Raw genomic sequence first — 45,937 nt, 5'->3', positions numbered from 1 at the left:
AGAGGTGTTGGCCGAGAAGATGGTTGGGGACGTCAACGACCGGCAACTCGACTATTTGCAAGACATCCACGGCTCGGGCCACCATCTTTTAACTTTGATCAACGATGTCCTGGACCTGTCGAAGATCGAGGCGGGGCGAATGGAGCTCGAACCATCAAGGTTCAACCTGCGCGAGGTGCTCGACGCGGCAGCCATGCTAGTCCGAGAGCGCGCCGCGCGAAGCGGCTTGACGCTGACGCTCGAAGCGGCAGGGGCGCCAGAAGAATGGGTTGCCGACCAGCGCAAGATCAAGCAGGTCGTGATCAACCTGCTGTCGAATGCCGTAAAGTTCACGCCCGTGGGCGGAAGCGTGACTCTCCGCGCGCGACACCTGAAGGGTGCGGACAGCAGTGCCGTCGAGATCGCGGTGATCGATAACGGCGTGGGCATTGCTCCAGATCAGCAGGCCTTGGTGTTCGAAGAGTTCCGCCAAGCATCGGGTGATCAACTCGGAAAGTCTGAAGGCACTGGGCTGGGGCTGACTCTGGCGAAGCGCTTCGTCGAGCTGCACGGCGGAACCATGCGCCTGGAGAGCACGCTCGGGAACGGATCGACATTTTCGTTCACGCTGCCAGAGCGCTTTTCGAAGGCTAGTTGATGAATGGTCGGCGCCCGGATGTGCATAGACCTTTTTCCCCCCAGCCAGCTTGGGGCGATCTCCAGCGAACCGTTCTCCACCGCAGCAGTGGACAAGGTTGTGGAAAAGCATGCGGGCATCGCTGCAAACCGTTCCTGGCCGCGCGTCGCGACGCGATGCTCGCAAAGCGGCAACCGAGCCGCTGCGACCTTGAAGTTCAACGATCTGTCGAGAGGCGACCGCGAAAGGTCATCGTCAGCTTCAGCGCTTGGCGTTGCTAAGCAGCCTTCAAGCGCTTTGGGTACGGCGATTGCACGCGATACGCCGCGAGGCAATGCCCGCTTCACCGGCTTGCGCGGCCCGAAGGGCGACAAGAACTGGTGGTCGCCGGGCGCTGGCGGTTCAACGATCGACTCCCTTCGCCGAGAGAGTTGGGGTAATCGTATTTTCTCGACAAATTGACACGGTCGCCCCGAAAAACGTCAATCATGACAAGCACTTGCAAAAGTGAGAGTCGGAGCAGGGCAGTGCGGTTGGTGCAGATTGACACGGCACACTGAACCGGTGGCCGCGGAAAGAGGCCCATGGCTCGCGCGGTAAGACAGTTCTGCTCCGGCGACGGACTTGGTGATCGCTCAGATTGCAGCCTTGCCGGATCGTCGCTCGATCAGCAAGTGCCCGTATTTCTCGAGATTGAACCGGAACGTTCCTCGGAAGTTGATGTGCGAGAAGTGCGCGGGTCCGATCCGGCGAAGCCAGTCGTCCTCCATTGGCAAGCCGGAGGCCCTGAGACGGGCGACAACGCTGTCCATGCGGCTGGTGTTCCAGGCCAGCACGATGTTCGTGAGCAGGGCGTGCGCCCCGGAGATGGCCACCATCTCCTGCCTGCGTCGTCCCCGGTCCTGCGCTATCTGCCCGCCGTGGATTGCACGTTGGAGTTGATGCACCGATTCGCCCCTGCTGAGTAGCGTAAGCAGCTCACGTCGAAAGTCAGTGATCGTCATGTAGTCGCACAGGAAGAGCGTTCGCAGCAGACCGCCGAGATGATCAGCCGTATGGTGCAACGGATCGCCGATGGCGGCAGAGCCCAGCCGATGAATGGCATGTACTGCGGACACCTTGCCAGCGCGAATGGACGCCACAAGCCGCACAAGATCGTCCCAGCCGCGCTCGATGGACTTCAGAGACACCCGGTGCACGGTAGCCCTCTCCAAGCTTTCCGGCACCGACCAGCCCCTGGGGACGAACAGCTTGCGCTCTCGCAGGTCCTTCAGTCTCGGACACAAGTCGAACCCCAGGAGCTTTGCGATGGCCAGGGCGACGCTGGTCATGCCATGCGTGTCTACGGCGAGGAGGGAGACGCGAATGCGATCCTCGCTGCGATTGTGTTGCTCGACGCCTTCGACGGCGGCACCTGCCTGTCGTTCGTTCAGCACGATCGGCTGATCGTAGAAGAGCCCCCAGCGGTCCCGGACGTGGGTGTACAGACCGGCGGCATAGGTGCGTCTGCGCGGATCCACCCTGGCCGTCCACAGGTGCCGACTGGTGTCGATGGCCATCATGTCTGCCGAGGCCTTGGTGCCATCTCCCCACAAGGCGGCGATCGGCAGGGAGTTCTGGAACTCCGAGACCCGTTCGTTAGCCCGCCGCAGGCGGCCACTGAATTCGATGGCCCGCATGGCCGAGGCAATGTGTGCTGCATCCAGGCCGGGAATCATCGACCCCACCCCGGCGGCGTCGTTGTCGCTTCCATGGGCAAGCAGCGCGCCATAGACTGCCAGCAGTTCGTGGTCAGACTCGGGGCGGCGGGCCAGCAGCGCCTCGCTGAAGTGAGTTGCCGCGTCGACCTCCATCAGCACGTCGGGCAATTGCACATGTCCGATGTGCTTGAAGACGGCCTCTCTGGTCTTGCGAGGTTCGATCTCCTCGTCCAACGCATTGATCGGCGGCAAATGCACCAGCCCCTTGGCGTCGATACTCACCTTCCCGCGCTCGACCGCTTCCGCAAGCGCACACATCCCGACCGACATCGTGGCCAGAATCGGCGCCAGGAACTCGCTGGCCTGCGACGGCAGCCCAAGGATCTGATAGTGCTGTTCCTTGCACCTCATCCATTCCTCGGCGGCGAGGAGCATGGATTGGCTGGAGCGGTGACCGATCGAATGGTCTACCCATACGCTGCCGCGGCGCAAGCTCTTGCGTAGAGCCATCATCGTGCTGGCCTCGAACGCACGATAGCGGGACCGGGGATCCAGATCGGTGACGATGGCGCTCCATGCAAGCCCGACCGAGGGCAGCTTGAAGTCCTGGGCAATCTCCCGGCTGCCGATCGACTGAAGCTTCGTCCACGCCTGCCATTGCTCGAATGCCAGGTCACCTGGCTTCCCGGCAAAGTCGATGGCTCGAAGTCCTGCCAGGTGCGCGTGAACGCGGCGGCTGTCCTCCGCAAGGGCTCGACGAATCTGCGAGGCGAATGAGGTGGTCCCCGCGTCGCCGATGCCGTCGAGGAGGCTTCGAGCTTCGAGCACGCGTTCGCGCCACGACTTCGTCTCATCACGAAGCACGGCCCTCGCTCTGACGGCCTGCTGCAGCGCGGCGCCGTTGCTTCGGGCGCGCGCCCTATCGGCACGCTCGGCTGCGTGCCGGAACAGTTCCTGGCTCCGGCGCGATGCCTGGAGCAGCGCGATGTCGGTCAGCTCCATCAGCGTCGCGTGCAAAAAGCAGACAACCTCGACGGTCTGGCGCCGCTGTTCGATGCGAGCGGTCATTGATGGCCGGCGCATCGTCACGTGGGCCGCGTAGGCCTGCTGTTTGCTCAGGCCGATGGAATCCAACGCCCAGTTGTGCACGCCCAAGGCCTTGAGAGCAAGGATCTTCTCCAGCGTCTGGGCGGTCGTACTCTCGGAATGGCGCTGGGGCGGTGTCTTGAGCCACTCGAGATGGCTGCCTGAAGCCGCAGGGGAGGGGGCATAGGCCCAGTCGATCGCTTGGCGCAGCGCCTCCTTCCCAATCGACGCCTCGATCGTTGCGGCCATTGCCGCCTCCGTGGCATCGAACGCCTTGCGGGCCCAGTCCGCGATGCGGCGCGTGCCCGGAATGATGATGCGCCTGCCGTACAGCCAGATGCGTGCAGTTCGCATCAGGTCGTCGGGGTGAGCGGCCTCAAGGGCGGCGACCGCGAGAACCTGTTCGATCTTCTGTCGCTGGACCTCATCCAGCTCGCTCAGGCCAAGATATGAGCGGGCCCACGCTTGGTGCTCGTACAGCGTCTGTCGACGTTCATAGAGAGACCGGAGACTGGCGATGCTCACGCTGGGCAACCGCAACGCTTCGCACACTGAACGCAGCAGGATCTTCGGGACCGTGGCGAATCTGTCCATCGGGCGGCCGCTTGCCCGCAGGAAGAGCAACTGGATGGCTGCAGCGACGCGGCGGTCGTCGCGGAAGCGCTCGCATACCGCGGAAATGTCGTTCTTGCTCAGGCTGAAGAACTGCTGGACATCGAGTTCTGACATCCTGGAAGGAAGCGTTTCCGCGCCAATGAAGCGTTGGGCAAACCACACGGCAGGATCCTCCGCAGGGATGGGGCGGCCAATCTACTCCTCCATCGCGCGTTGTGGCTCCGGGTTCCGGACCCGCATCCGAATATGCGGCGTCGCTCGGCGACAACCACGACCGTGTCAATTTGTCGAAAAAATACGATTACCCCAAAATCCCAATGCTGACAATAACTTAGGCATCTCGATTTCTGCGCAGAGTTGTCCTTTTCATGCAGATTGACACGCTTTGGCCTCGCGAGCCGCGGGTCCAAACCGCGGGTTTGACCAAGCGACCCGCAGCACCTCAACCGTGGTCATGCAGTCAACCCTTCGCAGTCGCGTCTGAAGCTGCGTGAGGGCGGAGTAGCGCCGAGGCGTACATCTCGATCCTGAAGCGGAAGGTGCCTCGGAAGTTGATGTGCCCGAAATGCACGGGCCCGATGCGGCGAAGCCAGGCATCGTCGATATCGATGCCGTCCTTGCGCATGCGCTCGAGCGCGTCATTCATCCGGCTGGTGTTCCAGGCCAGCACAATGTTCGTCAGCAAAGCGTGCGAGCCGGAGATCGCTTTCATCTCGTCGCGCCGCCGACCTCGCTCGGCCGCCAGCTTGCCGGTGTAGACCGCACGCTGCAACTGGTGCACCGACTCGCCGCGGTTCAGCAGCATGTGCATCTCGCGCCGGAAGTCGGGAATCGTGATGTAGTCGCACAGGAAGATGCTGCGCAGAAGGCGGCCCAGATGGTCGGCCGCCCTGTACGCGGGATCGCCTTGCGCAGCGCTGCCCAAGAGGCGTAGCGCGACGTCGGCGCCGATCTTGCCCGCCCGGATCGATGCGACCACACGCATCAGATCGTCCCAGCCCGCCAAGATCGCCTTTCGCGAAAGACGCTTGACTGTCGCGCGTTCGATGCCTTCGGGCACCGCGAAGCCCGCCGGCAGATACAGCTTGCGCTCTCGGAGATCCTGAAGCCGAGGGCAGAGGTCAAAGCCGAGCAGCTTTGCGACTGACATGGCTCCGCTCGAGTAGCCGTGCGTATCGACGGCCAGCAGCGACAGCCGGATGCGGTCGTCACTGCGGTTGTATTGCTCGACACCTTCGATGGCAACGCCGGCCTGCCTCTCGTTGAGCACGATCGGTTGGTCGTAGACGATGCCCCAGCGATCCAGCACGTGGGTATAGATGCCCGTCGCATAGGTGCGCCGGCGCGGATCGGTACGTGCACTCCACAGATGGCGCGTTGCCTCCAGCGACACCATGTCGGCCGAGCCCTTGGCGCCGTCGCCCCAGTGCGCGGAGATCGGAAGCCGGCCCTGGAACTCGACCACGCGCTCGTTGGCGCGCCTCAACCGCCCGTGGGTCTCCAGCGCCCGCATGGCGACGGACACCCACGCCGTGTCCAGTCCGGGAATCATTCCCGCCACGCTCTTGGCGTCGATGTCCGTGCCGTGCGCAAGCACGGCGGCATACAGGGCCAGCAGTTCGGCGGCGGATTCCGCCCGGTGGCCCAGTAGCGCCTCGCTGTAGTTGCTCTGGGCATCGATCTCGAGCAGGAGATCGGGGAACTGGACGTCGCCGATCATTCGGTAAATGAGCTCGCGCAGGCGGCGCGGTTCGCCCTCGTCGGGTAGGGCCGTTATCGCCGGCAGATGCAGCATGCCGTCGACATCGATGTCGAACGCACCCTTCTCGCAGCCCTCGGCGACTGCCGCGACGCCCGCAACCAGATTGTCGAGGAGGGGATCAAGCAGTGGATCGGCCGTAGTCGGCATTCCCAACAACGCGAGATAGGCACTCCGATCGCGCGCCCACTCGGCTGGGGAGATGAGCATCTGCTCGCGTGAGCGGTAACTCAATGAGTGATCGATCCAGACGCGGCCATTTCGCCAGCTCCTGCGCAGCGACATCATGGTGCACGCCGCGAACGCCTGAAGGCCGAAGCGCGTGTCGACATCGTGCACGAAGTCGTGCCAGGCGGCGCCGACATCGGGTAGCGTGAAGTCGCGGGGCAACTCGGACGCATTCGCCGCCTGCAACTGGCGCCACGCAGCCAGTTGCTCGAAGCCCGGATCCTGTGCGCGACCGCCGAATTCCAGTGACTGCAGGCCGCCCAGATACGCCGTGATGCGCCGGTGATCGGTCGACAGCGCCTTCCGCACTTCGGAGGCAAAGCTCTTCGGTGCGGCATCGAGTACCTCACTCAGGAGGCGATCGGCTTCGGCGCACCGTGCATGGAACGGCCTGGCTGGATCGCGCAGGACATCACGGGCCAGACGTGTTTGGTCGCGCGCGACAGCGCCCGACTGCTCACGCGTCGTCTCCACCTTCTGCTTGGCTTTGCGAAACAGCTCTTGGCTGCGGCGCATGTTCTGCTGCACGGCGATATCCGTCAGCTCCAGAAGGCTAACGCGCAGGAAGCAGATCAGCTCGATCTCCTGGCGGGTTTCCTTCAGTTCGCGGTTCTTCGCCGGGCGTCGTGACTGCATCCGCTGGGCGTAGGCGTGCAGCTTGGGCAGGCTGACATCAGCGAGGGACCACTGGTGCACCCCCAATGACTTCAGGTAGCTGATCTTCTCCAAGGTCTCGGCAAGGGTCGTGGGTCCATGGCGCCCGGAGGGAGTCTTGAGCCATTCGAGATGGGAACAGCCAGCGTCGGGGCGCTGACTATGGGCTGATGCAAGGCAACGGCGCACGTCGCCAGGGGAGACCTCGCGGGCGATCGCGTTGCGGATGCGAGCTTCAGTCGCAGCAAACGCACCGCGGGCCCAGTCCTGCAAACGACGCTCGCCTGGAATCAGGATGCGGTGGTCGTAGAGCCAGTGGCACGCGGACGTGACCAGTTCGTCCGCGTGCGCAGCCTCGGCGGCGTGGAGTGCCAGCATCGCTACCAGCGAGGCTTCAGCGGCTCGATCAAGGTCACTCAGGCCAAGGTAGTCCCTGGCCCACTGCTGATGCTCGTACAGCGTGGGGCGGCGCTCGTAGAGACTGCGCAGGCTCGCGATGGTTAGCGGCGCCGCCTCCAGTGTGTCGGCCACGTACCGCAGCAGGTTGCGAGGCAGCACGGAGAAGCGATCCATTGGACGGCCGCATGCGCGCAAGAACAGCAGTTGCAGCGCGCCAGAGACGCGGCGGTCGGACCGAAATCGCTCGCGGATCGCTTGAACATCGCCGTCTCCGAGCTCGAAAAAATGCCTGAGGTCGAAATCCGTCAGGCGAGCGGGCAGGTTCTCCAGACCGACAAAGCGATAGACGTAGGTGGACATGACCGACCAATCCAGACTGTCGGTGGGACTGTACATCGCAGCCGCCAGCCTCCATGAGCGGCGCTTCAACGACCGGAAACCCGCGCCAGCAAAGGCTTTCGGAGCGAACCGTATCAAACTACACGAAAAGGACGATCACCCCAATTTGGAGCGCGATGTTGCGCGACCCTCCGTCGTCGGCAACAGAAACTAGGGGGAACGATTGCTGGTCCGAAGATATTGATTAGCACCGCAGGTGTCGCGGGCATTCTGCTTTTTTCGCCTTTTTCGCTCGTCGAAACCCTGGGGTTGGTCGAACTAGTAGCCGAGCATCGGAAGTACATCGGCCTCGGATTTCTGATTTCTGGCGTTTTGCTGGCCGCTGATGGGGGCTGGCAGGCTGTCAAACTAATACGTACCAAACTCAAGTCGCGACGAATTCGAGCGACCGGAATGAGATGGCTGGCCGACCTTACACCCGATGAGAAGGCGCATTTGCTTCCCTACATTTCCGAAGCAGAGACGACGCAGTATCTGGCGGTCGACGACGGTGTTGTCAACGGGCTCATCTCCAAAGGTGTTCTTTACCGTGCGGCAAGTGTCGGCAGCGTTGTTGACGGATTTGCGGTGAACATGCAGCCCTGGGCGCGCAAGTGCTTGAACAAGGATCCGGAGTTGCTGTGGGGTGCTGGTCCTCGTCCACTCACCCCCCGCGAGCGTTTCTGGGCTCGGTAGACTGGCAACTTGATTGTCGGAGCCCAATCGTCGGAGGGGATCCTGAGAATGCTGGTCCTGGACCAGTAAAGGCTGAGTTTCTTTGGGGTGTGTAGTGCAGCAGAGATCCGGTCTGACGGAGGCGAACTGACCGGGCGACGTCCGATCCCTGAACATTTATTGCAGCGCACACCCCCAAGAAATAAATGCTCTCCACTCATCGACCGAACGAGAGCGCGGCGCTGGTGCTCGGTCAGCCTCATTGGCTCCCTTGAGGAAACAGCCAAACTGCACGCAGATGCGGAAGGGCACCATTAGTAGACACGACCACTGTGTTCGATGACGCCGTGGCACCACTTGACGGTAGGCTAAAGGTATCCGACGAAACCGTACCGGCAGGGCAAAGCAGCAAATCCTTCTCCTTCCAACCCCCGGTATGCGTATTGGTGAGGACCCCAGTCTTCGACCACCGGTCGTTCAACTGAATGGTGATTGGTCGGTAGTGTGGACGCTGCACTGCCGCTTCGACAACAACGTGCCACGTTTGGATCGAGCGCTGAGATGCCGAAACAACGAACGACTGGGAGACAGCAGGATTCGACGACGGATTGCTACAGACAAGTTCTTTGCCGTGGTCTGGTGCACACGATCTAGCGCCGTTGTGCAGCGCCCCGTCAAACAAGGTAATCTCGATAGGGCGCTGTGCTTCCGCTGAACGCTGAGGAATCGCTGCGGCTAGGGCAGGGCACACCTTTCTAGTCCTTTGGCGAGCAGTCGAAGTGCACGCAGCCGAAGGAGTGAACTGATCAAAGTCCGCGCCTCTTTCGGATAGCAAGGTCAGCGCCGCAGCCATTCTGGGCCGGGCACATGACCCAGCAAGGTTGCCAGCGATAGAGGAAGGGTCAGTTCCTAGGTCTAGGACGCGACTCAGGAGCGCCCTAGTCTGCGCTTCCGTTAGTTTCGCAAAGCTATCTCCCGAAAAGATGCCTTGCAGCGATACTGGCGTCCAACTGTACTTTGTGAGCAGTTCTGAGTAGACGCACTCCTGACCAAGCTGTATCGAGCGCCTCAGTGCGAATGCGCGGAGATCTTCGTTGGCGTCCACGAACGCAAGCGAAGCCGTGCAGTTGCCAGCGTTGAGAAGGCGTGCAAGCTGCTCAATCGGTCTTAGCGTGCGCTCCGGAGGTGGGTGAGTGGTGCCCTCCCGCGTTGGCGGCGTCTCGTAGTTGGCTGCGAGTCCGGATCCACCCATCCAGCCAGTGACGCACTGTTGGCCCAATTTCAGCAGGTATCTTTCGCCCCGCTGCACGACCCACGAGTAGGGGCCAGCAGACATCTTTATGCGTTTCGTCCCCTTGTTGGTATAGACGAGGCAATTGGCCTCGACCGTGTGGACAATGTCATCACATGCATTGCCGCGGCAGTCGAACGCGAAAGCCGTCACCGAGGTTCCCAGCAAAATGAGCGGCGCGAACAGCTGGATTGCACTCATGCGGAACTCCGGCCGAAGTAAGGTGAGCGATTCTGCACTACTGCGCCTTGTCGCGCCGCCTGCTTTATGCCCATCATCCTCGCCTCCTCAACGTGCCTTTGCCGTCGAGATCAGCGATCTCAGGGTTGCAGCAAAGTGATCGATCTTCCTCTCCAATCTCACTCCAGCCTCGTAGGCCGTGAATGATCTGATTGAGGTCTTTGAAGCCTCCAACATCTGTCGGACTGTCTGTCTATCGTTCTTGAGAAACGGTTGGCTGTATAGAGCAACCTGTTGAAAGTACGCTTCCATTGCTGCGTCGATGCGAACCTCAGCAGACCGAGATTGACGCGCGGCGCCTGCGGCTTTGCTTGTCTTATCCTCCTCCTCAACCTTCTCCCTGGCAATCTGGAGTTGCGCTCTAGTCAGCTCTGGCGGAATGTCTTCTTTGGTCAACGCAATTGGCTTCATTGCTGCAATATGCATTGCCACGTCCTTGGCTGCACTCGCGTCGCCTTCAAACTCGACCACAACTCCTAGCCCCGTTCCGTGCATGTAGTGGACTAGTTCCCCACCTCCAGCGAAGCGCTTGAAGCGGCGGAAGCTAATTCCTTCGCCGATCCTCTGAACAGTTCCCTTTCGGACATGCTCTAGAGTCGGCCCGAATCCGTCCTGTTCGAGCGGCAAGCTCGAAAGCGTGGAGATATCTGCGGGATTGTGCTTTGCAACCAACATTGCTGCTGAGACTGCGAGACTTCTGATGGACTCCAGACCGGCAACAAAGTCTGTCTCACACCCAAGTTCGACGATCGCTCCAACGGTGTTCTCCACGAAGACCCCGATTGCTCCTTCCGAACCAACAGAAAATGGACCGCCGTCGAGTCCTACAGGTGCTTGATCATCCTCACTGGCATCACTCGACACGACCATCCTGTCTACCCAAGCTTGTGCAGCCTCCAAGATACGAAGCGCACTGCCCACTACTGCATCAACGGGCATATCAAACCTTCTGATTAGATCCAGCGTGACCGCATGCAGATCCTCTTCGGTCAATCGAGCGAATCGTATGCCCTCGATGCTCATCAGCAGCGTAACGTCTACTGGCTCGTGAAGCAGTTCAGTCAGATTGACATGGGGCGATGAACGAACTGCGTCAAGGAGGGCGGCGATCGAGTCGTCATGCAGCATCCGTGAGATCAACTGGGCGGCGCGGCCTTCGACATCTCCGCTCAACCGCGCCTCGGCTTCTCCCAAGCTTCTCGCCCATAAGTCGTCAAATTTCAATGCCAGGGTTGGCGAAAGCTGGGAGTACTCCGACGCGACGCCCATGGCGCGGGCCAGCACAGCGCCTAGATCGCTGCTCCGACGTCTCGGCCGCTGAATCAATTCACTTGAAGTGGAGAAGAGAAACCAAGTAACGGTTCGCAAGACGGAGTAGGTTTCTGGAAGATACGTTGCCCGAGCAGAAAAGGCGGGTGTTTCCATCAATCTCAGCCAACCTCGACGTGTCGCCGGGGCGAACTGGGGGCGTCTGAGATTTGAATCCACGCCAACGTGCCGATATACCGCGGCATGTATGGCAATGACTTCCGGATGGTCAACTCGAAGTGCCTCGGCGAGCGTCCCGTAGAGGTCCGTAGCGTAGTAGCCGGCACGTTCCAGCTTACTCTGAAGGAGAGCATGTGCAGTGAAAATGCCGAGCATCGGATCGTGCCGCGCGGCCGAAATGGACTCTTCGACCCAGGCGTTCGTCAGTTCTGGCATGGGCCGCGAAAGCAGCTTGCGCAGCGCCTCTAAGCGGCGGAGGACCGCGTCGTCTTCTGAGTAGCCTATCCGCTTGTACTGGATTGCGACTCGATCGAGATCTAGCGGAACCTTCGCGGCATCTCGGGAAGTCTGAACTGCCCATGAAATCTTGGTCTGAAGCGAGCCGGGCAGGTTAGACAATGGTAGACACGTGAGTCGGCTAGATCGCCCGTTCAGACCCGGCGGGTCAATGCTCTGGGCTAGAAAGCAGTTTCCCGAGTACCGCCGATGCGTGATGCAAAGGCTGCCAGCGTCCTCGAAAAAGGTTAACTCTGGGTCACCGATGGGGGCGAAATGGTCGTCCAATAGGGTGAGTCGCTCGGCCTCCGCTACAAGATTCGCCTTCAGCGCCGAGTTGTCTCGCCCAGGTTGCCAGGCCGGGTCTCGGATGCAAATCACCAATGGGGCATCGTCCGAAACCCCACCACGATTGGTGGCTTGGAAAGGGCGGTAGCTACGTGTATTCGGCAGTGAGATAGGACTGGCAAACGAGATCGGAGGAAGGACTGCTTGTACTGCATTCGATATCTCAAGCAGGCTGCTTTCCTTGATGTCTCCCAGGCTCTGTTGAACTTTGTAGACTCCCGAGTCGACCTGTGCCGCGATGCTGCCGAGTCCCTGTGCCACGATATTGAACCGGTCATCGAAGAGACAAACCTCTGCAGAATCGTCGCTAGCCCTAATGCTGACGCTGTGTTTCTCAGAGTTTGACATGGGCGCCTTCCGAAGATTGAAAGAGCTGTTCGCCAGATCGATCTCCCGCCAGTATGACTCTGAAGAGGCCTGGTTCCAGGAGTACGGAAAACTCATTCTCCGAGGAGATGGGCAGCGGTGCGACATTCCCTGCGCGGTCACGCAAAACTGCCACATCGTTCTGCAGCCAGATGGTGAATAGCGTATTGAACTTGCCATCGCTCACAATCACCGTAGTGGCAGCGGTTAACGGATGCGAAAGACAAATTCGCTGCGTCAGCAGTTTTGATGACGCATTGAAGAAGATCATCTCCGAGTCCATAGGACTGAATCGAAAGCCGCTCGTGGTCGGATCGTCGGAAAACTCGTGCCAACGCTGGTCGAGCTGCTTCATCAACGTGAGACTCGAGAGTCCGCGGCTATCGTCCGGAGTCGCAGTTTCGAGGCAAGAAATCAATGCGTTCGTGAGAATCCCGTATACCTTTCCGCCGCGTTCGCCAAATGCTCTTTCTGGCGTGCTGCTGCCGTGAGGTGCCGCGAAGATTGCAATTCCCTTGGCGGAGTTGGCTTTAGGAAAAACCGGAATCGGATACGCAGGCCTTGCGTACGAAGATTTCACTGATGCATTGCGGCAGCAGTCCATGATGAGGACGATCTCTTCGAAGAGGGAGTGCATGTGAGCAACCTGCGCAAAGAAGGATCCGCAGATGTTGTCCGGCGTGTCCTCCACGCTGTTCGCGCTGACAAGCGCTGCATCCATCGACCCTCTATCCTTAAGGGTCGCCCACTCCGCAAAACCGTGGCCTGAGAAGTACAGGTACAGCCGCCCGGGCTGTCGGATGAACTTGCCGTCCTGGTCCGTTACGCGTTGGTCAAACGCATCTTTGAACTCGGCAAGGCTTGGCCTCCATTGACGCCAACTTTTGTCCGCAATGCGATCAGCGGTAGTCGTGATGAGGAAGACCCGATTCGGATCCATGTTCCCGCCATCCTTGCGGAGCAGCCAATCTTTCATTAGCTCAACGTCGTTCAGCGGGCTGGAAAGTTCTTTGAAGGTTGGGCTGTAGTACTTCGAAATTCCCACAAGAATTGCGAGATCGTTCGCACGCATGGAATGTATCCTCAAGTGGCAATGAAGTGCTTGAGGCTCGCGAGCGTCGCGCCATCGTTGTCAAAGTCACCATGCTTGCGGGCGGATGAACTAAGTCCGTCGGTCCCTGATACATCTGACCAGACGCTCAAGCCTTCTGCAGACTCCAAGAATTGCGCCACCTTGCGGACATCTTCGTCGTCTGCGAACTTGTCAAGGTAACGCCGCATACCGACAAGTGGCATGCCTACTCGAGGGGCCCATTGCCCTGAAGCGTCTGGATCGCCTTCCAGTAGCCCTGAAACAAAGTAGAGCAGGCTACGGGTGTAAACAGGCGGCAACATCTTGTCAGCGCATTCGAGCTCATCCAGCATTCCAAACATTCGGAACCTGCGAATGAGAGTTCGGTGGCTTGCGAGAGCAGCCGCAAAGCGACGATGTGATACTGCTGGCGCCAGGAACACGACGTCGATTGGGGTAGTAACGTCGGCCACTGCTGCTGCGTCCAGGAAACTACAGATGTAGATGGCGCCGGTGCTGTGTCCAACAAGCGTGATCTTGGATAGCTTTCCATCCAGGCCTTTCAGTGCGTTGACTACGGTGCTGCCACAGCACTCAGGGTCTTGTCCGAACGAGTCTTGGGTGTCCAACTTCATCTGCCGCCAGATTGCCGCACCGGCGAGGTCCATGTAGGCCTTACGAAGGACCTCTTCAACAACTGTACAGTACATCCCGTGGTCAGTGTTCCGTTGATAGCGCGTCAGAACTTTGATCACAATCTTGGCGACGTAGACTGCTGCTGCTGCGACGCTGATTACCCCTTTCTTGGTGGTTGTTGGGTCGTTCGTACCGAGCAGCTCAGCCTGCGCATCTGCATCCATGAGGGTGCTATCAAGTGCGGCTCCGGCTTTTTCCCTTCCCTTCGCGAGTGTCGCCTGTGCCGCAAGCCGTTCAAATGCGTCAACAAATGCCGGATCGTCGTCGATTGCGTGAAGATAGATGTCTTCAGCGAGCCCATGCTCATCCAACTCCGCGGACTTCTTTGCGCTGTTCGCCGTGGCGGGGTCGACATCTAACCGTTCGGTAGGTGGAGTCGAGTGGTCGGTGACGTCGTCGAAGTAACGATCGAAGTCTTGACGTAGCGTCTCGAAATTGATGTCTGCCGGCGTCCCGGTTCCCTTGAGGGTTGCGCCCGTTCCAATTTTTCTAAGCACCCATTCCGAAACCTTCTTCACAAACTCGCGGAATGCGGGGTCCTGCAGCAACTGGGCCTTGTTGTTTCGGAGGGCCTCGAACAACCCGGCCTCCCACACGAAAAAGAGGGGGTACGAACCGGCGGCGCTGTAGTAAGGTGCCAACTCCTTGGCGATTCCTATCCCATCGTGATAATCGACCAAGCCCCCGTGGAAATGGACAACCAAGCCATTCTTCGGTCCAGCGGTGACGGCTTGAGTCAGGATCCGAATGACGTCGTCAGATGAACTGGTCGGAGCCGAGGAAGTCTGACCTGTAGGGAATTGGGCATTGCTGCGTAATCTGCCTCCCTTGCTATGCAGTACGTTGTCCGACTCAATAGGCATCAAAAACCTCCTCGTATATAAGAAAAAGGAGTGACTCTTTGCATCGGAGTTTCGAGGCGATTGCTTGCGAGCGCAAGACCTCTTGGCGGTGATCCCCAAAGTTGATGAGGCTTGGCGCCTGTAAAGCGCCTGGCGCTTACTCGACGTCGGGCCTTGCCAAACTCGACGCAACTATGTGAGATGAAGCAGTGTCCGATCAGCGAATGGAGGCAGTAGAACAAGACTTTGATTCGAGGTGCTGCTCGCGCTTCGATTCCCGATGGCTGGTGCACTTGCGATGTTCATCGTACGGCGTCGAGTAGGTCGTCGTCCACTGAGCGTTCCTGAGGCGAACGTCAGGCTTCGAGCGATCCTGCCCTCCTGCGTCACTGTGTCGCCCGTCCGTCTCGGCCGCGGATGACCACAGGTCGGGCTCGTCGGCGGCTTCCAGGGCGAAAACAGGCAAGCGATATACGGGGTTGTCGTACTTTTCGTGCAAATCGGTGCGCTTTGCCTCAGAAAGTCCTTTTCCGACAACCATTTGCGGAACCAGGCGTTTTCGCCGGACCTCGTCCTTATCATGCAGAAAGGTGCGCTTTGGCTGTCGATGTGGAGGAGGGCGCGTGCGCGGATTCGCGCTCACGTTATCGGCGCGACGACGCTGCGTGCCTCGTATTGGATCGCCGCTGAACAAGCGTGTCGGCGTACTTCTCGACATTGAACTTCATCGTGCCGCGAAAGTTGATGTGCGAAAAGTGCGCCGGCCCGATGCGGCGCAACCACTCGTCCTCGATCCGGGTTCCCTGACGCTTCAGCCTCTCGACGACCTCATGCATCCGGCTCGTATTCCAGGCCAGCACGATGTTCGTCAGGAGTGCGTGCGAGCCCGAGATCGCCATCATCTCGTCGCGCCGTCGGCCGCGCTCCGGCGCAACCTTGCCGCTGTACACCGCACGCTGGAGCTGATGCACCGACTCGCCCCGGTTCAGTAGCGTGTGGATCTCGCGCCGGAAGTCCTCGATGGCGATGTAGTCGCACAGGAAGACGGTGCGCAGCAGTCGTCCCAGATGTTCAGCCGCTCGATGCAGAGGGTCACCTTGCGCAGCCGATCCGAAGCGCTGCAAGGCCAGCGTGGCTGACACGCGCCCGGATCGAATGGACGCCGCCAGGCGAAGGAGCTCGTCCCAGCCGCGCTCGATGGCGCTGAGCGAGACGCTCCTCACGGTGACTGCTTCGAGGCCTTCCGGGACCCTGAAGACGCGCGGCAGGTGCAGCTTTCGCTCCGCCAAGTCACGCAGGCGCGGACACAGGTCAAAGCCCAGCAGCTTGGCGATGGCCATCGCCGGATTCGTGTACCCATGGGTATCTACCGCCACCAGTGATAGCCGCAAGAGGTCCTCACCGCGGTTGTTTGTCTCGACACCCTCGATAGCGACACCAGCCTGACGTTCGTTGAGCACGATGGGCTGGTCATAGACGATGCCCCATCGGTCACGCACGTGGGTGTACAGGCCTGCAGCGTAGGTGCGCCGGCGCGGATCGACCCGGGCGTTCCAGAGGTGGCGCGACGCGACCAGCGACCGGGGTGACTTGGGCATCCCCAGGAGGTCGACGTGCTGCTCACGTTGCGATTCCCAATGGGCTGGAGGAATCAGCATCTGGTCGCGCTCGCGATGGCTCAGTGAGTGATCGATCCAGACGCTGCCGCGACGAAGGCTCTTTCGCAGCGACATCAGCGTGCAGGCTTCCAAAGCCCGAAGGCTCGAGCGGGGGTCCAGATCGTGGACGAGACCGTGCCAAGCGGCACCCACTTCCGGAAGCTGCACGCCTTCGGGAATTTCGGCAGCACTGCGTTCCTGCAACGCACTCCACGCCTTCCACTGCTGGAAACCACGGTCGCCCTTGCGGCCGCCGAACGCCAGATCCTTGAGCGATGTCAGGCAAGCATGTACCCGCTGGACGTCCTGTGCCAGAGCCTTGCGAACTTGCGAAACGAAGCTGCCGGTGGTCACGCCGCTGAACTCGGCGAGCAACTGCCGAGCCTGCAGGACGCGATCCTGCCAGGTCCTGGCCTCATCGTGAAGGATGGCGCTGGCCTGCGCCGCTTGCCTGAGCAGACCTGTCGTGGCGCGTGCGCGGCTTGCCTGGGCGCGATCGGCAGCTTCGCGAAACAGTTGCTGGCTGCGTCGGCTCGATTGAAGCAGCGCCACATCGGTGAGTTCAAGAAGCGTGATCCGCAGAAAGCACACCAACTCGATCATCTGCCGCGATGGGTTGATCTCGCGCGTCTTGGCCGGGCGCCGCGACTGCACCTGCCTGGCGTACGCCTGCTGCTTGGCCAGCGTCACGCTGCTCAGGTCCCAGGTGTCGGCTCCGAGCGCCTTGAGAAAGCGCACCTTCTCGAGCGTTTCGGCCAGGCTTGCCGGTCCATGTCGGCGCGGGGGCGTCTTCAGCCATTCCAGTTGCGTGGAATCCGTCTCGGGCCGAATACAGTAGGCGAGGGCGCTCAGTTCGCGCGCCCTCGCGACCGGAACAGCGGCGCTGACATGGAGGAGGACGCTCGCCTCGACAGCGGCCAACGCGTCGCGGGCCCAGTCCTTGAGGCGGCGCACTCCGGGAATCACGATCCGGCGGGTGTACAGCCACTGGCAGGTCGACCGTACCAGATCGTCGGGGTGAGTTGCTTCTTGAGCGTGGATGCGAAGCGCATCGGCCAGTTGGATTTCATCACTGTCCGCAAGATCTCGAAGACCGAGGTAAGTCTTCGCCCAGAGCTGATGCTTGAACAGCGTCTGGCTGCGCTTATAGATCGAGCGCAACGTTGCAATCGCTGGTGGGGAGATGCCCAACAGCTCCGCCGTGTGCCGCAGCAAGTTGCGCGGCAAGACGTCGAAGCCGTCGAGCGGTCTACCGGTCGCGCGCATGAACAGCACCATCAACGCAGCGGGCAAACGGTGGCTGACTCGAAAATGCTGCGTGATCGCTTCAACGTCTGCCGACCCAAGCTCGAAGAACTGCTCACGGTCAAACTCGCTCAGACGGGACGGAAGGGTCTCCTGGCCGACGAAACGCAGGGCAAAGGAAGACATGGCCGGCTCCAAAACGCGGGGCCGCCAATGTACAGGCTCGGTCCCTGTCAGGGCTGAGTTCGTCTATCACCTGCGCCTTCCAGTGGAGACCTCCACGCCCGCGTGGATGCCGGGCTCGCAAACAAAAGCGCACCGATTTGCACGAAAAGTACGACAACCCCGTGCCAGACCTACTCGGAGAGCACCTGTGCCAGCAGGAGCTTGGCGACGACGAGGTGCGCGACGAGATATTCGAGATCGTGTTCGGCGCAAGCGCGTGAGGCGGAGGTCGTCCTTTTGGTGGCGAAACCACATGGTCGCGTCGGAGAAATCCGTGGAGATCAATAGATTGTGTTCGGCCATCTCGAGCCCTTCAGTGAGGATGTCAGAAAACAGCCGCAGCGATGCCGCGCCCGATCCAGAGCAGACGGGCTCGTAGCCACACCAAGGCTTTCGCGTTACGCTTCCGCTCAGTGCATCGAGGCAAGGAGAGAGCACCATGCCCAATCCGAGGTAATTGGACTTTCTCTGCGGATTGATACGGTCGCGAGAAGATTTCACTTCGAAATCAACAACTTACGGAGGGCGATGTTTGCGCAGAGACGGGCATCCTTAAGTCGTTGTCGCGCATATAGTTTTTTGCGCTGACCGTATCAATCTGCACCATAAGTACGATCACCCCAACATCCAGTCCATAGGTCGTAGCATTCATGTCAGCCCTCCAGTTGGAAGTGAGGGGGATGAAATCCCCGCTCTGACACGCCAGCTATTCGGTATCTTTACGTGGCCAAAAAGTGGGCGGTGTCCATGCCATCTCGGCCATCGTTGGCCCTTTAGTTCGCAAGTCCCTCCAGACTGTTGGGTCTGCGGCGCGCAGTGTTCCCGGCTAGGGTTTCACTCTCATGCGAGTGGTCGTTTGCCGGGTGCATGTTCCGGCGCTGGCTGAAAAGGGTTCCCCGCCCGAGAGTGTCTGGCACAGTTCCGTCTCATTGGTATGCCAAGACCATGGAATTAATGAAGCATGGGACGGAGGTTTTGATGGATTCACTGAAACAGCGCTCTCGATAGGGCGCGTGCTGCTCGGAGGGGGCGCGACGGATGGAGGTTCACTATTTTTCGCTTCCCACATAATCGGGGGCACTGGCGCAATCTCAGTTGAATGACTGCGTGGCTCTAAATTTTCGCCTTTACCGGAAACCTTTTCCCCAGAACTTGTCGGGTTGCTGGTGCCTACCGTTTGAGCTCGCCTGACAAAAAAGAACTCACCATCACTTGTACGCAACTGTCTAAGCTGTGGCGTGATCGTTCGCGTCCAACCTTCTTTATCTTTTTGTAAGGCAACCTCTCGCCGAACGAACACGAGAATATCCGAAAGAGAGATGATGGATGCGCCGTCGCCCGCTGCACCTGTCGCGGCGCGTATAAATGCGTCTGTGAATAGGCTTCCCTTCCACTTTGCGCCCACAATCGTCTGCTCGGTGGATGTGCCAGCAGCGAAGAGATGATGGGACGGTTGATCGAGCTGCGCCAGTGTAAGGGTGCGGTCCGATTTCGCCTGAACCCCGGCCAAGCCACTTACGCAGGTATCGAGAATAAATAGGGCCTGCTTAGCGGAAAGCAGATCATCCCACCTAGTGAGATCATCCATGCTAACCATGCCACCGAATGCGTTCTTTTGAGAGCTCGCCAAGGGCATGTATCCATGCAGTCGCCCGTTTGCAAGTTTACGCGCGGTGCCGTGGCCAGACCAGTAGAAAACGAATTTGTCTTCTGGACCAAGGAGGGTTGGAATCTTGTCCACCATCAGCGATTCAATTCTCGATTTTGTCGCAAATTCCTCAGTTAATACGAAGACGTGATCGAAGCCGGCGGCCTCAATTAGAAAAAGACGCATTCGATCGACATCGTTCTTTGCCTCGCTCAGCGACGGAAATTCGGAGTACTCGGTTATTCCTATTAAGACTGCGTATGATTTTGACCGAGTCCCTGCCAGTTTTTCCAAAGTACTGGCCACATTGGGTTTTGAACGGAATTCTTGTTCAATCCCCGCAGCAAGAGTGGCGGAGGAGAACAGCAGTAGTAGAACCGCCCAAGCAGTTTTCCAAATAAACCACTTCAGTCCTGCTGAAAAATGCCCGGGGAGTGCTTCGATTTGCATGACGCCTCCAGTTGAGGTCTTTACTTATTCACGCTTGTTCTTGCCTTTTGCAGTTCCAAGAAAGACTTTATAAGTCCGACCAAGCCTGCAAGCATTGAAACTACAGAAGTTGCGAGCGCCAAACAGGCGACTAAGAATGAGTCAGACTCTGTTCCTTTAGATTGAATTCCTGGTGGGCGAAAGACGTCATGGAGCAGCCCCCCGTAAACAAGTGCTGCGAACGTCGCCACTCCTGAGGCAATTAGGAGTACCTGGGTCCACCTGTTACTCATCGCGGTCCCCCGTGGCTTCGATGACACGGATGCTCGATCGAAGCAAGGCTATTTGATCTTTCGTAGTTTGCATCGGACTGTCGCAAAGGGCAACGTGCCGTTGTGCTCCGCAAAATCTCGTCTGCGCATCATGCTGACGTGGGCGTGTTCGGCAGATCCCTCGGGGACGGTTCGATGGACCGTGGAGAGCGCCTACAGGCGCGCCGCCAACTTATATAGCTAACGAATATTCGTGGTGCAAGCCGCTCAGCACGGAGAGTAGCCAGAAGTCAGGGGTGTCGGTGCAGAAGATCTCTGCCTTGGACGATGTCTGGACTGCGTGCGGGAGCATCGAATCGTGTCTATTCAAATCTGTTGCGGCGCACACCCCTCGGATCTGGCTGCTCTCCAATCAGCGCTTCGTGGAAAGCGCTCAGCTTGCCGGCCGCCGCCTCTCGGCGGTATCGAGGCTCGACCTCCGCCGGCGCCTTGACCCACTTCTTCACGGTGTTGCGCGACAGGCCCGTGCGCCTTGCAATGTCGCTGAACGAGACATGGTCGCGGAAGTGCATCCGCTTGACCTTGCCATCACGTCCATGGTGATCACCTGTTCGTCCTGCTGAAATATTCAGCAGGACAGTTGAGCACCCTGGTCAATTTTGAATCGGCAGACCCGGGTTCAGGGGGGGTGCGGCAGAAATCTTGGACTACCTTTGGAGGTAGTTCATGTACTCATACGAAAACCGCATCCGTGCGGTCAAGCTTTACATCAAGCTACGGAAGCGCACTGCGGCGACCATTCATCAGTTGGGCTATCCGACGAAGAACTCGCTGAAGAGCTGGTATCTACAGTACGAACGCTCTCGCGATTTGCCTGCGGCCTACGTGCGCTCCAGGTCGAAGTTTTCGCACGAGCAGAAGAAGCTGGCCGTCGACCACTACCTCACGCATGGTTGCTGCATTGCTGCGACCATGAAGGCACTGGGGTATCCAGGGCGCGGGACCCTTGCAGCCTGGATCGATGAGCTGCACCCCGAATCCCGGCAACGCGTTGTCGGCAAAGCCGCCAGTGTGCCCCAGTCGCCGGAATTGAAGAAGATGGCAGTCCTCGAACTGTGCACTCGTCAGGGAAGTGCGCAGGCGGTTGCTCAGAAGCTTGGCGTGAGCAGGCCGACGCTGTACAACTGGAAGGATCGGCTCGTTGGCCGGGAGGCTCCAGCATCCATGAAGCGCCGTAAAGATTCACCGCCTGAGCCGGAGCGAGCGGAACTGGAGCGACAAGTCGAATCGCTGCGACGCGACCTTCAGCATCTGCAGCTTGAGCACGACCTCTTGAAGAAGGCCAACGAAATATTAAAAAAAGATCTGGGCGTCGACTTGCTGCTCCTGACGAACCGGGAGAAGACGCTGTTGGTTGACGCCCTGAGACAGGCCCATTCACTGTCAGATCTATTGATGGAGCTGGACCTTGCCCGCAGCTCCTATTTCTATCATCGCGCGCGCCTGCAGGTCGCTGACAAGTATGCCGGTGTGCGTCGGACCATCGCCGACATCTTCGAACTCAATCGCCGTTGCTACGGCTACCGCCGCATTCACGCGTCGCTCAGCCACTGACAGATTTCGGATTCACTACCCACTACAGGCATTTTTCGACCCCATGGACATCATCTCGACACTCGCACCCCTTTTTGAACGGGTTCTGTCGCGACAAGCCGGTCGGCCACAATCCAGCCCATGGTACCGCTGCACGTCCAACTTGAGAACTCAACCTTGCGAGGGGTCATCACGCGTTTGCATTTCCCGCTGGAGATCATGCTCGTGTGCGTTCGATGGTACGCGGCCTATTCTTTGAGCCTGCGCAACCTGGAAGAGATGATGGCCGAGCGCGGGGTGCTGGTCGACCACGCCACTGTCCACCGCTGGTCACTGAAGATGCTGCCCGTGTTGGCCAAGGTATTTCGTCGGCGCAAGCACCCGGTGGGGCGTTCGTGGCGCGTCGACGAAACCTACGTGCTCGTCGCCGGCCAGTGGAAGTACCTGTACCGAGCCGTCGATCGGCTGGGTCAGACGGTTGACTTCCTGCTGACCGCACGCCGTGACATAGCGGCCGCGCGTCGGTTCTTCGAGCGCGCGATCGCCCAGCACGAAGCGCCCGAGAAGATCACCATCGACAGGAGCGGAGCCAACACCGCTGCGGTGCGAGGTCTGCTCGCAGATCGCGGCGACGCCATCGAACTGCGGCAGTCCAAGTACCTAAACAATCTTGTGGAGCAGGATCACCACGCCGTCAAACGACGAGTCCGGCCGATGATGGGATTCAAGTCTTTTCGCTCTGCCGCGAGCCTGATTGCCGGCATCGAGACCATGCACATGATCAAGAAGGGGCAACTGCGCTGCCCCGACGGCTTGGCATTTTCACATACCGACTACTTCTACAGTCTCGCAGTCCGTTGACCCGGGCAACTGCCTCACTTCACGCGCCTCGACCGGCTTATCGCGACAGAACCCGCAAGAAGCTGGGCGAATGAGAGCGGACGTGCGCGACAGCGCATGGCTCAAGGAGTGAGTGGGGGCTAGCTTAGGTCGAAAAACAATCGACTGAGAGGTGTTCGGTCTGTCGATTTGCTACGAGAGCCCTTCAACAGACAAGTTGTCAAGGTCCTTTAGTGGGCATGCTGAGCACGACGATGTCCGCAGAGCCTCGAAAGGCCACATCAATTTGAGGTCCAATTTTTGTCAAGGCAATCTTCGTGAGACCCAGAAATTGGTCGTCTAATGTGACGTTAATCCCTTCTCTGGCTGCAACAGTCGCTAGCTCTTTCTTCATTGCTGTTCGGGCCTCAGTAACGATCGGTCGCAAGTTGATGCTAGTAGCATTCTGAACCGTGCTCCAGATTTGGTTCTGGAAAAGGGGCGACAGCACATTCCACAAATCGTTGTCTATGATTCGACTGAAGCTGAAGTCGACAAGCGATAAGGATTGAAGTGCGGGGTCGAAGCTTGGTTTCGCAAGGAAATACACCCAGCCTTTTGGCGTCAGAGATGTGGGGGCGGATATCTTTGAGTCAAATTTGACTCCAACAACGAGGTCGTCGCCGCTGGGGTAGATCTTCACTTCTTTGATGGTGGCGCTCGCAGCTGTGGATCCGGCCTTTCCTTCGTAAGTCTTTCCTACAACCGCTGCAGTAGCGAGTCTTTCTAATGAATCGTAGGTGACGGTTATCGGGACTGTGAGATTGAGTTCGTTCTGCTTCGGCGACATTCTCTCAAGTTTCGGCAGAGGCAGCAGATCTGTGGTGGCTGATGCGGGGGAGTCGCCTAATATGACCTCAGTCTTTGCGACGAGCATTAGGGCGAGTTGTGCACCGGTTGGCGTATAACTGAAACCGGAGAAGCCGACCCTCTGCGGTGTTACGATGATCCTCCCGGCTTGCCCAGCGACCCGAGCGAGCGAAATGTCATAGACGTGCCAAATTGGTGCCACAAGCTGCTTCACCTTATCGCAAGTAAGCAAGGCGGGTATCTTCGCCACCGCGTCGTTCATCGCCTTCTTGATCGCCGGCCCAGCTTCTCCATCGATATCGATCCAAAATTTGCCGGCGACTTCCAGCTCAGCCTTGTTTCTCCAAACAAAGTTAGGTGTTGCCAAAAAGGTCGGACACCAGGCTTCGTCGATCCCCATCTCCACATCCGCCCAAGCCGTGAGTGAACCCCGGAAATTCTTCTTGTTCAATGCAAAGAAGTCAGCCAACGCGCCCACAAAGCCTGCGGAGCCTTCTGCTCGAATCGGTAAGCTGAGACGAACTCCGCTGGGCAGTGCACTAATGACTGCAGGCCCGTCTCTCACAATGTTTGCGTTGTAGTCGATATCGAGACAAAGATTCTCAACTTGGTTGACCGTTACCACGGTTGTAATGAATCGCGCTACTGCTCCAAGCACCTTCCCGACATCCCCTCCTACCTGCTTCTCTACGGTTTGTTGAACTTCCTTGTTAACGTTGATACAGACACTCTGGCGTCCCTGCAAAGGGACGTTGGTGGGGAGGGCTTCAGTCAGTGCCTTGCTAATCGTCTCGTAGTGGAACAATGCGTTAAGTGTAATTAGCGACTCGGCTGAAGTCGGCGCGACTTCGTTTGGCCTTATTGGTGGTTGCTCGGCAAGCTCCTTGTACGTCTTTCCGCAGCCGGTCAGGGCGAGCATCGCAATCACTACTCCGATGATGGTGCGAGTTTGCATAGGTGGCTCCTTGATGCATCTTTGGCGCGATAGAAGGTCAATGTGGGGGATCTAGTCACCGATCGACTCCTGGCGACTCCGAGTTGATCCCGATCTGCACCGCAAATGCGCAACTTGGAGAAGATCGAGGCCAAGCAAGCCGGACATCTCAAATTGGCAAAGCGGCAGTGACGGTCAAGGGCTTGATATTTTCAAGGGGCCACTGGATCCACCGGAACTCGGCAAAAGGCTGGCTGTTCCGGCGCGGTGCCGATGATCACATAACCCGTGCCCACTCGATGGCATTCATCTAGCCATGGTCACTCCTCATCTCGACAGACTTTGACTCCCGGCCCTTCGAAAGGTACGGCTTGGCAGCACGCTAGGGAAAGAACTGGTGATGCACAACCACATTCTTGATGAGACGAGCACGTGCAGTATCGGGTTCGACTCGCGGAAAGGCGGTATGTGGAAAAAAGCTGAGGCCGCGGAAAGTCCGTGGACAACGGGCTGACTGTGTAAGCAAAGAGGTTGACGCGCGAGGAGAATGGTTAGAGACTTAGCGCATATTTGGCGATGGTGTTGGAGGAGTTGATGAGCGTCAAGGAGTCCTTCTGGCATTTCATAACTGAATTCTTGGGGTATCGCCATGCCGGACGGCGGACAGCCTGATCCGACGCGGTCGCTTGATCCCCTCTGGACGTGGCTGGGATCAGCCATAGTGGGTGCAAGCGCGCTCACTTCGCTATTCATACGTTCCGGCGCAACGTCCATATTTCCTGGCCGGGACTCTGTAATGCAAGACGACGTGATCGTGTCAGTGGCGTATTGGGGATTGCTAATCTCGACAATCGGTCTTGCCGCCCTTGGGACAATCGCGCGCAGGTACAAATACATGGGATATGACCGCAGCGGATTCGCTTGGCCCCGCTTTACTCTAGTAGAAGGGGACGTTCGTGACGGGTTGGCAGCCAGGGGAACATTCGCGGTGCTCACGCTCGTTCCATTGACCGGTTGGATCATCGCTTTGGTGGCCTACTCGAAGAGCCGCATCGCGCTCTGGAACTCTCCTGTTCCGTTGTCCGACGGGTTTATATCCAGCCGAGTAGCGGCTATTCAAGCCGCGTGCGAGGGGCAGCCCTGCTTTCGCATGCACCCGATTGACGGCGTGCCTCCCTTCGCGATGCAATGGTTCTCGTATCTAAATGATCCCGCCTTGCTGGTTTTGTCTGTGTACGCGGTGTACGTTTGGGCGAGATGGATGAGGCCGGCGCTCAAGTCTTGAGATACTGATAGACGCTAGCGCGCGAGATGCCGAGCGTCTGGGCAATGTCTACCTTCGGCACGCCGCGCTCTGCCATCTCTCTCAGCGTTGCCCTCGCCGCCTCGTCGAGCACTGGCTTTCTTCCCTTGTAGACGCCTTTCGTCTTTGCGATTGCGATGCCCTCGCGCTGGCGCTCGCGGATCAGCGCACGCTCGAATTGGCCGACGGCCCCGAGCATCTGGAGAAGCAGCATCGAGTACGCAGCTCTGTGCGCGTCACCGCCTTCGTCGGGGCGCTCAAAAGTCAAATTCTCCTTGACGAACATGACGCTGACGCCGCGCGCTGTCAGCGACTCCACCACCTCCTGCAAATCTTTCAAAGATCGCGACAGCCGATCCATGCTGTGCACATACAGATGGTCGCCGTCTCGCACGTGACCGAGCATGGCCTGAAGCTGCGGTCGCTTTACATCTTTGCCACTCGCCTTGTCGGTGAAAATTTTGTCCAGAACGAGCCCCTCAAGCTGGCGCGCGTCGTTCTGATCCACGCTGGAAACCCGGACGTAGCCGATTTTTTGCCCGCTGCTTGGCGGCAGATTTTTCTTCACGGTCATGGGAATGCTCCAAGAGTTCAATGTCTGAATTGACTCTATAAGGTATTTTGGAATTTGTCGATAAATTCTGAAATACACCCTAACTGGACGCGAATTAACGAATCGAGAAGTGTCTGACTAGCGTGTAGCCAATCTGGACGGCGGCTACGTTCTTGGCGTGCAGCCGCCATAGGCGATCCGGCGAAGAATTTCCGGCCATCAAAGGCGGTCGGCAAGCCGCCAAATCGAGCCGCTGGCGCGTTTTTCCGGCGCGGCCGTGGTCTAAGCGGCTGCGAGTGCGGCGCGCTGAAGCCATGCCCCGATCCTTAGCCGAAAAATCTCTGAGCGACGGCTCGGCAGCCGACGCTAGTCGCCGCTCGGATTTTTTCGGACTGACGTGAGGAATCGATTAACCGCAGGTCTGCCTCGTCGCCATTTTTTCCAACAACCCCGGCCGCTGGCTACTGGTCGGCGCGACCGCAATGCGCGTCATGATCCCAAGGCTTTCCCAGAAGTCACTGCTGAACGCTCGCGCAGGCCGTAGGCTTCCCCGGTGCACCGACCTCCCGTCAGCGGTGCATACCCGAGGGCGGTGCGTAATCCACCAGGGCGGCCTTGAGAGACAGGGTTCACTACCACGTCTGCCCGGGAGGGTTCAGGATGACCGCTGGGTGGTGGTGACACGCAATGTCGCCTCTCTCCCGCTTCGCTTTGTCGGCACAATTCGGTCGAAGCGTCGGGGTGCTGAGATCGAACCAACTCCAAAGTCAGGTCGAGCCCTCGCTCAGGAATATCTCGAATAAATTGTTCTCGGCAGCCGTCCGCGCTGTACATTTATACATATGAAAGTAGCTGGCCTTTTCGCGGGCATTGGGGGATTTGAACTGGGGTTCGAGCGGGCGGGGCTCAAGAGCGGCCTACTGTGCGATGTGCTCCCGGCTTCGAAAGCTGTGTTGGAGGCACGCTTCCCTGGAGTCCCTTTCCATCAGGACATTCGGAAGCTCCGATCCCTTCCTTCGGATGTGGAAGTGATATGCGGAGGATTCCCTTGCCAAGACCTCAGCCAAGCCGGGCGAACTGCTGGCCTTGAAGGGGAGCAGTCAGGACTGATCGGCGAGGTCTTCCGTTTGCTCGGGCGGCGACGTGTGCCTACCGTGGTGATCGAAAACGTACCGTTCATGCTTCAGCTCAACGGCGGAAAGGCTATTCGCGCAATCATCGATGAGTTCGAGCGTCGGGGGTACCGGTGGGCGTATCGGGTGGTCGACTCGTTTTCCTTCGGTCTACCGCAGCGTCGCGAGCGGGTCCTCTTAGTGGCTTCGCGGGAATTGGATCCTGCGGCGGTCCTGTTGGCGGACGACAAGCCCTTGACGCGCCCGACCACTGCCATGGGAACCCTTGCCCATGGTTTCTATTGGACCGAAGGACTCACGGGCCTAGGATGGGCCGTGGACGCTGTACCGACCTTGAAGAACGGGTCCACGATCGGCATACCGTCGCCGCCGGCGATAGCCATGCCAGACGGAAGGCTCGTTAAGCCAACCTTGGAAGACGCTGAGCGCCTCCAAGGATTTGAGGCGGGATGGACCTCTCCGGCAGATAGCGTTGGCCGAGCGTCCAAACGCTGGAGCTTGGTTGGAAGTGCAGTGAGCGTACCCGTCGCCGAATGGGTGGGCAAAAGGCTGCTGCGGCCCGGTACCTACAACGTATTGCGCGACGCGGAGTTTCCGCTGGTAGGCAAAGCGCCAAAGGCGGCACGCTTTGATGGCAAGCGTAGGTTCAGCGTCACCATCAGCCAGGACCCTATTGGCGTTCGGGCTAAGCCGCTGTCCCAGTTTCTTTCCACCGGCGGCGAGGAGCTCTCGTTGCGGGCCGCGTTGGGCTTCCTCACAAGAACTCGTCGCGCAAAGCTCCGATTCGATCCCGCTTTCATCAAGGCGGTCGAAAGACATGTCACGGGCTTGGGAGGTGCGCTTCCTCCCTATCCGCCAGGCTCGCAGATGCGGAAGGTCGCTTGACCGACATTGTCGCCGATCACCTATTACAGCCCGGCGAACCTAGATGCGTAGATCGTGTCAATTCGCTCGATGAACGCATCGTACTGGAAGGCAGCCCCGGGCTGTGGTGCGGGCGGCGTTGTGACGAGACTAACCGGGCTACCGTCGTTGGCGCATGAAATGAGGACTACCCCCATCGCATCAAACCCCCGTTGACCGACGGCGGCTCGCCTCGGTAGCTGAGTTACCTTGGCAATGGCACTCGCCGCGTTGGCCGGCTGTTTGTGCGGATTGATGACAGTTGTCTGTGTGCCGATCGCCCAAGGATTCCGCAAGGGGCTGATGAAGGTGTCGGCGGCATTGATCAACGCCAGACCCGCTGCGATCGCCGAATCCGTATCGCCATGAATAGTGAGGTGAGAGCTATTCAGTTCATCGTAAAGCCGGGGTCGGGCCTTTCCAAACTCTGTAAACGCGGCCTTGGCTTCCAGCGCGACGAGTGCCGTCTGAACCCCGGAAATTTCAATGTCCGGCAGCCCGCGTAGGAGGGCCTGTTCTTGAGGCGAAAGCACGATGTTGTACGCAGAAATCATGTCTGCGAACGTTTGAATAGTCGATGACGCTTCCGGGTTTGAGCGGCGACAGATCACTAAATCGAGGTCCTTCTGCCGGTCGTTCTGAAAATCTCTCATTCGGTGGTTGATCCCGAAGGCCACCTTGCCGTCGACGACGTGACGGTAGAGCAGATTCCCCCGAAGCATCAAATCGAAAAAGACCCCCCAGCAGGCAATCTTCGAATGGCGATCTGAGCGGGGGTGATATTGCCAAAGGTTTCCATGCATAAAACCGTTGGCGCCGCCTGTCGCGACACTGAGAGATCGTGCAAGAATCTGAGTACCGTAGGTCATTTCAGTGGCGCTGCCAATCGAAGCTCAAAGCGTTAGAGGATAAACGCCCTGATCTTCCCCTCGCCTGAGGGCCCGTGATATTTGTGGCGTCCACTTGCGTTGATGGTCTGCCAGCGATGAGCCATTGCCTTACCCACCTGGCGGTTTCATCGGTACGAGCAGCATCGTAGGGTTTTAGCGCGCACTCCCAGACCACCAGACTTCTCCACCCTTGCTGGCTCAAACGTTCTAAAGCCAGCGCGTCGCGTTTGCGATTCGCATCGAACTTGCTCTGCCAAAAATTTGTCCGCGTTGAAGGAGTCGATCCAAAGCGACATTCGTGTGCATGCCAGAAGCAGCCGTGGACGAACACTACAGCTCCGTACTTGGGAAAAACAAGGTCTGGTCTACCAGGGAGGCGAGGGTCGTGAAGTTTGTATCGAAGCCCTAGTCCATGAAGCGCGTGACGCAGCACCAGCTCAGGCTTTGTATTGACTTGCCCGACGCTTCGCATGATCCGCGATCGCGCCGCTTGATCTACTACATCCATAACCCTTTCGCCCTTGCGCGCACCCTTTTCAAGGTCGCTACCTTATTGGAACACTGGCGCGAATGCGAGATCACGGTATCGCTTGCCGCGTCGAGTTCCATCTGTGCTGACCAGTCGCGAGGACTGCGCATGGTCAGGCACTAGCGCGCGCCTGGTACCGCTCCCGTGGCGCAGCCCTCCGGAGCGTGACAAGCTGCATGCCTTGCTACTGATTCCTGTCGAAAATTCCCTTTAAAGCCATATCGACGACGCGCTGCGGACGCCGCTCGGCATGGAACGAATCGATGATCAATGTCCTTCCCGAAAATCCAGCTGCGTCCGCGAGATCCCTGACCGCGGCGTGCGACCAGAAGGGATGCGCGATCACCAGCCGCACAGGATCAGGAGCATCGCCCCGCACGACCGGCAGTGCCATTCGGCCGACGCGTTCCACCGTGAAGCGATCGGGTCTGAGCGCCGCGAGCGATTGCGCTTGTTCGTGTGCGATGGCCTTCCAGTCGCGAAGCTCATGGGCTTCCCACCGATCGTCCAGCCCGGCCCGCCAGTCGGGTTGGTAAAGAACACGCAGTGCTGCGAGTCCGAGCCGCCAGTCGAGCAAACCGTGGTGGCTGCGATTTCCGTAGCGCTGCAAGCAGACATAGCACGCTGCCCTACAGCGAGCTCGATGAGAATCGTAGAGAAATCGGGCAATCAAGGGATCTCGTTCGGGCTCGTCCACCATGCCGCGGATCAGCTGCATCGCGAGGGGTGAAGCGCCTTCCGACAACCGACGACAGAAACCCGCACCGTTGGACAGATAGTCGGCCAGCAGGATCATGGGGCGACCAGACGACGCGCGCGGCTCCAGCGCGTCGAATTCCTCCGGATCGATATCCATCTCGAGTGCGGCCCGTTGCAAGAGCAGCTGCGTCGCGCTGATCCATGCCGAGCGCACTCCTGTATCCGTGGCCCTGCGGGACACGCGTGCGACGTCCAAGCCCTGGGGAATGGAGTCGGGCATGAGAAACAGGGCGTCCGTGGTCTTTCTGGCCATCAGCCGAACAACCGACTCTTCCCCTGGACCGTCGGCCGCGCCGCGTCGCTGAGCGATGCGTCCCGCCTCTTTGAGTAACGCTTGGTCCGGCAGGCTCCACTTCAAGCCAGGCTCGACACTGACCTTGTGCGTCTCGAACTCGCGCACGTCGAAGGGTTCGGCATCTTGGCCCGCCTCGGATAGTCCCTCGTTGAGTCGAAGCACCTTGGCGGTGCCGGAAGAACCGATCAGTGCATTGGTGACCGGACATGCTCGCGTGGCGATGGTATTGTCCGCCTCAAGCGTCACGATCCGGCGGAAAGAGCGCAACTGCTCCGAATCCGAGACCTCTTTGGGAGCGAAATCGGTCGTGAAGGCAGCGGGGCTGACGTAGTACAAGAAATCCGACGCGGCAAGGGTGCCCCCACAGTCCGGACAAACCGAATCGGCCTCGGGCTTTGGCGCGACACCTGTGACGGCGCTGCAGTTGCCGCACCGCGCGATCCATCGTCGGCTGTCGATCCAATCACCCATGGCGCGCGCACGCCCACCGCGGAACCGGGGCGGTAGAAGCGGCGCAGAGAAGCCCGTGCAATCGTAGCGACGCTTGTCTTTCACGAGGGACCTGCCAGGGGCGAACTCGAATACGGCCAAATCCAGCTCGCGGTCGATCGTGGCGAACTGCATCGACTCGCCCGTGCCGCTCACCCCCGTGTATAGCGATCGAACCCGCGTGGGCATGCCGTACAACGGGAGCAGTCCGTGTTCCGCGAGGAATTCGCCCAGAGGCATGTCGGTACCATCCACTTCGCCCGCCACGCCCCAAATTGAATCGAGGGTGTCCTGCACAGATGATGCAGCGGTCAACGCGCGTACTCGCGCTTCGTCGCCGTCTGCAATCGCTCGAATCACGGCATCTCGTACGTTTGACGTCCGCGAAAGCGCATCCCCGAGAACCATCCGCCAATTCGCATCGGCATCGAGTACCAGCGATGCCATCGGAAATTCGCCATTTGTGTCACGAACCGCATCGCCAGGATAGCTCCCACCGCTTTCATCGCGGGTCAGGGCGAATGCGGCGACCAGCCAAGCCTTTCGGACGATGCGCGACGGAATCTCCGGGTGATCGGCGGTCAAGAACGGGGGCGGCGGGGCGTCGCCCGTGATTGCGGCCGGTCCGCGGAAATAGTGCAAGTCGTGGCTCCGACTGCGGCACAGCGTCGTGACGAGAGAAAAAGCTTGACCGCGTCGGCCTGCGCGGCCAACACGCTGTTGATAGTTGAAGCGTTGAGGCGGCATATTGGCCTGATAGACCGCCTGCAGCGGGCCGATATCGATGCCAACCTCCATCGTCGTCGTCACAGAAAGTAGATCGATCTCCCTAGCACGCTTCGATAGCGGCGAGTTCTGGGCGTCGTTGCCCACGAAGATGCCGCGGAACGCGCGCAGCCGCTGAGCAGGTGCGTCGGTTTGACCTGTCAATTCCGCGCAGCTCAAGCGAAACGCTGAAGACTCGGCCTCCTCCCCCCGAGTGATCCGCCGGCCTAAGAAATTCTGCGTGCGAAGGGCTTGGACCGCTCCATCGGGGTCGCTCGGAAGCGGATCGAAGCATCGTGTGCAAATTCCGAATCCGCGATGCAAATGCACGCGGCCGCACGCGCTACAACGCCACCATCGGTCGGCCTCGTCAGTCAATCGCACAAAGAGCTTGTCGAGCAAGACGATACCGTCGCGGTGGCCGAGATTTTCTAAGCGCGCAAGAAACTCGCTGAGCACGCGGTCCTGATCCTGGCCGGTCGCTTTCGCGAATCGCTTGAGCTTGCCAGGGAACTCGGTAGGCCGCGAGACTGTTGCGACGTCGCGATAGGGGTTTCCTTCGACCTGATAGCTATCGCCCAAGACTCGAAGCAACGCGTCGAGCCTGTCGGAGTCGCCCTCTGCAGAAGCCGTCAAAGATGGGTAGCCAATGCCCGTTTCCTCAAGTGCGAAGTACGTCTTGGAGAACAGAACCTCGTAGGTCAACGGGCGCTGCTCCCGGACCATGGCATGTCTAGCTTCACCGGCCGTGTCGTACTCGTCGATAGAGCGCCATTCCTGCTCGTCGCCGCGATCCACCATCCACGAATACCACGGCTTTCCTTTCACGTCGGCGACGCCCGCCGGGTCGACAGGATGGACGCCGAGCTCGACATACCGCCGCATCAACGCCTTCATCTTTCGATCCACAGGGCTTCGGGGTTCGAGGATCGTGGCCAACGGCACTCGTTTGCCGTCCCCCGCGGCCTTCATTCGATCGAGCTCATCGTGCAGGGCAAAAGCGGCCTTTTTGTCTCCGGCCGCCCACAGTCGATTTGCCTCCTCCTCCATCTCGGCCATTTGCTGCGGAGATATCTTTGCAGAAGCCGCTCCGGCCTTTCGAAGCTCGGCGACCACGAGCTGACGCCGCATATCCTGGTGATGACGCCCTTCGATGTTCAACGCTGCGCGCGCAGCGTCCTGGCGGCTATCGGAAAACACGATCGACTTGGGCGCCGAGCCCGCAACGTGCAGCAGCGAGAACATCTCGCTTGCCAACAGCTGAGATGCCTTGGCAAAACCGGTGCGAAAACTGCGAAGCGGCGACTTGACGCCTTGCTTGCGCTGCGAATAGTCCGTTGCGCACGAGGGGCAACACCGGGGCAGCGCCGATCCGGGCTGCCGCTCGTCATTCTTCGGTGCCGAAAATAGCAGCCCCGAAACACCGTACGGGCCGTTGGATGCGACTGCCAAAACGCTGTTGCGCGTGTCAAGCGATCGGGGGAGCCACGCCTCCCCGGTCGCCGTATCCCGGGGACTGCACTGCGTGGGCCAAAAGACGGCATAGTCGACGTGGGCCAGCTCCTCGTAAAGTGCATCGGACGGCCGTTCGGGCAACTCCTCAAGGTTCGGCGCTGTCGTCAGCACCTCGGTCACCGAATTTCCATCAGGCGTGCGGCGCCCGCCGACGAACAGCTCGCCACAGGCTTCGCAATACACGAGCTCCACCAGCCGACGAGTCGTCCCATCGAGGCATGCGCCGTGCGAGGTGCCGCGCTCGATGGTCAGATTCTCGAAAAGCGTTCGGTCTTCGTCACGCCTCACCGACGCGAACAATCCCTCTGCGCTTCGAAAGAACATATGGAACCGCACGCTGGGAAGGTTGGCAGGCGGCGCAGCGCCATACATCTCTGGAATACCGATGCGATCCGCCAGCCCGCGCAACACACAAAGTCCCTGCATCGCCGGAAGCCGATCCGGCGTCTGTCCGAACAGTCGCGTTGCGACCGCATCAGCTGACGTCGCTCTGGGTCTGCCCGTAACTTCGTCCCTGCATGCGTGAGCCAGTAATGCTGCGACCTCCGACACCACCGCCACGGCGACATCGCCGGGCGCTTGTCCGTTGGTTGGCTTTCCCAGTGCGACGGCCGCGCCGGCAAAGACGCGATCGAGCTCGTCGGTCCGCCTTTCGATGCGGCTGACCAGCTCATCGACGCCGTCGGCGAAGCGCGTGACAACGTCGACGAAAGGCCCAGTGGGCAGCGGGAGATCAGCTGTAGTGGGAATTCTTTCGGCGTCGCCAGCAACGACCGCTTCGGGCCACAAATCGGCCGAGCCCGGATCGCTCGGCGTCTTCGATGTACCGAACGAACCGAAGAACTGCCGCAAGTATGTTTCGGTCTGCTCCGCGCCGGGCTCCTCGCCCGTCGGCAGCGATGCACTGGACCCCAGAATTCTCAGTTTGTGGCGCATTTCGGCGCGGTGCAGGCCTAGTCGGGCGAACAAAGACCGCAACAGACCGACGATCTCCGAGCCTGCCGAGCCGCGAACCAAATGCAGTTCGTCCAGCACGAGGTAGAAGTAGGCGTCAGGATCACTTTCCAGCCACCGGCGTGTTGCGTCCCATATGTTCGCCTCGACTTCGCGCACCAACATCGTCGCCAACATTGATGTGTTGGTCACGAGAATGTCCGGTGGCGTCGCTTGCATGTCCCACCGGCTGACCAGCTCGCCCCCGTCGCAGGCAGGGAACATGTAGCGAGTGTCCTCGTGATCGGATACTGCTTCACCCCGTTCCCTGGCTGCTCGCACCCTCTCGCGCTCAAGCGCATCGTGCTCCCTGGCGATCGATTGCCCCTGATGCATGTCAATCAAGCGAGTCTTGAGCTGGGCCTTTCGCCGTTGGAGGCTGCGCTTTTCGTCGAGATCGTCAGCCAAGCGAGGATGGCGTAGATGGCCGGTGACCGGCGTATCTCCAGTGTAGCGACCGAAGAAGATGCGATTTCCTGCGAACCGCTCGTCCATGACGGCGTGAGCATCGGGCGAATCCAGGGTGCGACGAAGGCGTGCCATCTGGTCCTCGACCAGTGCGTTCATCGGGTATAGCAAGATCGCACGGACCGCCTTGGGGCGCTGCACCGGTTCGTCGCCGCGGTGTAAGCAAAACTCGTCTCCGCGCTCGAACCAGGGTTTCACATCGTACGGTCGCGCGGGAGCTGGCCATCGCACGGCTTCTTCAGATAGCGCTGCGAGGAGAGGCAGCATGAAAGACTCGGTCTTGCCCGAGCCCGTGCCCGAGGTAACGATTCCCGGGCGGCCCGCTCTTGAACCTCTTTCAAGCATCGTCCATTGATGGGTGTACGGCCGCACGTGGGCAGGGCTGCGTCTGCGCAACTCCGGATCGCCCGACGGCACGCCCGGAAACAAGCCGGAAAGCACGAGTTCGGCAAAGGCGCGGCGACCCTCAAACGAAAAGCCGTGCAAAGGATTGGAATCGTCGGGTAGGACCGCGACGGCCTCAAGCGGGTGTTCGCGTTGGCGGTAGCGCGGCACGACTTCGAGATAAGGATCGGTTGCCAGAGTCCCAGGTTCGCGAAGAAGGTCGCGCCGCGCTTGTAAAACCCCTTCGTCGCGAATGCGAAACGCCGTGTCCAGATAACTGAGCCAGAACTCCCGGATGCGGCGAAAGCCGCCAAAAGGATCGAGCATGTGAATGTCCCCTTAACGTGTATCTCGAAGGTTGTCGAGTGCTCGCACGGCGTGTTGAAGGAATGGCGGCGCTGAGTTCGAGTTCCCATCAGACCAAAATTTCGCCCAAGCACCGATGGATTCGCTACTTGGGCCGTTCGCGCTAACGCGGCCGGCGCCTGCCACGCGAAGCGCCCGGGCGATGGCCACCGGATCGGCCTCAAGCTTGCAAATCGCTCGTGCCGCCCCGGGCGATGGCTCAAGCGACGAGCCATCCATCGCCAGTCGCGTCGGCATTCCGATCAGCGTGGCGCCCAGAACCACAGGGCAAGTGACAGCCTCCTGGGAAGCACGCATTACGACTGTTGCCAGCGCTCTGGCCGGATCGGCTCGCAAGGATGAAGGGGCCGCGGCTTCACCGGCGGGAGAGGACATAGTCGCCGTGATCAGCAAGTTTCGGGGCCTGTCTGGTGCCGCGAGTACAGATAGAAGCGACGTCATCCACAACCGGAACGGCGCTGCGTCCAAGTCGCGTAGGCAGACCAGGACGGGTTCGTCAGGACAGGTGACTGCCCGGTGCCAGGCTAACGCGAACGCGGTAGGGCGCTCGGTCGATGGCATGCGCCACAAGTCGTCCAGCCCGATGATTGAAGGATCCAAGGGCTGCAAACGAAGTTCGCCACCGCTGACGGCCCGAGCATAGGCGCGCAAGCTCTGATCGGCCATGCGCCCGGCGACTAGGACCGGCTCACCCGCGCGGACAAACGCGTCCAACATCAACAGGTCCTGCTCCTGAATGCCGTGATTCTCTGCCTCCTGCGACAAGCGTTCGCCTAGCGCCGGCGTATCGATGATCTTGGCTTCGCCGGCGCTCGGCCGTGACCACGGAGGAACGCTCGACGGCATGAACGGGGGGACCTCTTTGCCTGCCCCGGCCAGCCAGTCGCGCAGCCGCTCCGCGAGCGATGCGGCAGCGTGCGAATCCGAAGCGCCGACCATCGCCTCGAACGCCCGGCGCGCCTCCTGCGAAAAATCTCGCAGCCGCTCGTCGATCGCCTTCGACGCTGCGAGCGCCTCGTCGCGTTCGCGCTGCGCCGACAAACGCGCCGATTCGAGGTGTTCGACCTCGTCCTTTATGCGCGCCAACTGTGTGCGAGACGACTGCGTTTGCTCGCTCGTTCTGGCGACTTCATTGCGTAGTGATTCAGCCTTCCTGAGTAGAGTTTCGTTGGCCGTGCGGGATTCGTGAACGCTAATGGCGATCGAGGCCTGCGTCGCGCGATCGAGCTCGATGCGCTGCTCCAATGCCGCGAGCTCCTCGCGCGTTGCGATGAAACGCTGGTCGAGCTCGGAGCGAATGCTCGATTCGATCTCGCTCATCTTCTCGGAGGCTCGTTGCTCGACGGCACGGACGAGTATGGCCCGTGCTTCCTCCGTTTCCAAAAAGAGCTCGGACAACTCGCGTAGACCAGACAAAGCGCGAGATGTCGCCGGCCACTCTGCACGCATGCGCTCCACAGCGTTGTGAAATTCATCCACCTCAGCGCCGCTCACACGCGCGTCCTTCAGGGCGCGTTGAAGTCGCCTCCAGGCGGGCTCATTGCCGCCCAGCATGGATTGATATGCCGAGACTGCATCCGAGAACTGCACGAACGCTTGCGACAGGAATTCGGTGTCGGTGAGCCACGAGACCGTCTTCACGACATCCCTGTCGAAAGATTCGGGCAGAAAAGGAACACGGCGATCGGGATCGAGCTGATTCCAACTCGGTTTCGCGTGAAAGAGCTCTATCAAGCCTTTCGCTGGTACCTTGACCTTCCAGCCTTGGTCGGCCTTTTCGAATTTCAGGTGCGCGCACAGGCCATCTTCCAACAGCACCACCGCCGTGTTCCCGTTCCCGTCGGGAAGTTGAACCCCTCGTTCGCACAAGATGCGACGCGCCTCGGCCATCGTCTTGCCGGACAGATCGAGCAACGAATCCGCGCGTTGCGGAGATTCGGCGGTTTGGCCCATAGCGCCGCCCGCGGCATCGCCGCGGCGATACAGCCAGAACGTGTCCACATGTTGCCCGACTGTGATCAGCCCGTCATTGCAGAGCACGGCGCCATTTCGCGCCCGGCGTTCGCTCTCGCGCACGGGCTCCCAGTGTGTGCCGTTGAACCGCGCCACGGGCGCGAACTCGCAATGCGGTTTGAATCGTCCGGCCGGCTTCTTGAGCCGACCAAGCCATACCTCTTCTTCAGTTGTCATTAGGTTTTTCGTCTTCTAAAGATTGGCGCGCACCCTGGACCAGCCGTCAGCGCGATGACGCGAAAGCCCGATCGAGGCTGCCGAGTGAGCGGGGCGACCGGTGCTCTCGGGCTTGTCAGGGTCGTGGAATAATCTGCGTCCCAGCGCCGCGACGGCGTGTTGCATCGCGCCTTCAGCATATGCATAGCGCCAACGGCCCTCGATCAGCATCGGTCCGGAGGCGCACTGCCGATCACGGCGAAGTTTCATAGCCAAGGGCAGCGGCAAGTGGCCTTCTTCGGCCGTTCGCAGCCATCGACCCTCGTGGCGGGTGAAAAGCGGCAGAGCCGCTCGGCGATGCGCCTCAACGATTGCCACCGTACGGCTGCTGGTGACAAAACGATATCCCTCTTCTTTCACCTCATAAAGGTCGTGCCGGTCTCCTTCTTCGCGGCGCCACCAGGTGAGCAGGACATCCGGCATAGGCCGGCCCGATTCGCGAAAGCCACCTGCACGCCAACTCCATGTTCTGTGGGCCCGATAGCCGGCCGTCGACAGAGGAGACGTCGGCCAGCAGGCGGGCGCCGACGCGACCGAGCCGGCCACAGGTGCCGCTTCGGCCCAGCCCAGCTCCTTGGCGAGCTCGCGCGTGCTCGGTCCGCGAACGACAATGGACAGCGGCGAAAGAGGGCCGCACCCCGTCCGCCGCTCGACTTCGCCGCCTAGAGCGCGCGCCGCACGAGTGAACCTGGATCTGATCGCAGCGGGCGCGGACCCTTCCAACGCAGTCGCGCCGCCGCCTGCCATCGAGAGCGTGACGAGCGAGGGAGGCAACAGCCGCCAATAGACGGCGCGCCAGCTCTCCGACAAGCGCCGCTCAAGCCATCCCGCTTCTTGCAGTGCACGCAGAACGTCCCACGGCGACGGTCCGGGACACAGTTCGCGTACGACCTCGACTAGTTCGCGCTCGCTCCAACCCGAACGTCCTAGCGCATAGATGGTCTCGAGAAGATCGTCGAACCCGCTGGCGAGCTCAGCGGATTGCTCGTCCGCGACTTCAAGCGCCGCTATCGTCGCTATCGTCGCTATCGTCGTTGTCTTCGAGTCGTCAAGGGTGTCGTGGGTCGTCAAGACCCACTCCGCTTCCGTGCGCGAATGCCGCGGCGAAGCGGGCAGGTCCGCGTGAAGCGCAGCGTCCGCAACGAACCTTAGCGGCAGCTCGATCGCGACCGTCTCGTCATCGGCCACCGACTCACGCAGACGCAATCGATACAGCCCCTCGACCGTGTCCGCCGCCGACATTGAAAAACGACCCGCGCCCTCGTCCTTCAGGAATAGGGTTAGCTTCGCTTGGTCGTTACCGGCGCGAAGATCCACTGCGCCGACCCCAAGGCGCCGAACCTTCGGCAAGAGCGAAGGCCGCCCGAGCCATCCCGCGATCGTGCGCACCCCGCCTTCGAGACGCAATGGACGCGCGCGCGCTGTGTCGGTCTCGATTCGCAGCGCTCTATGAATGACCACCGACTGCTGCCCGTCCACCGGCCCCAGATGGAACCACCCGTCACCCAGCGGCGACAGAGCTCGGCGCCATTGTTCGGGTAGGCGTTGTCTGCAACCCTCACGCAACAAGTATCGATGCGGCTCGGACGCATTGGGCGCATTTGCGTTCGCGACCCAGACTCCGAAACGTTCGGCCACGAATGGCACGGCGCCGTGCTCGAAGAACCGTCGCCAACGCTCGGCCGCCGCGCCGCCCCAACCCAACATCACCGCCGCAATACGCGCAGGGCACTCGATTAGTGGCGCCCTCGGCGATTGCGTCGCTTCGCAGCCGCCGCCGTCGACGATCGACACCCGGACGCGCAAATCGACGTCGACCATGCCTTCGAGCAATTCGAGGCGTACCCGAGCAGGGTCGTCGCGTCCTCGTCGTCGCACGACGTCCGCCGCATAGCAAACGACTTGCCAAAAGCGATGCAGCTCAAGCAAGGAGTTACCTTGGCCATAGAGTGTCGCAAACGATCGCGCGGCTTGGACCATCTCGGGGCGATAGCCGCGCTCCTCCGTCACATAGGGGCAAATCTGGAGAGCCGCCTTGGCGGGATCTTTGGCCGCTCTCGTGAACGAGTCGTGCCCTTCGATGTCGGCACGCAGCTTCTTGACGGCGCGCCAATTGGGAAACGCGATCGCGTTGGTCAAGCCGATGTGCGCTCCGATGCCAGGCGGCGGCAGAACCACGCTTCGGATGCCGTGGCCGGCGTCGTGGCGAACATTGCACCATTTCTCTAGGCTCCTCCAAAGACTCGGAAGCGCCCTGCGCGAATGGATGAGCTTGTCGGTACGCAGCAGCCTCTTGAGGTTGTGTCCGAAGTCTTGGCTCTCTTGGTCCTCGTGAGCCGATGCCACCACCGCGCACGTCAGCACTAGAAAGCGAAAGTACCCGGGCGCATCGGCATCAGGCCATGCGGCCGTCCAGCCACCATCGAGCACGTCGCTCACGATCTGCGCGCCACCGCAGCCGTAGGCGAGCCATTCTTTGGCGGTCACCGTATCGGGCGCTTCCAGCGCCTCGCATAGCGCCGACTCCGTGGCGTCGAGATACGTCAGCGGACCCGCGCCTGCCTGTCCATCCGAGCGAAGATAGTGGCGCACGAGCGCCGATTCGATCTGAACTGGCGTGAGGCGGTGTGAACGCTGGGACACGATGGTCAGCGAGATGATGGGGACGGTGCCCCCCCATCGAAACGCTGCAAGGCCTCGCGAATGTTGTCGTGCACGCGAACGGCCGGGTCGAAATCGCCGTCTAGCGCTTGCCCCGACATGTAGCCGCGTCGCATTGCGCGTGGCACTTCCTGCGCATGGGCTAGCGCGGCCCGCAAAGCGAATGCAAGATCCTGCCGCAGTTTCGGCCTTGTCGCTTCTACATTCGCTGCCAACAGACTGCCTCCTCGCGTGCGTCAGCGCGGCACATTGTCCTCGCCAGCGCAGTAAATTTCTTGGTTCTCGCTTCGCCTCCGGACCTTCACACGCGCTGTGGGTAGCGCACCGAGCCGGGCTTGCCTTATTGCACGATCTTGCCACGAGTGATGATCACTGCGCGTCCAAGCTCCGTGACGGACCGCACAAGTTGGGCGCGAATCAAGGTCGTCTGGAAGTTCGGCGCAGGGCGGGGTGTCGCACGGTGATGTAGGCTGCCGCGATCCCGCCCGAGAGCTTCAGGGCTCTCGCCACGCGATCTCGGGTTAGGACACGGCTGCCATACAGGGCCGCTCGATCAACCGTTGTCACGGGTCGCGCAGCCCGGCTGGCCGCCGCGCCAGCCTCCACGACCTTCATGCCCTTGAAGACCTTGAACACGCCCACGCCGGGAACGACGTCAGCGGCACCCCAGGCTATCTCACTAAGTTCGAGCTTCTTGCGCAGCCGGATCTTCTCCTCCACGGTCGCCATCCCGCTCGTGATGAAATCGCTGATGAAAGTGATCACCTGCGGCGTGATCAGCCAGATCGCCTTGCCCTGGTCGTTGATCCTGAATTGCGCCAGGAACTTGTGCCCTTCGACCCTGATTGCTTCGACAGCGAAGAGCCCCCGGTATTCAGGGCCATAGAGCCGGTCGGGATCGTCTTTGCCTTTGCCAAGCAGCCAGTCCAAACCGCGCCCTGCTTCGAACCGAAGCTTCATGGCCTTGAGCTCGGTCTTCTGGAAAAAACCGATGACCGGGACGATCTGCTCGCCATAGTCCAGCAGGGCCTGTCTAAAATCCTGGTATCCCCCGAAGGCGATGAGCACGTCGCGCGCGTCGGCCGGGTAGTTCTGCAATGCGAACTGCATCTTCGCCAGCAACTGCGGGTTGTGTAAGGCATCCAGAAGAAGCGCCCGAAGCTCCGGCGAGCCACCGGCGGCCGCGTAGAGCTCCGGGACGAACGAGGATCGCGCCTTGAGGTCTTGGAGCCGGGACGTGAATCCGCCGGAGCCGGACGCAAACGCGGCGAGCGCCGCGGCCACCGCCGTTGCCGCCAGCAGGGCGCCCCAGCGGGTCAGATTGCTCCGGCGAGCCACCGGGGGAGTCGGCCCAGCCGCGTTCATTTGATTTGCTTGTCGAAGCGCCCGTCCCCGCATCCGCAAGCTCCACACGCCGGGCAGACGATCGCGGTGCAGTGCTTGCATTCGAGAATATGGACTTCGCTATCCAACTCTTCCCTGCAGCGCATGCAATGGCTGAGCCTACGACTGCGCCGAATTCGAAGGTTTGAAGCCCCGCGGCCGTACTTTCGATAGGCCGACTCCGCGAGCTCTCTCTCCTTCATTCCAGGATTCGCGCTTTCAAGCAGAGCGCCGAATGAGGCGTTCTCCGTCGCGACAATTGAGGCTTGGCTTCTTCGTTCTTCGGCCTCGGCTTCTTTCCTATCGTGCCAAACAGCTATGACAGAGGGAGGGGCCAGGAAGGAATAGCCTTCGTCCGCTGCAGCCTTGCACGACATGCGAAAGGGCTGGCGTTGAGCGCCTCTCACCAAGTCCAGCATTGGAGATGCGGAGCCGCGCGGTATGACCGCCACCACAATAGCGTGACCAGGGATGCCAGGAGGCTCAGCGTCAGGTTGCGCGAACTGCTCCCAAGTCGCTGCGATCGCCGCATCGGCCCGAAAAATGCGCAATATGGCCTTGACCGGAACGTAGGCCCATGGCTCAGCATTGGCACGTGTTGTCACGGGATATCTCCTCAACTTTCTGCCGGCGCATCGCTTCTGAGTGATGACCGTTCCTGTTAGTTGCTTAGGGCTGAGGCCCACGTGTCTTCGTGCACCAGGAAAATCCGTGAACCCGATTGCTTGTGCTGCATGGCCTTCTCGATCTTGGTCCCGAAGCTTCCGTGCTTCCACTCGGGACTTCCGAGCCCGCCGATAACAAGGTAATCGAGCTTCTTGGTTACGCTGGACACGAGGCCGCCGCGTCTCTCGATAGCCTGCTCGCAGATCTTTCGCGGTCCAAAAACGAAGTCGCCGGTGAAGCAGAAGAGCTTGCCCTCCACCTCGATGCCTTCCACGCGGTCAATCGCCAGCTCGGTGACGAAGCTCGCCTCCGCCACCTCGTCCAGCTTCCCGCCCAGAAGCTGCTGTAGCGTGTCGACGAGGTGCGCGCGTTCCTCTGCTGTGACGATCCCATCGGCCAATGCGCTTTGCACCTGGGCATGGATCACATTTCCTGGCCAACTCAAAGCTACGTCTTGCGCGCCATGGAGCCATCCATTGAGGAAGTGAATCTCGTCGTCATTGAGCGCCTTGTCGGCAAGCAGGCCCTGAACGATGCCCACGAGCGCGGCGCAGGATGTCCGCATCTCGTTCCGAAACGCGGCTGCCTGACGCTGGTAGATGTTGATCATGCCTGTCCTAGACTTGCTTACCCAGTGCCGCCACGTCGCTGGTAAAGGAAACGACCATGCCGGTTCGCGTACACGTGAGTTGCGCTCCCGCCACCGTGTCTTATATGCAGATCATCACCGCGCAGCCCCTGCCACGTCGCAAGGTAGTGCAGGGCGCCAAGCCGGTTGCGGGCCTTAATGGCCTCGCCACCACCTTTCCAACACAGCGCAGGCAGCTCGCCGCGCCGAGCGGCATCAGCTGTCTCCGGTTCCTGCTGGGCCTTCTCAAGCCCGCGCAGCCAGCAGACGACAAGCCCCCCGTCTTCGCCGGCCCACGAGACTTCCCAGGTCGCATCAGTGCGATCAGGCGGAGCAGCCGCTTTGTATTGGACGATCATCGCTCTCGCTCCTCGTGAAATTCTTGTCGGCCGATTGTGTGCTGAGGGTGTGCCGTCGCATTCAGTCGATGCGTGACCTTTTGCGCATGGCCATGAAGAAGAATCCCTTAGCTACTTTGCGGCGCAAAAATCCGGCCGCCGTTGACGTCGCAGGCGCTCATGCCGCGATTTCTGCTCGAAGTGCCCTACGAAGTAGGGCCTCGGTTCGATCCCGACCTCACCTGACGAAGTCCGCCGACTTCTTCAGAGCATGGGTCACACCGTGCGGCTGATGGCGCCGCAGTTCGTCAAGCCCTACGTCAAGACCAACAAGAACGATGCAGCCGACGCCGAGGCGATCTGCGAAGCAGTGGCTCGGCCGAATATGCGCTTTGTTCCGGTGAAGAACGTCGAGCAGCAAGCAGTCCTCGCGCTGCATCGTGTTCGACAGGGCTTTGTGAGGGCGCGCACAGCGCAAGCCAATCAGATTCGTGGGCTGCTCGGCGAGTTCGGTCTGATCATTCCGCAGGGCATAGGCTACATCGCCACGCGCGTCCCCGAGTGATCGAAGACGGCGCCAACGAGCTACCCGGTCCGTTTCGCCTGCTTGTTCAACGCCTGCTCGATCACCTCAAGGAACTGGATCACCAAGTCGAGGAACTCGAGGCGAAATTCAGGCTTGGCATCGGGGCTCCGGGTTAGCCCCGGGTGATCGTGTGAGTTGTCGTCCACATCCGGCTACCGCTGGGCCTGCAATTCGCCTCAGCGCCGCTCCTGTATGGCGCGGCGACATCGTCGGGCCTTGGTCAAGGTGCCCGCCATCCCAGCGGCGATCGGGACGGCCGCGGTGAGTCGATCGTGCCCGAGACATCCGGCCGCCTGAGGCGCGGACCGCTCTCAAAAATGCGAGCTGCTGAGAACCTCAACCGCCTTCGGGTCCACGCTTCGAATCCATCATCCGCGCCACCGCGCTCACCTGCGCGGCCCCCGCCCGGAAATACCCCGCCACGGTGTCCACGCTCCGGTGCCCCGTCATCGCCATCGTCTCCTGCAGAGGCATGTTCTGCCGCCCGGCTTCCGTCACGAAGCCTGACCGAAGCGAATGCGTCGAGAAATCCTCTCCCACGCCTGCCAGCGCGCACCGTGCCTTCACAATGTCCCGAACCGCCGTCCCCGAGAGCCCGTCGATCCCGAGCTTCCCGTTCTTGAGGATCCGCCGGAAGAGGGGTCCCGAGGTGATGCCGCTCGCCTTAAACCAAGCCTCGAGCGCTTCTGCGGCCGAGCCGACCACCGGCTTCACGTCTTCGGGCCGCAACTTTCCGTTGTGGTTCGTCTTGGAACTGGCCAGCGTGTACAGAAAATCTCCCTCATCGACGCGGCGCAGGTTTTCGTAAACCGCCGCTGACACCTCCGAGCGCCGTCGTCCGCCCGACGCCCAGGCGAAGAGGAGGAGGGCGCGATCGCGTTTTCCTTTCAGGGAGTCATCGCAGGTTTCCAGCACCGCCTCGAGCGGCTCCTTGGTCAGCGCACGCTGCTTGTGGGGCAGGGCGTTGCGCTTCGCATAGGCTTTTCGTGTCTTGCTCAGCAACGCCTTGACCGCCGGATCCACGCACGGATTGGGCTGCTTCGACAGGTGGTGGGCCATCGAGAGCACGGAGACCCGGTGCATCAGGGTGTTCAGCGCCGGCGCCCCGAGCTTGCCTTTGAAACCGGCCTCGACCAGGGCCTCGTCGATCGCGGGCGGCAACTGGTGCTCCAGCCCGGCCTTGGTCGAACGCTCGGCGTGATCGACGATGAACTGGACCACCACGGGCACTGGAACCGGCAGCGCCATCTGGCGCCCGTAGCGCGCGCCGAACCAGGCCGCCCAGTAGCGCATGGCGGCGCGGTATGCAAGCCGCGTGTTGTCTGACTCACCCTCGGCCATAAGGTCGCTCGCAGCTTCCTCGGCCATGCCCGACAGCTGACCCGGATCGAGCAGCGCGTGGTCGCGTTTCAGGGGCATCAACGCCTTCGACGCCTGGGACGTCCTCGGCGCCTTCGACGGCGCCACTTTCTCAGCAGGTTTCTTCAAGCGACCTCCAGAGCATCGGATTGGTGGGACCCCGACGCAAACAATCTGGCGAGCGCCGTCTTTCTGTCATTTATCATATGTGCCATGTATGATGTTTTACGTATATTCCACATAGTTTCCGATAATGCTTTATTATCGCAAGTAAACCGGGGCCGAGGAGCAGGGCATGAGTTTCAAAAGTTCGAGCGACT

General features: G+C 60.3%; 28 protein-coding genes and 3 pseudogenes. 10 read left to right on the top strand and 21 right to left on the bottom strand.

The annotated features are described in order from the left end of the window. Together QTH97_RS33410 and QTH97_RS33405 are read left to right on the top strand one after the other, a co-directional pair. Positions 1-637 (top strand): sensor histidine kinase (locus QTH97_RS33410; RefSeq protein ID WP_286572887.1); only part of this gene is annotated, 637 nt, incomplete at its 5' end. A gap of 3 nt (positions 638-640) precedes the next feature. After that, on the top strand, positions 641-1,078 hold the full coding sequence (locus tag QTH97_RS33405) for a hypothetical protein (RefSeq protein WP_286572886.1): 438 nt from the start codon (positions 641-643) through the stop codon (positions 1,076-1,078). 173 nt (positions 1,079-1,251) lie between these two features. Here QTH97_RS33405 and QTH97_RS33400 read toward each other — a convergent pair whose 3' ends face one another. Next, a complete protein-coding gene (locus QTH97_RS33400; RefSeq protein ID WP_353655693.1) occupies positions 1,252-4,131 on the bottom strand; it encodes a Tn3 family transposase in 2,880 nt (959 codons plus the stop codon). Positions 4,132-4,477: 346 nt separating this feature from the next. Further along, a complete protein-coding gene (locus tag QTH97_RS33395; protein ID WP_286572884.1) occupies positions 4,478-7,417 on the bottom strand; it encodes a Tn3 family transposase in 2,940 nt (979 codons plus the stop codon). Between QTH97_RS33395 and QTH97_RS33390 the strand changes: the two genes are divergently transcribed. Then, positions 7,416-7,610, top strand: coding sequence for a hypothetical protein (locus QTH97_RS33390; protein ID WP_286572883.1), 195 nt, complete (start codon positions 7,416-7,418; stop codon positions 7,608-7,610). The two genes, QTH97_RS33395 and QTH97_RS33390, sit on opposite strands and share 2 nt — an antisense overlap. A gap of 26 nt (positions 7,611-7,636) precedes the next feature. After that, complete coding sequence (locus QTH97_RS33385; RefSeq protein ID WP_286572882.1) at positions 7,637-8,131, top strand: superinfection exclusion B family protein; 495 nt, start codon at positions 7,637-7,639, stop codon at positions 8,129-8,131. A gap of 1,558 nt (positions 8,132-9,689) precedes the next feature. Here the strand turns inward: QTH97_RS33385 and tsf are convergent. The 7 genes and pseudogenes from tsf to QTH97_RS33350 all read right to left on the bottom strand — a co-directional run. Then, positions 9,690-12,101: a translation elongation factor Ts gene (gene tsf / locus QTH97_RS33380; protein ID WP_286572881.1), complete on the bottom strand. Its 2,412-nt coding sequence runs from the start codon at positions 12,099-12,101 to the stop codon at positions 9,690-9,692. Further along, the gene (locus QTH97_RS33375; protein WP_286572880.1) at positions 12,088-13,191 is read right to left on the bottom strand and encodes a caspase family protein; all 1,104 of its coding nucleotides are present in this window, start codon (positions 13,189-13,191) and stop codon (positions 12,088-12,090) included. Before QTH97_RS33375 ends, tsf begins: the two co-directional genes overlap by 14 nt. A gap of 11 nt (positions 13,192-13,202) precedes the next feature. Further along, on the bottom strand, positions 13,203-14,750 hold the full coding sequence (locus tag QTH97_RS33370) for a hypothetical protein (protein WP_286572879.1): 1,548 nt from the start codon (positions 14,748-14,750) through the stop codon (positions 13,203-13,205). A gap of 623 nt (positions 14,751-15,373) precedes the next feature. After that, the gene (locus QTH97_RS33365; protein ID WP_286572878.1) at positions 15,374-17,818 is read right to left on the bottom strand and encodes a Tn3 family transposase; all 2,445 of its coding nucleotides are present in this window, start codon (positions 17,816-17,818) and stop codon (positions 15,374-15,376) included. 547 nt (positions 17,819-18,365) lie between these two features. Continuing rightward, positions 18,366-18,509 carry a hypothetical protein gene (locus QTH97_RS33360; protein WP_286572877.1) on the bottom strand — a complete coding sequence of 48 codons (144 nt, stop codon included), beginning with the start codon at positions 18,507-18,509 and terminating at the stop codon, positions 18,366-18,368. A gap of 174 nt (positions 18,510-18,683) precedes the next feature. Then, positions 18,684-19,955 (bottom strand): caspase family protein, encoded by a 1,272-nt coding sequence (locus tag QTH97_RS33355; protein WP_286572876.1) that lies wholly within the window; start codon positions 19,953-19,955, stop codon positions 18,684-18,686. Positions 19,956-20,619: 664 nt separating this feature from the next. Then, positions 20,620-20,778, bottom strand: a pseudogene (locus tag QTH97_RS33350) (helix-turn-helix domain-containing protein); the annotation flags it as partial. A 154-nt stretch (positions 20,779-20,932) separates the two neighbouring features. On the opposite strand from QTH97_RS33350, the pseudogene QTH97_RS33345 reads away from it, so the two are divergent. After that, a pseudogene (locus QTH97_RS33345) lies at positions 20,933-21,814 on the top strand (transposase); the annotation flags it as partial. Between the two features lie 126 nt (positions 21,815-21,940). Beyond that, complete coding sequence (locus QTH97_RS33340; protein WP_286572875.1) at positions 21,941-22,660, top strand: IS6 family transposase; 720 nt, start codon at positions 21,941-21,943, stop codon at positions 22,658-22,660. 199 nt (positions 22,661-22,859) lie between these two features. Here the strand turns inward: QTH97_RS33340 and QTH97_RS33335 are convergent, their stop codons facing one another. Then, positions 22,860-24,443, bottom strand: a complete 1,584-nt coding sequence (locus QTH97_RS33335; RefSeq protein ID WP_286572874.1) for a DUF4403 family protein — start codon at positions 24,441-24,443, stop codon at positions 22,860-22,862. Positions 24,444-25,218: 775 nt separating this feature from the next. Here QTH97_RS33335 and QTH97_RS33330 point away from each other — a divergent pair. Further along, positions 25,219-25,707 (top strand): hypothetical protein, encoded by a 489-nt coding sequence (locus QTH97_RS33330; protein ID WP_286572873.1) that lies wholly within the window; start codon positions 25,219-25,221, stop codon positions 25,705-25,707. Here the strand turns inward: QTH97_RS33330 and QTH97_RS33325 are convergent. Then, positions 25,697-26,299, bottom strand: a complete 603-nt coding sequence (locus QTH97_RS33325; RefSeq protein ID WP_286572872.1) for a recombinase family protein — start codon at positions 26,297-26,299, stop codon at positions 25,697-25,699. The genes QTH97_RS33330 and QTH97_RS33325 overlap by 11 nt on opposite strands. 821 nt (positions 26,300-27,120) lie before the next feature. Here QTH97_RS33325 and QTH97_RS33320 point away from each other — a divergent pair. Next, a complete protein-coding gene (locus QTH97_RS33320) occupies positions 27,121-28,296 on the top strand; it encodes a DNA cytosine methyltransferase (RefSeq protein WP_286572871.1) in 1,176 nt (391 codons plus the stop codon). 23 nt (positions 28,297-28,319) lie between these two features. Here the strand turns inward: QTH97_RS33320 and QTH97_RS33315 are convergent, their stop codons facing one another. Both QTH97_RS33315 and QTH97_RS33310 read right to left on the bottom strand, forming a co-directional pair. Further along, on the bottom strand, positions 28,320-29,183 hold the full coding sequence (locus tag QTH97_RS33315; protein WP_286572870.1) for a hypothetical protein: 864 nt from the start codon (positions 29,181-29,183) through the stop codon (positions 28,320-28,322). Between the two features lies 1 nt (position 29,184). Continuing rightward, entirely contained in the window at positions 29,185-29,676 is a 492-nt protein-coding gene (locus tag QTH97_RS33310) for a very short patch repair endonuclease (RefSeq protein ID WP_286572889.1), read from the bottom strand. On the opposite strand from QTH97_RS33310, the gene QTH97_RS33305 reads away from it, so the two are divergent. Then, on the top strand, positions 29,617-29,856 hold the full coding sequence (locus QTH97_RS33305) for a hypothetical protein (protein WP_286572890.1): 240 nt from the start codon (positions 29,617-29,619) through the stop codon (positions 29,854-29,856). The two genes, QTH97_RS33310 and QTH97_RS33305, sit on opposite strands and share 60 nt — an antisense overlap. 61 nt (positions 29,857-29,917) lie before the next feature. Here QTH97_RS33305 and QTH97_RS33300 read toward each other — a convergent pair whose 3' ends face one another. The 7 genes from QTH97_RS33300 to QTH97_RS33270 form a co-directional block, all read right to left on the bottom strand. Next, positions 29,918-35,728: a DEAD/DEAH box helicase gene (locus tag QTH97_RS33300; protein ID WP_286572869.1), complete on the bottom strand. Its 5,811-nt coding sequence runs from the start codon at positions 35,726-35,728 to the stop codon at positions 29,918-29,920. 12 nt (positions 35,729-35,740) lie between these two features. After that, the gene (locus QTH97_RS33295; protein ID WP_286572868.1) at positions 35,741-37,957 is read right to left on the bottom strand and encodes a hypothetical protein; all 2,217 of its coding nucleotides are present in this window, start codon (positions 37,955-37,957) and stop codon (positions 35,741-35,743) included. 15 nt (positions 37,958-37,972) lie between these two features. After that, entirely contained in the window at positions 37,973-40,639 is a 2,667-nt protein-coding gene (locus tag QTH97_RS33290) for a hypothetical protein (RefSeq protein ID WP_286572867.1), read from the bottom strand. 435 nt (positions 40,640-41,074) lie between these two features. Beyond that, positions 41,075-42,022 carry a hypothetical protein gene (locus QTH97_RS33285; RefSeq protein WP_286572866.1) on the bottom strand — a complete coding sequence of 316 codons (948 nt, stop codon included), beginning with the start codon at positions 42,020-42,022 and terminating at the stop codon, positions 41,075-41,077. Next, complete coding sequence (locus tag QTH97_RS33280) at positions 42,019-42,645, bottom strand: hypothetical protein (RefSeq protein ID WP_286572865.1); 627 nt, start codon at positions 42,643-42,645, stop codon at positions 42,019-42,021. Before QTH97_RS33280 ends, QTH97_RS33285 begins: the two co-directional genes overlap by 4 nt. Before the next feature lie 56 nt (positions 42,646-42,701). Then, complete coding sequence (locus QTH97_RS33275) at positions 42,702-43,316, bottom strand: NAD-dependent DNA ligase (protein WP_286572864.1); 615 nt, start codon at positions 43,314-43,316, stop codon at positions 42,702-42,704. A gap of 17 nt (positions 43,317-43,333) precedes the next feature. Continuing rightward, complete coding sequence (locus QTH97_RS33270) at positions 43,334-43,693, bottom strand: hypothetical protein (protein WP_286572863.1); 360 nt, start codon at positions 43,691-43,693, stop codon at positions 43,334-43,336. A 241-nt stretch (positions 43,694-43,934) separates the two neighbouring features. Between QTH97_RS33270 and QTH97_RS33265 the strand changes: the two are divergent. After that, positions 43,935-44,338 (top strand): annotated as a pseudogene (locus tag QTH97_RS33265) (IS110 family transposase); the annotation flags it as partial. Positions 44,339-44,594: 256 nt separating this feature from the next. On the opposite strand, the gene QTH97_RS33260 reads toward QTH97_RS33265, so the two are convergent. Beyond that, positions 44,595-45,677, bottom strand: coding sequence for a site-specific integrase (locus QTH97_RS33260; protein WP_286572888.1), 1,083 nt, complete (start codon positions 45,675-45,677; stop codon positions 44,595-44,597). Positions 45,678-45,937 lie beyond the last annotated feature (260 nt).

It is taken from the genome of Variovorax gracilis (assembly GCF_030317115.1).
GTDB classification, from domain to species: Bacteria; Pseudomonadota; Gammaproteobacteria; order Burkholderiales; family Burkholderiaceae_C; genus Variovorax; species Variovorax gracilis.
The sequence above is the reverse complement of the archived record's forward strand: the minus strand, read 5'-3'. Positions and strand labels throughout refer to the sequence as shown.

What these genes read in the sequence shown, in the direction of transcription:
- QTH97_RS33295 (WP_286572868.1), bottom strand. Translation starts at nt 37,957, where the DNA reads ATGACAACTGAAGAAGAGGTATGGCTTGGTCGGCTCAAGAAGCCGGCC.
- QTH97_RS33315 (WP_286572870.1), bottom strand. Translation starts at nt 29,183, where the DNA reads ATGACCTACGGTACTCAGATTCTTGCACGATCTCTCAGTGTCGCGACA.
- QTH97_RS33285 (WP_286572866.1), bottom strand. Translation starts at nt 42,022, where the DNA reads ATGAACGCGGCTGGGCCGACTCCCCCGGTGGCTCGCCGGAGCAATCTG.
- QTH97_RS33260 (WP_286572888.1), bottom strand. Translation starts at nt 45,677, where the DNA reads ATGCCCCTGAAACGCGACCACGCGCTGCTCGATCCGGGTCAGCTGTCG.
- QTH97_RS33320 (WP_286572871.1), top strand. Translation starts at nt 27,121, where the DNA reads ATGAAAGTAGCTGGCCTTTTCGCGGGCATTGGGGGATTTGAACTGGGG.
- QTH97_RS33325 (WP_286572872.1), bottom strand. Translation starts at nt 26,299, where the DNA reads ATGACCGTGAAGAAAAATCTGCCGCCAAGCAGCGGGCAAAAAATCGGC.
- QTH97_RS33340 (WP_286572875.1), top strand. Translation starts at nt 21,941, where the DNA reads ATGGTACCGCTGCACGTCCAACTTGAGAACTCAACCTTGCGAGGGGTC.
- QTH97_RS33360 (WP_286572877.1), bottom strand. Translation starts at nt 18,509, where the DNA reads ATGAATGCTACGACCTATGGACTGGATGTTGGGGTGATCGTACTTATG.
- QTH97_RS33355 (WP_286572876.1), bottom strand. Translation starts at nt 19,955, where the DNA reads ATGCAAATCGAAGCACTCCCCGGGCATTTTTCAGCAGGACTGAAGTGG.
- QTH97_RS33275 (WP_286572864.1), bottom strand. Translation starts at nt 43,316, where the DNA reads ATGATCAACATCTACCAGCGTCAGGCAGCCGCGTTTCGGAACGAGATG.
- QTH97_RS33375 (WP_286572880.1), bottom strand. Translation starts at nt 13,191, where the DNA reads ATGCGTGCGAACGATCTCGCAATTCTTGTGGGAATTTCGAAGTACTAC.
- QTH97_RS33310 (WP_286572889.1), bottom strand. Translation starts at nt 29,676, where the DNA reads ATGCGAAGCGTCGGGCAAGTCAATACAAAGCCTGAGCTGGTGCTGCGT.
- QTH97_RS33365 (WP_286572878.1), bottom strand. Translation starts at nt 17,818, where the DNA reads ATGTCTTCCTTTGCCCTGCGTTTCGTCGGCCAGGAGACCCTTCCGTCC.
- QTH97_RS33270 (WP_286572863.1), bottom strand. Translation starts at nt 43,693, where the DNA reads ATGATCGTCCAATACAAAGCGGCTGCTCCGCCTGATCGCACTGATGCG.
- QTH97_RS33335 (WP_286572874.1), bottom strand. Translation starts at nt 24,443, where the DNA reads ATGCAAACTCGCACCATCATCGGAGTAGTGATTGCGATGCTCGCCCTG.
- QTH97_RS33305 (WP_286572890.1), top strand. Translation starts at nt 29,617, where the DNA reads ATGAAGCGCGTGACGCAGCACCAGCTCAGGCTTTGTATTGACTTGCCC.
- QTH97_RS33395 (WP_286572884.1), bottom strand. Translation starts at nt 7,417, where the DNA reads ATGTCCACCTACGTCTATCGCTTTGTCGGTCTGGAGAACCTGCCCGCT.
- QTH97_RS33405 (WP_286572886.1), top strand. Translation starts at nt 641, where the DNA reads ATGGTCGGCGCCCGGATGTGCATAGACCTTTTTCCCCCCAGCCAGCTT.
- QTH97_RS33390 (WP_286572883.1), top strand. Translation starts at nt 7,416, where the DNA reads ATGACCGACCAATCCAGACTGTCGGTGGGACTGTACATCGCAGCCGCC.
- QTH97_RS33370 (WP_286572879.1), bottom strand. Translation starts at nt 14,750, where the DNA reads ATGCCTATTGAGTCGGACAACGTACTGCATAGCAAGGGAGGCAGATTA.
- QTH97_RS33330 (WP_286572873.1), top strand. Translation starts at nt 25,219, where the DNA reads ATGCAAGACGACGTGATCGTGTCAGTGGCGTATTGGGGATTGCTAATC.
- QTH97_RS33300 (WP_286572869.1), bottom strand. Translation starts at nt 35,728, where the DNA reads ATGCTCGATCCTTTTGGCGGCTTTCGCCGCATCCGGGAGTTCTGGCTC.
- QTH97_RS33400 (WP_353655693.1), bottom strand. Translation starts at nt 4,131, where the DNA reads ATGTCAGAACTCGATGTCCAGCAGTTCTTCAGCCTGAGCAAGAACGAC.
- tsf (WP_286572881.1), bottom strand. Translation starts at nt 12,101, where the DNA reads ATGTCAAACTCTGAGAAACACAGCGTCAGCATTAGGGCTAGCGACGAT.